Source organism: Corallococcus praedator (assembly GCF_003612125.1).
Taxonomy (GTDB): domain Bacteria; phylum Myxococcota; class Myxococcia; order Myxococcales; family Myxococcaceae; genus Corallococcus; species Corallococcus praedator.
In genome coordinates this window covers 1-57,346 of record NZ_RAWI01000014.1, presented here as the reverse complement: position 1 = coordinate 57,346, position 57,346 = coordinate 1, and the positions used below count along the sequence as shown (strand labels likewise).

At 69.5% G+C, this 57,346-nt stretch carries 44 protein-coding genes and 1 other RNA gene; 25 read left to right on the top strand and 20 right to left on the bottom strand.

Translation table 11 applies throughout. The features are described 5' to 3' along the window. From folE to D7Y13_RS03570, 5 genes are all read left to right on the top strand, one after another. Positions 1-579 (top strand): GTP cyclohydrolase I (gene folE / locus D7Y13_RS03590; protein ID WP_244222310.1); only part of this gene is annotated, 579 nt, incomplete at its 5' end. Further along, complete coding sequence (locus tag D7Y13_RS03585) at positions 576-2,006, top strand: FAD-binding oxidoreductase (protein ID WP_120582805.1); 1,431 nt, start codon at positions 576-578, stop codon at positions 2,004-2,006. The genes folE and D7Y13_RS03585, both read left to right, overlap by 4 nt. Positions 2,007-2,232: 226 nt before the next feature. Continuing rightward, positions 2,233-2,973 carry a sigma-70 family RNA polymerase sigma factor gene (locus D7Y13_RS03580; RefSeq protein WP_120531841.1) on the top strand — a complete coding sequence of 247 codons (741 nt, stop codon included), beginning with the start codon at positions 2,233-2,235 and terminating at the stop codon, positions 2,971-2,973. Between the two features lie 197 nt (positions 2,974-3,170). Then, positions 3,171-3,881, top strand: coding sequence for a tetratricopeptide repeat protein (locus D7Y13_RS03575; RefSeq protein WP_341870394.1), 711 nt, complete (start codon positions 3,171-3,173; stop codon positions 3,879-3,881). After that, on the top strand, positions 3,878-5,746 hold the full coding sequence (locus D7Y13_RS03570) for an AMP-dependent synthetase/ligase (RefSeq protein WP_120582804.1): 1,869 nt from the start codon (positions 3,878-3,880) through the stop codon (positions 5,744-5,746). Before D7Y13_RS03575 ends, D7Y13_RS03570 begins: the two co-directional genes overlap by 4 nt. A gap of 174 nt (positions 5,747-5,920) precedes the next feature. Here D7Y13_RS03570 and D7Y13_RS03565 read toward each other — a convergent pair whose 3' ends face one another. Both D7Y13_RS03565 and D7Y13_RS03560 read right to left on the bottom strand, forming a co-directional pair. Then, a complete protein-coding gene (locus tag D7Y13_RS03565; protein ID WP_120531844.1) occupies positions 5,921-6,157 on the bottom strand; it encodes a twin-arginine translocase TatA/TatE family subunit in 237 nt (78 codons plus the stop codon). A 78-nt stretch (positions 6,158-6,235) separates the two neighbouring features. Further along, the gene (locus tag D7Y13_RS03560; protein ID WP_120582809.1) at positions 6,236-7,243 is read right to left on the bottom strand and encodes a sensor histidine kinase; all 1,008 of its coding nucleotides are present in this window, start codon (positions 7,241-7,243) and stop codon (positions 6,236-6,238) included. A gap of 220 nt (positions 7,244-7,463) precedes the next feature. Here D7Y13_RS03560 and D7Y13_RS03555 point away from each other — a divergent pair, with 220 nt between their 5' ends. The 9 genes from D7Y13_RS03555 (at position 7,464) to D7Y13_RS03515 (ending at position 14,481) form a co-directional block, all read left to right on the top strand. Beyond that, a complete protein-coding gene (locus D7Y13_RS03555; RefSeq protein ID WP_199732701.1) occupies positions 7,464-7,826 on the top strand; it encodes a response regulator in 363 nt (120 codons plus the stop codon). 94 nt (positions 7,827-7,920) lie between these two features. Next, entirely contained in the window at positions 7,921-8,250 is a 330-nt protein-coding gene (locus D7Y13_RS03550) for an SCP2 sterol-binding domain-containing protein (protein WP_120531845.1), read from the top strand. Between the two features lie 109 nt (positions 8,251-8,359). Further along, the gene (locus tag D7Y13_RS03545) at positions 8,360-9,538 is read left to right on the top strand and encodes a CaiB/BaiF CoA transferase family protein (protein ID WP_120531846.1); all 1,179 of its coding nucleotides are present in this window, start codon (positions 8,360-8,362) and stop codon (positions 9,536-9,538) included. 130 nt (positions 9,539-9,668) lie between these two features. After that, a complete protein-coding gene (locus D7Y13_RS03540; protein WP_120531847.1) occupies positions 9,669-9,965 on the top strand; it encodes a hypothetical protein in 297 nt (98 codons plus the stop codon). Then, complete coding sequence (locus tag D7Y13_RS03535; RefSeq protein WP_199732698.1) at positions 9,962-10,897, top strand: ferritin-like domain-containing protein; 936 nt, start codon at positions 9,962-9,964, stop codon at positions 10,895-10,897. Before D7Y13_RS03540 ends, D7Y13_RS03535 begins: the two co-directional genes overlap by 4 nt. Beyond that, positions 10,897-11,262 (top strand): holo-ACP synthase, encoded by a 366-nt coding sequence (locus D7Y13_RS03530; protein ID WP_120531848.1) that lies wholly within the window; start codon positions 10,897-10,899, stop codon positions 11,260-11,262. The genes D7Y13_RS03535 and D7Y13_RS03530 overlap by 1 nt, the downstream gene beginning before the upstream one ends. A 29-nt stretch (positions 11,263-11,291) precedes the next feature. Then, positions 11,292-11,750 carry an acyl-CoA thioesterase gene (locus D7Y13_RS03525; RefSeq protein ID WP_233595365.1) on the top strand — a complete coding sequence of 153 codons (459 nt, stop codon included), beginning with the start codon at positions 11,292-11,294 and terminating at the stop codon, positions 11,748-11,750. After that, on the top strand, positions 11,747-12,670 hold the full coding sequence (locus D7Y13_RS03520; protein ID WP_120582803.1) for a serine aminopeptidase domain-containing protein: 924 nt from the start codon (positions 11,747-11,749) through the stop codon (positions 12,668-12,670). The genes D7Y13_RS03525 and D7Y13_RS03520 overlap by 4 nt, the downstream gene beginning before the upstream one ends. 59 nt (positions 12,671-12,729) lie before the next feature. Further along, positions 12,730-14,481, top strand: coding sequence for an AMP-binding protein (locus tag D7Y13_RS03515; protein WP_120582802.1), 1,752 nt, complete (start codon positions 12,730-12,732; stop codon positions 14,479-14,481). Positions 14,482-14,491: 10 nt separating this feature from the next. Here the strand turns inward: D7Y13_RS03515 and D7Y13_RS03510 are convergent, their stop codons facing one another. Genes D7Y13_RS03510 through D7Y13_RS03495 form a run of 4 tightly spaced genes read right to left on the bottom strand, consistent with a single transcriptional unit; the run spans position 14,492 to position 20,540 of the window. After that, positions 14,492-15,607 (bottom strand): hypothetical protein, encoded by a 1,116-nt coding sequence (locus D7Y13_RS03510; protein ID WP_120582801.1) that lies wholly within the window; start codon positions 15,605-15,607, stop codon positions 14,492-14,494. Positions 15,608-15,658: 51 nt separating this feature from the next. Beyond that, the gene (locus D7Y13_RS03505; protein ID WP_120531852.1) at positions 15,659-16,234 is read right to left on the bottom strand and encodes a MarR family winged helix-turn-helix transcriptional regulator; all 576 of its coding nucleotides are present in this window, start codon (positions 16,232-16,234) and stop codon (positions 15,659-15,661) included. Next, positions 16,234-19,389: an efflux RND transporter permease subunit gene (locus D7Y13_RS03500; protein ID WP_120582800.1), complete on the bottom strand. Its 3,156-nt coding sequence runs from the start codon at positions 19,387-19,389 to the stop codon at positions 16,234-16,236. Before D7Y13_RS03500 ends, D7Y13_RS03505 begins: the two co-directional genes overlap by 1 nt. A 50-nt stretch (positions 19,390-19,439) precedes the next feature. Continuing rightward, the gene (locus tag D7Y13_RS03495) at positions 19,440-20,540 is read right to left on the bottom strand and encodes an efflux RND transporter periplasmic adaptor subunit (RefSeq protein WP_120531854.1); all 1,101 of its coding nucleotides are present in this window, start codon (positions 20,538-20,540) and stop codon (positions 19,440-19,442) included. Positions 20,541-20,875: 335 nt separating this feature from the next. Between D7Y13_RS03495 and D7Y13_RS03490 the strand changes: the two genes are divergently transcribed. Continuing rightward, entirely contained in the window at positions 20,876-22,015 is a 1,140-nt protein-coding gene (locus D7Y13_RS03490; protein ID WP_120539866.1) for an acyl-CoA dehydrogenase family protein, read from the top strand. Positions 22,016-22,018: 3 nt separating this feature from the next. On the opposite strand, the gene D7Y13_RS03485 is transcribed toward D7Y13_RS03490, so the two are convergent. Continuing rightward, positions 22,019-22,306, bottom strand: coding sequence for a hypothetical protein (locus D7Y13_RS03485; protein WP_120531879.1), 288 nt, complete (start codon positions 22,304-22,306; stop codon positions 22,019-22,021). Between the two features lie 65 nt (positions 22,307-22,371). After that, positions 22,372-22,779, bottom strand: coding sequence for a hypothetical protein (locus D7Y13_RS03480; RefSeq protein ID WP_120531856.1), 408 nt, complete (start codon positions 22,777-22,779; stop codon positions 22,372-22,374). 80 nt (positions 22,780-22,859) lie between these two features. Between D7Y13_RS03480 and D7Y13_RS03475 the strand changes: the two genes are divergently transcribed. Together D7Y13_RS03475 and D7Y13_RS48585 are read left to right on the top strand one after the other, a co-directional pair. Beyond that, the gene (locus D7Y13_RS03475) at positions 22,860-23,513 is read left to right on the top strand and encodes an SAM-dependent methyltransferase (RefSeq protein WP_120531857.1); all 654 of its coding nucleotides are present in this window, start codon (positions 22,860-22,862) and stop codon (positions 23,511-23,513) included. 49 nt (positions 23,514-23,562) lie between these two features. After that, complete coding sequence (locus D7Y13_RS48585) at positions 23,563-29,604, top strand: alpha-2-macroglobulin family protein (RefSeq protein ID WP_120582799.1); 6,042 nt, start codon at positions 23,563-23,565, stop codon at positions 29,602-29,604. 48 nt (positions 29,605-29,652) lie between these two features. On the opposite strand, the gene D7Y13_RS03465 is transcribed toward D7Y13_RS48585, so the two are convergent. Further along, a complete protein-coding gene (locus D7Y13_RS03465) occupies positions 29,653-30,819 on the bottom strand; it encodes an EndoU domain-containing protein (protein ID WP_120582798.1) in 1,167 nt (388 codons plus the stop codon). Between the two features lie 86 nt (positions 30,820-30,905). On the opposite strand from D7Y13_RS03465, the gene D7Y13_RS03460 reads away from it, so the two are divergent. Continuing rightward, entirely contained in the window at positions 30,906-31,730 is an 825-nt protein-coding gene (locus D7Y13_RS03460) for an SDR family NAD(P)-dependent oxidoreductase (RefSeq protein WP_120531860.1), read from the top strand. A gap of 50 nt (positions 31,731-31,780) precedes the next feature. Here the strand turns inward: D7Y13_RS03460 and tyrS are convergent, their stop codons facing one another. The 3 genes from tyrS to ssrS all read right to left on the bottom strand — a co-directional run bounded on the left by tyrS (position 31,781) and on the right by ssrS (position 33,973). Then, positions 31,781-33,043 carry a tyrosine--tRNA ligase gene (gene tyrS / locus D7Y13_RS03455; RefSeq protein ID WP_120582797.1) on the bottom strand — a complete coding sequence of 421 codons (1,263 nt, stop codon included), beginning with the start codon at positions 33,041-33,043 and terminating at the stop codon, positions 31,781-31,783. 86 nt (positions 33,044-33,129) lie between these two features. After that, positions 33,130-33,762: a 5-formyltetrahydrofolate cyclo-ligase gene (locus D7Y13_RS03450; protein WP_120531862.1), complete on the bottom strand. Its 633-nt coding sequence runs from the start codon at positions 33,760-33,762 to the stop codon at positions 33,130-33,132. Between the two features lie 20 nt (positions 33,763-33,782). Further along, positions 33,783-33,973: non-coding RNA, 6S RNA (ssrS, locus tag D7Y13_RS03445), on the bottom strand. 159 nt (positions 33,974-34,132) lie between these two features. On the opposite strand from ssrS, the gene D7Y13_RS03440 reads away from it, so the two are divergent. The 3 genes from D7Y13_RS03440 to D7Y13_RS46850 all read left to right on the top strand — a co-directional run bounded on the left by D7Y13_RS03440 (position 34,133) and on the right by D7Y13_RS46850 (position 36,392). Then, positions 34,133-35,119: a tetratricopeptide repeat protein gene (locus tag D7Y13_RS03440; RefSeq protein ID WP_147444230.1), complete on the top strand. Its 987-nt coding sequence runs from the start codon at positions 34,133-34,135 to the stop codon at positions 35,117-35,119. After that, positions 35,116-36,108 (top strand): serine/threonine-protein kinase, encoded by a 993-nt coding sequence (locus tag D7Y13_RS03435; RefSeq protein WP_120531864.1) that lies wholly within the window; start codon positions 35,116-35,118, stop codon positions 36,106-36,108. The genes D7Y13_RS03440 and D7Y13_RS03435 overlap by 4 nt, the downstream gene beginning before the upstream one ends. Positions 36,109-36,215: 107 nt before the next feature. Continuing rightward, complete coding sequence (locus D7Y13_RS46850) at positions 36,216-36,392, top strand: hypothetical protein (RefSeq protein ID WP_167508725.1); 177 nt, start codon at positions 36,216-36,218, stop codon at positions 36,390-36,392. Between the two features lie 20 nt (positions 36,393-36,412). On the opposite strand, the gene D7Y13_RS03430 is transcribed toward D7Y13_RS46850, so the two are convergent. The 6 genes from D7Y13_RS03430 to D7Y13_RS03400 form a co-directional block, all read right to left on the bottom strand. Then, on the bottom strand, positions 36,413-37,573 hold the full coding sequence (locus D7Y13_RS03430) for a cysteine desulfurase family protein (protein ID WP_120582795.1): 1,161 nt from the start codon (positions 37,571-37,573) through the stop codon (positions 36,413-36,415). After that, the gene (locus D7Y13_RS03425) at positions 37,570-38,691 is read right to left on the bottom strand and encodes a DHH family phosphoesterase (RefSeq protein WP_120531866.1); all 1,122 of its coding nucleotides are present in this window, start codon (positions 38,689-38,691) and stop codon (positions 37,570-37,572) included. Before D7Y13_RS03425 ends, D7Y13_RS03430 begins: the two co-directional genes overlap by 4 nt. 191 nt (positions 38,692-38,882) lie before the next feature. Continuing rightward, positions 38,883-39,722 (bottom strand): Fic family protein, encoded by an 840-nt coding sequence (locus D7Y13_RS03415; RefSeq protein ID WP_120531867.1) that lies wholly within the window; start codon positions 39,720-39,722, stop codon positions 38,883-38,885. Between the two features lie 121 nt (positions 39,723-39,843). After that, positions 39,844-41,181 carry a DUF8689 domain-containing protein gene (locus D7Y13_RS03410; RefSeq protein ID WP_120531868.1) on the bottom strand — a complete coding sequence of 446 codons (1,338 nt, stop codon included), beginning with the start codon at positions 41,179-41,181 and terminating at the stop codon, positions 39,844-39,846. Positions 41,182-41,240: 59 nt separating this feature from the next. After that, positions 41,241-42,188 carry a branched-chain amino acid transaminase gene (locus tag D7Y13_RS03405; protein WP_120531869.1) on the bottom strand — a complete coding sequence of 316 codons (948 nt, stop codon included), beginning with the start codon at positions 42,186-42,188 and terminating at the stop codon, positions 41,241-41,243. A 154-nt stretch (positions 42,189-42,342) separates the two neighbouring features. Next, complete coding sequence (locus tag D7Y13_RS03400) at positions 42,343-43,284, bottom strand: AAA family ATPase (protein WP_120531870.1); 942 nt, start codon at positions 43,282-43,284, stop codon at positions 42,343-42,345. 192 nt (positions 43,285-43,476) lie between these two features. Here D7Y13_RS03400 and D7Y13_RS03395 point away from each other — a divergent pair, with 192 nt between their 5' ends. Beyond that, complete coding sequence (locus tag D7Y13_RS03395; RefSeq protein ID WP_120531871.1) at positions 43,477-43,701, top strand: hypothetical protein; 225 nt, start codon at positions 43,477-43,479, stop codon at positions 43,699-43,701. A 105-nt stretch (positions 43,702-43,806) separates the two neighbouring features. Here the strand turns inward: D7Y13_RS03395 and D7Y13_RS03390 are convergent, their stop codons facing one another. Together D7Y13_RS03390 and D7Y13_RS03385 are read right to left on the bottom strand one after the other, a co-directional pair. Continuing rightward, positions 43,807-48,396 (bottom strand): response regulator, encoded by a 4,590-nt coding sequence (locus D7Y13_RS03390; RefSeq protein WP_120582807.1) that lies wholly within the window; start codon positions 48,394-48,396, stop codon positions 43,807-43,809. Between the two features lie 99 nt (positions 48,397-48,495). Further along, complete coding sequence (locus D7Y13_RS03385; protein WP_120582794.1) at positions 48,496-51,399, bottom strand: glycosyltransferase family 4 protein; 2,904 nt, start codon at positions 51,397-51,399, stop codon at positions 48,496-48,498. Between the two features lie 135 nt (positions 51,400-51,534). Between D7Y13_RS03385 and D7Y13_RS03380 the strand changes: the two genes are divergently transcribed. The 3 genes from D7Y13_RS03380 (at position 51,535) to D7Y13_RS03370 (ending at position 57,269) form a co-directional block, all read left to right on the top strand. Continuing rightward, positions 51,535-54,051, top strand: coding sequence for a DUF4912 domain-containing protein (locus D7Y13_RS03380; RefSeq protein ID WP_120582793.1), 2,517 nt, complete (start codon positions 51,535-51,537; stop codon positions 54,049-54,051). A gap of 26 nt (positions 54,052-54,077) precedes the next feature. Next, positions 54,078-55,667, top strand: a complete 1,590-nt coding sequence (locus D7Y13_RS03375; protein WP_120582792.1) for a glycoside hydrolase family 57 protein — start codon at positions 54,078-54,080, stop codon at positions 55,665-55,667. 102 nt (positions 55,668-55,769) lie between these two features. Further along, on the top strand, positions 55,770-57,269 hold the full coding sequence (locus D7Y13_RS03370; protein WP_120531875.1) for a trypsin-like peptidase domain-containing protein: 1,500 nt from the start codon (positions 55,770-55,772) through the stop codon (positions 57,267-57,269). Positions 57,270-57,346: the final 77 nt, after the last annotated feature.

Here is a 57,346-nt window from a genome sequence, read left to right as displayed (position 1 = left end):
GTGAAGCCCGACCCCGCCGCCATGGCCCGGGCGGTGCGCGACTTCCTCGCCGCCGCGGGCCTCCCCCTCCAGGACGAGAACCTGGTGGACACCCCGACGCGCGTGGCCGACGTGTGGGCGAACGGCTTCCTGGACGGCTACGGCCGCACGCCGGAGGAGGCGCTCGGAAAGACCTATCCCGCCCCGGCGAACTCGTCCGGGGAGCTGGTCGTCGTCACGGACCTGCGCTTCCACTCCATGTGCCCGCACCACCTGCTGCCCTTCACCGGCCGCGCCCACGTGGCCTACGTGCCCGGCGCGCGCGTGGTGGGCTTCGGCCGGCTGGCGGCGCTGGTGGACTGCTTCGCGCACCGGCTCATCCTCCAGGAGGACCTGGCGCGGCAGGTGGCCTGGTCCCTCGCCCGCGTGCTCGACAGTCCCGCCACCGCCTGCATCCTGGAGGCGGAGCAGGCCTGTCTCCGGTTGAGGGCGGATCACCAGCGCGACGCCGTCACGCACGCCGAAGCCTATGAAGGCCGGTTGCGCCGCGATGGCCCCCTGCGCCGCGAGCTGTGGGCCCGCTTGGGGGCCCGGCGATGAACCCGGCGGGCCAGACCTTCGAACGGGTGGCGCCCGAGCGGGTGGCGAAGGTGCTGGAGGCCCTGGCGGACGTGCTGGCGCAAGGTCAGATGCGGCGCGACGAGGCCTCGCTCGACGCCTACGCGCGCGACGAATCCGACAGCGGCGTCTACCCGCCCGACGTCGTCCTCCTGCCGGAGACCACCGCGCAGGTGTCCGCCATCTTCAAGGCCTGCCAGGCGAACGGCGTGCCCTTCACCCCGTGCGGCGCGCGCAGCGGCAAGAGCGGCGGGTCGCTGCCCTTGCGGGGCGGCGTGGTGGTCAGCCTGGAGCGCATGAACCGCATCCGCGCCATCTCCTCCGAGGACCTCACCGCGGTGGTGGAGCCCGGCGTCATCACGGGCGACCTGATGAAGGCCGTGGAGGCGCAAGGGCTCTTCTATCCCCCGGACCCCAACTCCTGGGAGTTCTGCACCCTGGGCGGCAACGTGGCGGAGAACGCCGGCGGGCCCCGCGCGCTCAAGTACGGCGTCACGCGCGACTACGTCATCGGCCTGGAGTGGGTGATGCCGGACGGCGAGGTGCTGCGCGTGGGCCGGCGCACCATCAAGGGCGTGGCCGGCTACGACCTTGTGGGGCTCTTCGTGGGCTCCGAGGGCACGCTCGGCGTCGCCACCGAAATCACCGTCCAGCTCATCCCCCTGCCGCGCCAGGTGATGACCGCGCTGGTGGTGTTCCCCTCCGTGCTGCACGCGGCCCGGGGCGTCTCCGCCGTGCTCGCGGCCGGCATCCTGCCCCGGTGCCTGGAACTCATCGACGAGGTCGCCGTCCAGGCCATCGTCCACCGGGGCAGCTTCCAGTTCCCCCCGGACGCGGGCGCCGCCCTCATCGCGGAGGTGGACGGCAACTCCTCCGAAGGGGTGTTCGCGGAGCTCACCCAACTGGGGGGCATTTGTGAATCACACGGGGCCACCCAGACCCTGGTGGCCCAGGACGAGTCCCAGCGCGAGAAGCTGTGGGCCGCGCGGCGGGTGATTTCCCCGGCGCTGCGCGCGCTGAAGGCCGCGAAGATTTCGGAAGACATCGTGGTCCCCCGCTCGAAAATTCCCGAGATCATCGAGCGGCTCAAGAAGATGGGCGAGGAGCTGGGGCTCACCGTGGCCACGTACGGCCATGCGGGCGACGGCAACCTGCACGCCAACATCCTCTACGACGGCCCGGCCCAGCGCCCGCTCGTCGAGGAGGCCCTGCGCCGGATGCTGGAGCTCACCGTCGCCCTGGGAGGCACCATCACCGGCGAACACGGCGTGGGCCACGCCAAGCGGGAATACCTGGCCCTGGAGCAGGCCCCCGCGCTCCTGGACCTCCAGCGGCGGCTGAAGGCCTTTTTTGATCCATCAGGCCTGCTCAACCCGGAGAAAATGTTCCCCGTTCCCAGGTGTTCTTGAATCCGTGGCCGGAAACGTAGGTGCTGCCCACCCGTCAGACTTCTCACCTTTCGAGGCATGAGAGGCCACCCCTGTGACGGGCTTTTGACATGGGTAAGCGGGCGAAATGCCCTTCTCCATCGGAATGAGAAACCCTTTCCGACGTTGCGCGTCCTAGTAACAGATGGACGCGGTTCGTCGGGGGATTCATCGCGTCCGGCAGTTACGAACGGAAGGACGGGAAATCATGGCCAACTCGACGAAGTACGCAGCAGAGGGCCTCTCGCATTACCTGCGTCACCTGGGCGGGCACCACCAGCTGACGCGTGAGCAGGAGTACGAACTCGCGCGCCAGGCCCGCAAGGGAGATGAGAGCGCCCGACAGACGCTCGCCAGCTCCAACCTCGCTTTCGTGGTCGCGGTCGCCAAGAAGTTCGCCAATCGCGGGGCCCGTCTGGACGACCTCATCCAGGAAGGCAACGTGGGCCTGATGAAGGCCATCGAGCACTTCGATCCGAAGAAGAACGTGCGCTTCGCCACCTATGCCGTCTGGTGGATCCGCGCCTACATCACCCGCTACCTCAAGGACAACCGCAGCCAGGTGCGCGGCGGCGAGGCGGAGCGGGGCAGCATGGTGGACTTCTCGCTGGACGCCACCATCGACGAGGAGGGTGAAACCACGTTCCTCGACCGGTTGGAGGACGGCGGGCCCTCGCCCCAGGACTCGTTCCTGACGCGCGAGCAGGACTCCGAAGTGCAGGAGGCCCTGGCCAAGGTGCGCAAGCGCATTGGCGACCTGGGCTGGGACATCCTCCAGGAGCGGCTCACGCAGGACAAGCCGCTGACGCTGGAGGAGCTGGGCCAGCGCTGGGGCGTGTCGCGCGAGCGCGTGCGCCAGGTGGAGCTGAAGACGAAGAACTTCCTGGAGCGCTACCTCCTCGCCTTCAACGAGAACGAGGAGCACACCGCCACGGCCGACGCGGCCTGAAGCGGTTCCAATTCCCCTGCCTCCCCACCCGGGAGGGCAGGGGTTCTGTTCAGAAAAGACGGGGTCTGGCGGGTTGTTCAAACCTTGCCGGCCCCGTCTTCTTTTTGCCGCGCTGCGTCTGGCGCGTTCGGTTGCTGGTGGGCAAGCGTGCGTGTTAAGGCGTTAGGATGCGCTTGAAATTGCTAGCCCTTTGGGTCTTGGCGGCCCTTCCAGCCCAGGCGGCGGAACCCGCGCTGCTCACCCAACTCGACGCGTTGTTCGACAAACGCAACGACGCGGAGTCGGTGAAGGCGCTGGAGACGGGGCTGAGGGATGCGCTGAAGGCCGCGCCCGAGGACTTCGACCTCGTGTGGCGCAAGGCCCGCATCCTCCAATGGCAGGCGGACGGCGCCACCACGGAAAAGCTCAAGAAGGTCCTGGGCAAGCAGACGTGGGAAGAGGGCGACAAGGCCGCGAAGCTCCAGCCCGCGCGCGTGGAGGGGCATTACTACGCTGCATGTGGCATCGGGTCCTACTCCCAGGCGGTGGGCATCATGAAGGCGCTGGGGGACGGCCTGGAGGGCAAGTTCAACGAGCGCCTGGACACCGCGCTGAAGCTGGACCCGGGCTACGACTTCGGGGGTCCCTGGCTGGTGAAGGGTCGCTATTTCTATGAATTGCCGTGGCCGAAGCGCGACCTGAAGAAGTCGGTGTCGTACTACGAGAAGGCCATCGCCAAGTATCCGCAGTCGCTGCGTGCCTACTACTACCTGGCCGAGACGCTGTTGAAGGACGGCAAGGCGAAAGAGGCGAGCGCGGCCATCGAGAAGGTCAAGCAGGGAAGCACCGCGTACAGCCTCGCCGAGGCGCAACGGGTGCAGCAGTGGGCCAAGAAGGTGGATGCAGACATCCAGGAGGAGCTCAAGTGAGGGCAGAGAGTCAGGTCACGACGGCTCCCGCGGCGAGCGGGACGCAGGAGCAGAACCTCGTCCAGTTGCTCGTGCAGCGGGCCCAGAACGCCTCCAAGGTGGGCGTCACCCACAAGAAGGACGGGCGCTGGCAGGACGTCACGTTCGCCCAGGTGCTGGAGGACGTGAAGGGGCTGGCCTCCGGGCTCATCGCTCAGGGCGTCCAGCCCGGGGACCGGGTGGCCATCTTCGCCAACACCAGTCTCCAGTGGATCGTCGCCGACCTGGCCATCAGCGCGGCCCAGGGCATCACGGTGCCCATCTACAACTCCAACACGCCGGATGAATGTCGCTACATCCTCAACCACTCGGAGACGAAGGTGCTGCTCGTCGACTCCGACGAGAAGGATGCCAAGCAGGCCGGTCGCCTGTCGCGCGTGCGCTCCAAGCTCAAGGACATCCCGTCGCTCAAGAAGATCATCGTCTTCGAGGGCCCGGTCAGCGGCGACATGGAGATCTCGCTCGCGGACGTGATGGCGTCCGGCAAGAGCGGCCCCCAGGCCACGGAGGAGTCCTTCGCGCAGCGCGTGGCGGCGGTGAAGTCGGATGACACGAACCTGCTCATCTACACCTCCGGCACCACGGGCGACCCCAAGGGCGTCATCCTGACCCACGGCAACTGGGCCTATGAAGCGAAGGCCACCCAGGCCATGGGCATGATGAAGCCCGAGGACTCGGTGATGCTGTTCCTGCCCCTGGCGCACGTGTTCGCCCAGGTGGTGAAGGCCGCGTGGCTGTCCATGGGCTTCCGGCTCATCATCGCGGAGTCGGTGGACAAGCTGCTGGCGAACCTGGCGGAGACGCGCCCCACGGTGCTCCCGTCGGTGCCGCGCGTGTTCGAGAAGGTCTACAACAACGTCGTGGCCAACGGCTCCGCGGCGCCCGGCGTGAAGGGCAAGCTCTTCAACTGGGCCTTCGGCCTGTTCGACGAGTACGCCGAGGCCAAGGCGCAGGGCCGCGAGTACAACACGCTGATGTTCGGCCTGGCGAAGAAGCTGGTCTTCTCCAAGGTGCGCAAGACGCTGGACGAGAAGCTGGGCGGCAACATGCGCATCTTCATCTCCGGCGGCGCGCCGCTGTCGCGGAAGATCGCCTACTTCTTCGACCTGCTGGAGCTCAAGGTGCTGGAGGGCTACGGCCTCACGGAGACGAGCGCCCCCTGCAACGCCAACCGCGTGGAGAAGATCAAGATCGGCACCGTGGGCCCGCCGGTTCCGGGCACGGAGATCAAGATCGCCGCGGACGGTGAGATTCTGGTGCGTGGCCCCTGCGTGATGAAGGGCTACTACAAGAACCCGGAGGCCACCGCGGAGGTGCTGGAGGCGGACGGCTGGTTCCACACCGGTGACATCGGCGAGGTGGACTCCGACAACTACCTGCGCATCACCGACCGCAAGAAGGACATCATCGTCACCGCGGGCGGCAAGAACGTGGCGCCCCAGAACATCGAGAACACGCTCAAGACGTTCCCGCTCATCAGCCAGGTGATGGTGTACGGCGACACGCGCCCGTTCCTCGTCGCGCTCGTCACGGTGTCCGAAGACCCGGCGCGCAAGCTGCTGGAGGACAAGGGCATCGCGGTGGGCAGCTACGCGCAGAACTCCCAGCGGCCGGAGATCAAGACGGCCGTCGAGGAGATCATCAAGAAGGTGAACGCGGAGATCCCTCCGTACTCCGGCATCAAGAAGATCGCGGTGATGGAGGCGGACTTCACGCAGGAGTCCGGCGAGCTCACGCCCACCCTCAAGGTGAAGCGCAAGGTCGCGAGCCAGAAGTACAAGGCCATCATCGACGCCATGTACCAAGGCGCGAAGGCGACGGACTGAGGTTCCCCGCCGGGCTCCCTGGCGTCCCGAAAGGGGCGCCGGGTGCCTTGCGCGGAGAGGGTGCCCCACCAAGCCCGACGCCCGTCCGAAGCCGCTTCACGCGGTCCCCGGTACGGGCGTCAAGGGTGTGACGGCGCTCTGGGGGACGGGCCTTCAGGGCCCGCCCGGACGGCTTCAGGCGTGGTGGCTCGGGGACTTGGCCGCCACGTCCTTGTCCACGCCGGAAGCGGCGGACAGGGTGCCCGGCGTCTTCTTCTCCTCGACGTCGTCCTTCTCGTCGGTGGAGAAGCCGCGCTTGAAGTTGCGAAGCGCACTGCCCAGGGACGAGCCGAGCTGCGGCAGCCGCGAGCCGCCGAACAGCAGCAGCAGCGCCGCGAAAATCAACAGAATCTCAGGAAGCTTCAAACCCATGGCTTCGCTCCTCGCACAATGCGCGCCGGAGCATAGCGGTGGGAGGTGGGTCGCGCTAGCAACTCCCGCCTGGGCCGCTCACGCCTGCCAGCCCGCCGGATGCGCGAGCTCCCGGACCCGCGGCACCGGCAGCGTGAGGAAGAGGGTGCTGCCGCCTTCGTCCGCCTGGGCGCCCACCTGGCCGCCGTGCGCCTCCACCTCCTGCAGGGCCAGGAAGACGCGCAGCGGATCCTCCAGCTTGCGCTCGCGGAACGCGCGCTCCTCGCACTGGAAGACGGCGGCGATGTCCTCTTCCGGAACGGGCGCGCCGTCGCGGCGCACCTCCACCCGCACCTGCGGTCCCAGCCGGGCGGCCCGGACGTGAAGCTCCTCGCCCGGCTGCGCGCGCACCAGGTGGTGGTGCACGAAGGCCTCCACCGCGTGCTGGATGCGGCCCGCGTCCACCTCCACGTCGGGCAGGTCCGGCAGCGCGTCCAGCACCAGCGCCACGCTGGCGGCGGACGCCGCGGCCCGCGTGCGCTCCACCGCCGCGTCCAGGATGGGCAGGAGCGGCTGTCGCTCGCGCTCCACGGCCAGCGCGCCCAGCTCCGCGCGGCTCGAATCGAAGAAGTCCTGGGCGAAGGCCAGCGAGCGGTCCGCGTTGCGCAGGATGGTCTCCAGGCCGCGCTGCGCCTTGGGCTCCAGCGGCACGCGCCCGTTGAGCAGCAGCGCCGCGTACGAGCGGATGTTCGCCAGCGAGCCGCGCAGGTCGTGCGAGGCGAGTGACAGGTAGCGCACGCGCTCCGTCACGCGCTCGCTGCTCCAGGGCACCGGCAGCGTCCACACCAGCCGCCCGCCGTCCTCCAGCGCCTCCTCGCCGGCCATCAGCGCGCGGCCTTCACGCTCCCAGACGCCCCGGACGCCCTCGCGCGGATGGAAGCCCGCGGACGTCAGCAGGCCCTCCAGCCCGTCGGAGGCCAGGACGGGCGGCAGGGCCTCCAGGCCCAGGTGCTCGAGCAGCAGGGGGCCAAGCAGGCGCGGCGTCCCCTGTCGGGACAGGAGCACGAGGCCGGGTGCTGGCTCGTGACCTGCCGCTGTCTCCCCCATCCACGTCACGCGGACCTCCCCCTGCGCCATCTTTCGGTCTCCGGAAGGGTGGGCAGTGACTGTCGGTTTTGCAACGGGCTCCCGCTCGGAGCGGGGGCGCCTTAATTTCTTGCGCCAGACGGTCCTCGGATGGTGGAAGCTAGGCTCCGGAAGCGGCATCGAGGAGACACCACTGACCTCGCTCAACGCACAGCAGACTGGTTCGCCCGTCGTTCTCGTCGTGGATGATGATCCCGACATCCTGGAGGCCCTTTCGGAGATCCTCGAAGCCGAGGGCTTTGAAATCCGCCGCGCACGCAACGGAAAGGAAGCCCTGGAGCGCCTGGAGCCGGACCCGCCTCAGCTCATCCTGTTGGACCTGATGATGCCGGTGATGGACGGGTGGGAGTTCGCCCAGCGCATGCGCCAGAAGCCGTCCGTCGCGTCGATTCCGCTCATCGTCCTGAGCGCGGACCGGAACGTCGGCAGCAAGGCGAAGGACATTGGCGCGGTGGGACACCTGGCCAAGCCGTTCGAACTCAACGACCTGCTGGCCATGGTCCGCCACTCCCTCAATCCCGTGGTGGAAACGACGCGCATCTGAAACCGCTGCCTCCCGTGCTTGACCCGACGGGGGAGCCGCCGTTACGGTCCGCGCGGACTGATTCACCAATCAACGCTGAGAAAAGGAGCGAGTCATGGCGACCGCGAAGGACATCATCGAGACCGACATTCCCGCCGTCCTGAAGGAGAAGCCGGAGCTGGCGAAGGACATCAACGCCATCATCCACTTCGACATCTCGGGTGAGGGCGGAGGCAAGTGGACGCTGGACGCCACCAAGTCGGAGGGCTGGGTGTCCTCGGGCATCGAGGGCGCGTCGAAGATGACGGTCACCGTCAGCAACGACGACTTCGTGAAGATCCGCGAGAAGAAGCTGAACGCGCAGATGGCGGCCATGCAGGGCAAGCTCAAGTTCAAGCCGATGGACATGGGCCTCGCGATGAAGCTCGCGAAGCTGCTCGGCTGAGCCGAAGCCCGCACCAGTCGCTTCCCGTGTCGAGTCGGCGGCGCGTTTCCTTCCACGGGGAACGCGCCGTCTTCCGTTTCATCCTCCCCCTCCTGGAGTAACCCCCCTCATGTCTCCGTCGTCATCGCCCCTCGCGGGCCTGCGGGTGTTGGACCTGTCGCGCCTGCTGCCCGGCCCCTACGCGACGCTGGTGCTGGCGGACCTGGGGGCCACCGTCGACAAGGTGGAGGATCCGGACGTGGGGGACGCCACCCGGCACATGCCGCCCCAGCGCGACGGCGAGGGCGCGCTCTTCTACGGGCTGCACCGCAACAAGCGCTCGCTGGCGCTGAACCTCAAGACGCCGGAGGGCCGCGACGCGCTCCTGCGCCTCGTCTCCCACTACGACGTGCTGGTGGAGAGCTTCCGGCCCGGCGTCATGGACAAGCTGGGCGTGGGAGAAGCGGTGCTGCGCGCGAAGAACCCCCGGCTCATCTACTGCGCCATCTCCGGCTACGGGCAGACGGGCCCGGACCGGCTCAAGGCGGGGCATGACCTGAACTACGTGGCCCGGGCGGGCCTGCTGGGCTACGGCGGCGAAGCGGACGGCGCCCCCGCGTTCCCGGGCGTGCAGGTGGCGGACATTGGAGGGGGCAGCCTGTTCGCGCTGGTGGGCATCCTCGCCGCGCTGCACGAGCGCGAGCGCACGGGCGTGGGCCGCTTCGTGGACGTGTCCATGACGGACGGCGCGCTGGCGTTCCTGCACCTGCACCTGGCCGCGCGCCTGTTCGCCGGCGCGCAAGGAACGCCGCTCACGCGCGGCCGCGAGGCGCTCAACGGCGGCTACCCCAGCTACGGCCTGTACCGCACCGCGGACAACCGCTGGCTCGCGGTGGGCGCGCTGGAGCCCAAGTTCTTCGGAGCGCTCGCGGCGAAGCTGGGCCGCCCGGAATTGCTGGACGATGCGTACGTGCCAGGTGAACCCGGCGAGCGGGTGAAGGCGGAGCTCCAGCGCATCTTCGAAAGCGAACCCCTGGCCCACTGGCGCGAACTGCTGGCCGGCGCGGACCTCTGCGTGGAGCCCGTCGCGGAGGGGGATGAACTGTTGTCCGATGCACAGCTGCGCGCCCGCGGCCTCTTCGTGGAGACGGAGGATGCGCAGCGCGGCATTCGCGTAACGCACCTGCTCACGCCGCTGCGCATGGGGGATGTCGCGTTGCGTCCACCGCCCGCGCTGGGCCAGCACTCCCGCGTCATCCTTGAGGCGGCGGGTTTCACCGCTGAAGAAATCTCGCGTCTGGGTGTGTGAAACATAGTCGCCGCGCGGCATTTTCCAGGGGAATCCGGGCCTTCGCGCTTGGCAATTGACAGCCGTTCAGCGACAGCTAGATTTTTGACTGTGGAATCGACTTTCAGCCCCCCGGAAGGAAAGTCAACACATGCCCGACGCACAGGATTTGGAGTCCTACCTCCTCCGTAAGTTCTCGGAACACGTAGGTCTGCCAGAAGCCGAACTGCTCTCGGAGGACATGACGCTCGCGGCCCTCATCACGCGCTCGGACCGGATGACGAACAGTGTGGATTTGATGGAGGCCTTCGCGCGGACCTCGAACGGATTGCGAAAGGATTTTGGACTGAGAGTGCGTTTGCCGGCGCTGTCGCTCGACACCCCCGTGTCGAAGGTCCTCGCCATCTTCCTGGAAGAAGTCCGCAACCCGGAGCGCAAGAGCGCATGAGCATCCATTCCCAGCCGTCGCAGTCGGTGGAAGACGTCGTGGAGGCCCGTCCGGCCATCGTGGCGGAGCTGCACCACGCCCTCACGGTGCAGGGCCTGTCGCTGGTGGACCTGGCGTGGGAGCAGCAGCGGCTGCACGAGTCCCGGCGCTGGAGCGTGGTAGAGGCGCTGGGCGCGGTGGACTTCGCGCGCGTGAGTGAGTCCGACCGTCACCTGGTGTGGAACGCGGGCCGCGCGGAGCTGACCACGAAGCCGGGCGCGGACCGCCTGGAGCGGCTGGCGGACGCGGAGTGCCGGCGGTGGCTGGAGAAGGACCCGACGGTCGCGGCCATCATGCAGGCGTGTGGCACGTGGAGCCGCTACTGGAACGAGGAGGAGGCGCACCACGAGACGGCGTTCAACCGCATCTCCACGGTGATGAAGCTGGAGCGCGTCTCCAACGCCACCTTCATCGAGTTCCGCAAGGTGTTCCCCGACGACGACATGCTGCGCACGCTGACGCTGCTGGCCATCTCCGAGGTCGTGGCGGCGGTGAACTACGGCCAGTGCGCGGCCATCATCGAGGACCCGGGCCTGCGGGCGCTCTTCAAGCAGGTGGCCGCGGATGAAATCCAGCACATGAACAACTTCATCGCCTTCGCCAAGGCGCTGGTGGACAGCGGGGCGTACCGGGCGAAGGAGGCCTTCGCGGTGGCGCACCTGTTCCTGCGCGACGGCGGTGAGGTGCACGGCAGCAAGCGCGAGCGGGTGGAGGCGCGCGACACCCACGTCAACTGGTGGGACCACCTGGAGCACCGCGAGGGCATGTACACGCCGGATGCGCTGCGCAAGAAGGAGCAGCTCATCTTCCACGCGCTCAAGCGCATCACCGGCATCACGGTGGATTCGCGCGAGGCCGTCGAGGACACCTGGATGGACCTCGTCGGGTGTTGATGGGCCTGGGCCATGACCTCCAGTCCGTCGCGGAGCTGGAGGCCACGCGGGCGCTGCTCGAACCGGACGTGTTCTTCACGGCGGCGGAGCTGGAGCGCTTCGCCCACGCGCGCTCTCCCGTGGAGAGCATGGCCGCGGGCTTCAGCGCCAAGGAGGCCCTCTTCAAGGCGCTGCCCCGCATCGACACCTGGTTCTGGACCGACGCGGAGCTGCTCCACGACGCGCGGCACGCGCCCCGCTTCCACTTCCACGGGGCGCTCGCGGAGCACCTGACGCGCGAAGGGTGGCAGGTCTCCGTGTCGCTGTCGCACAGCGGCGGCTTCGTCTCGACGGTGGTCGTCGTGATGCACGTGCCCCGCTCCTGAAGCTCCCTGGCGTGCCGTGAGAAGTGAGGATGTCCCCCGTGCATTTCGATGAAGTCTCCCTGACGTTGAGCGTGCGCCCCAACGACCTGGACAGCCTGGGCCACGTGAACAACGCCACCGCGCTGGAGTACCTGGAGGCCGGACGCTGGGCGTGGCTCGCGCACCACGGCCTGTCGCGCGGCGGGACGGTGGTGGCGGTGGTGTCGCGCGTGGAGGTGGACTACCGGCGTGAGATTCCGCCCGGTGACGTGGTGGTGCGCACGGTGCTGGAGTCGCCCGCCGGGGATGACCTGGACGAGGACGGCCTGAACTACCGCGCGAGCTTCCGCCAGCGCGTGTACCTGGGGGAGGGCAGCGCGTCCCTCGCGGTGGAGGCCGTCGTGAACGTGGCGTTCCTGGACGCGGCGACCCGTTCGCTCGCGTCGCTGCAGCAGTTCCTCACGGTCGCGCGCGGTGACGCGGTGGCCTCCCGGGAGACGTCCCCATGAGCACGCACGCCGTCGAAGCCGCCCTCCTCGTGGAGGAGTTCTGGGTGCCCACGTCGGGCGACCACGCGCTGCACGTCACCCAGGTGCGTCCGGCCGCGTCCGCGAACGTGCCCCGGCTGGGCGTGCTCTTCGTGCCCGGCCTGTTCTCCGACGGCCGCTTCTTCCTGGGGAGCCAGGTGGACGGGCCCGCGCGCTTCTTCGTGGACTCCGGCTGCGTGGCCTACGTCGCCTCGCTGCGAGGACATGGCAAGAGCCGCTGGCCGGCCCGGCGCGCGTGGGACTGGAGCTTCGACACGTACGTGCGCCATGACGTGCCGGACCTGGTGCGGGCCGTGCGCGCGCGCCACGAGGGGCCGCTCATCCTCCTGGCCCACAGCATGGCCGGGTACGCGGCGCTGGCGGCGCTGGGGCTCGCGCCGGACGCACAGGCGATGCTGTCGGGCGTGTGCACGCTGTCGTCGGCGGTGAATGACTACAGCGACGGCGGGATGAAGAAGCGCGTGCAGCTGGGGTTCTCCTCGGCGGTGGCGGGCCTCCTGGGCCGCTTCCCGGCGAAGGCGCTCAAGCAGGGGCCCTGGGACGAACCCGCGGGGGTGATGCGGCAGTTCACCGACTGGGCCCCCACGGGGGCCTTTCGCAGCGCGGACGGCGCGACGGACTACTGGAAGGCGCTGGGACAGGTGACGCTGCCGGTGTTCGCGGGCGTGGGGGCGGCGGACGTGTTCCATGCCTCGCCCCGCCGCGCGGAGAAGCTGGTGGCGCACCTGGGCAGCGCGCAAAAGGAATTGGTCGTCCTGGGCCGCGCGCAGGGGTTGAGCTGGGACGCGGGGCACTTCGACGTGGTGCGTGGAGAGCGCGCGCGGCGGGAAGTGCTGCCCCGGGTGTGGTCGTGGATGCGGCAGGTGTCGCCCCCGGCTTGAGCGCTTCCGGGGCCGGTCCGGGAGCGGTGGTGGTGAGACAGCACGAGGAGGGGATTCACATGCTTGGAATCATCCAGCGGTTGGAGTCGGCGGATCCGCGCCGGGGGCTGTTCGTCTACGACGACTTCGTCGGACCGCCTGCGTTCGTGCCCTACCGGGAGTTTCCCGCGCGGGTGGCCGCGGCCGCGGATTTCTTCCGCGCCCAGGGCGTGACGCCCGGCGCGCGCGTCGTGCTCCCCTTCGAGACGTCCACCGCCGTCCTCTTCTCCTTCCTGGGGTTGATGGAGCTGGGGGCGCTGCCCCTGTCGGTGAAGCCGTACATCCTGAGCACGCCCAAGGGGCCCTACCGCGACTTCCTCGCGCGCATCACCGAGCGCTACGGCGCCTGGCGCATCCTGGACGCGCCGAGCCTCTCCGGACTGGAGCTGCCGCTGCCCCGCCTGTCCATGCCTCCGGAGGGCGTGAAGCGCGCGGGCGCGCGGCTGCGCGAGGTCGCGCCCGAGGAGCTGGCGTTCGTGCAGTTCTCGTCGGGTTCGACGTCGTTCCCGAAGGGCATTCCCATCACCCAGGGCAACCTGTCCGCCAACCTGCGGATGATCGTCCAGCACGACGGCCGTACGAACGACGACCGGGTGACGAGCTGGCTGCCGCTCTACCACGACATGGGCCTCATCGGCGGGCTGCTCACCTGCCTCGTGGAGGGCAATGACCTGCTCCTGTCGCAGCCCGCGGCCTTCCTGATGGATCCGCTGGGCTGGTTCGAACAGATGTCGACGGAGAAGGTCACCGGGTCGGTCATCCCCAACTTCGCCATCGACTACGCGCTCAAGACGCTCAAGGACCTGGACGCGGAGGACGTGAAGCGGATGGACCTGAAGCGCGTGCGCTCCATCTACCTGGGCAGCGAGCCCATCAACATCCCCAACCTCCAGCAGTTCCTGGCGCTGCTGGCGCCCGCGGGCCTGAAGCGCGACGTGTTCATGCCCTGCTATGGCATGGCGGAGACGGTGCTGATGGTCGCGAGCACGGCGCCCTACCAGGAGGTGCGCGTCGTCACCGCGCCCAACGGCCAGCCCGCCATCTCCGTGGGCCGGCCGCTGTCGGAGTTCCGGGTGCGGCTGCGCGCCGAGGACGGGCGGGTGTGCGGCGAAGGGGAGATGGGCGAGGTGGAGCTGGGCGGCGGAAGCCTGGCGCCGTCGTACTTCCTGGATGACCGGCCGCTGCTCGGGGAGGACGGCTATTACGCGACGGGCGACCTGGGCTTCCAGCAGGGCGGTGAGCTCTTCATCACCGGGCGCATCAACGACCGCATCAAGGTGAACGGGCAGAGCTTCTTCTCCGCCGACTTCGAGCAGGCGGTGGAGCGCGTGCCCTTCATCCGCCCGGGCCGCACCGCCGTCATCCAGGTGCAGGGGCGGCTGGTGGTGCTGGCGGAGGTGAACCACCCCTCCGTGCTGGAGCGGCTGGAGGAGAGTCAGCAGCAGGTCTGCCGGTCGGTGCTGGAGACGGTGGGCGTGACGCTGCCGGCGAAGGACGTGCTGTTCATCCGCTACGGCCAGTTGCAGAAGACGAGCAGCGGCAAGCTCCAGCGCCGCGCCATCACCGAGGCCTACGAGCAGGGCCGCGTGCGCACCGTGACGCCCTCGGAGCTGCGCGCGGACCTGCTCAAGATGCGCGCCCAGCGGCTGGTCCTGGGCTCGGTCATCGTCGCCCGTCAGCGCGGGCGCCGGTGGATGGCCACCGGACGCTCGGCCCTGACCGCGGGCTTCGAGCGCCTGCGCGGGAAGGGGAAGCGCACCGAGGGCGCCTGACGGCCCCGGTTCACTTCGCGCCGGGGGCTACCGGCCACAGGTCCCAGCCGCGCGCCGCGTGGCACGCATCCCCCACCAGGTCCAGCGCGAGCTGGGGCTCCTTCAGGGCCAGCGTCGCGGTGTCGCGAAAGGCGCCGGTGGCCTCCAGCCGCAGGGTGGCGCTCTCCAGCGCGGCGCGCGCCTCCGCCACGGCGCGGGCCTGCGCGGGCGTGGGCTTCCAGCCCGTCTCGTTCCGGTAGCGCCCCAGCGCCTCCAGCCAGTGCCCGTAGAACTTCACCATCTGCACCAGCACCGGGATGCGGTACGCGGGCGCGGCGGCGAGCGCGGCCTCGTACTGCCGGGCCTCCGAACCCAGCCGGTACACGAGCACGTCCACCTGCGCGTCCAGCCGCGCGCCCCACGCCTTGCGCACCGACGGGAAGCGGGCCCAGCCCGCGACGGCCTGGAAGAAGTGGAGCCCGCCGCACGGGTGCGCGTAGATGCCCTGTTTGTTCTTGGGCACCTCCGCGCGGCCGGCCTTCATTCCTTCCGCCAGTGCCGCATTGGCGGACTCCAGCGTGCCCAGCGCGGTGTCCATCACCGCGTCGATGCGCACCGTCTCCCCCGCGCCGTTCTGGAACGAGCCTCCGGGCTTGAGCACGTGCGACAGCGCATCCAGCGCCCACGCGCCGTCCGGCGAGGTGGCGAGCGCGGGCCGGAAGTCCTGCTGGAGCGACGCCACCAGCTCTCGCAGCGACACCGGTCCCCACGACGCGGGGAAGGCGTGGGACATCGGGTAGCCCGACAGCAGGAACGTCTTCACCTGGAGCGCCGGGTGGGGCTCCACGGGCGTGCCATCCGGGGCGAACGCGTCGAAGACGTAGCGCGCCGGAGTTCCCGCGTCGGTGGACTCGCGGCGCAGGAAGCCCGCGACGATGGCCTCCGAGGCAGGACGCCCGTCGCGGGTGCGGAAGGCCCTGCCGTCCAGGTCCATTCCGTGCGCCAGCGCCCAGGGGTTCTTCGGATCCGCGGCGTGCGTGCGGCACTGCGCATGGAGCACCGAGGCCGCGGAGACAGGCGTCGGAGCCGGGGAGGGTGGGGAAGCGCTCAGGATGAACCCGAGCAGGGCCACGGAAGAGGGGAGCATGGGCGCGGGCAGTGTCGCAGCCCGCGCCCTTCCGCGCATCTTCCAGCCGGTTCAGCGCGCCGGGGAGCTGCTCTTCAAACGTGCGAGCATCCGCTCGATGATGCCGAACAGCGACTCGCGGTCCGCGGGCTCCAGCAGGCCCATCAACCGCCGGACGCCCGAGTCGGTCATCAGGTTGATGATCTTGTAGAGCTCACAGCCCTTGTCGGTGAGCTTCGCGGTGACGGCGCGACGGTCTTCCGCGTCCCGCCCGCGCTCCACCATCCCCATGTCCTCCAGCCGGTCCACCACCCCGGTGATGGTCTTCTTGGTGATGCCGATGCGCTGCGCCAGCACGCCCACCTGGGTGGGGCCGTCCATCCCCAACCAGCCCAGCGCATGGACCTGGGTGGGGGTGAGCCGCATGTCGTCACAGAGGCTGGCCAGCGGATCCCTCAAGGAGCGGAAGTTGGCCAGCTCCTTGAGGAGCGCCAGGAAGCGACGGGAGTCCGGCGTGGACTGGTCGCCTTCCTGGAGCAGACGGTCCGCCGGCGACAGCTCGTCGGCGGGCTCGTCCAGGGCCTCCTCCTGCCCCCCGGAGCGCGCGTCGGCGTCCGGGGGCGGGGTGATGGAGGTGGGGCGGCGCATCAGGCCGTCTCCACCCGAGCGGCCGCCGCGGCGGCCGCCTCCCGCTCGCGATCCTGGTTGCCGGGAGCGCCGTGCGCCGGGCCCGCGCCACCCGCGAAGCCCGCGTCCTTGTCCTTCTTGCGGCTGAAGCGCGCCGCGAGCTGATCCATCAGCGAGTACACCACCGGCACCACGCCCAGCGTCAGGAACGTGGAGGTGATGAGGCCACCGATGATGGTGATGGCCATGGGCGCGCGCGTCTCCGCGCCGTCGCCCTTCGCGATGGCGACCGGGATCATGCCGGCGATCATCGCGATGGTCGTCATGAGGATGGGACGCAGACGGATGGGCGCGGCCTCCAGCAGGGCTTCGTGCGCCGTGCGGCCCTTCTCACGCACCTGGAGCGTGAAGTCGACCAGGAGGATGCCGTTCTTCACCACCAGACCCATGAGCATGATGACGCCGATGAGGGCGAACATGGACATGGACTGGCCCGTGATCAGCAGGCCGCCAATCGCTCCGATGAAGGCGAAGGGCAGCGACAGCATGATGGTGAAGGGGTGGATGAGGCTTTCGAACTGGGCCGCGAGGATCATGTAGATGAGGATGATGCCCAGCAGCAGCGCGGTGCCGAAGGCGGCCACCGACTTGCCCAGCTCCTTCGCGTTGCCTTCCAGCTCGCCCCTGACGCTCTTGGGCAGCTCCTTCGCGGAGTAGGCCTGCAGGTAGGTGATGGCGTCGGAGAGCGCGTACCCGGACGCCAGGTTCGCCAGCATGGTGATCTGCCGCTGCTGGGCCTGACGGTCGATCTGCACCGGGCCGTCCGCGGGGGTGATCTTCGCCAGGTTGCGCAGCTCCACCAGCTGCCCCGTGGGCGAGCGCACGGCGAGCTGGCCGAGCGCGTCCGCGGACGCCAGCGTCTCCGGCGTGAGGCGCAGCTTCACCTCGTACGTCTCACCGCCCTCGCGGTAGTCCAGCACCTTGTCGCGGCCCAGGTAGGCGCGCAGCGTGGCGCCCAGGGACGCGGCGGGGACGCCCAGCGTGGCCGCGCGGTCGCGGTCCACCTGCACGTCGTACTGCGGCTTGCCGGAGCGGTACGTCATGTCCACGTCGGTGAGGCCCGGGTTCTTGAGCATCTCCGTGCGCATCTTCTCCGCGGCCTCCGTCAGCTCCTTCCAGTTGTCACCGCGCAGGTTGTACTGCACCGCCTGCGAACGGTTGCCGCCGCCGGCCACGCCGGAGATGTCCTGCACGGACAGGATGACGCCCTTGGGCGCGTGCATGTTCTGGCGCAGGTACGTCTTCAGCTCGCTCTGCTTGAAGCTGCGGTCCTTCACGGCCGACAGGTTGATGAGCACCTCGCCCTTGTGGACCTCTTCCTGCACGCCACCGCCCGCGGTGGTGAACGTGGAGGTGACGCCGGGGATGGTGCGCACCTGCGCCTCCAGCGTGTCCAGCTGGGCCTGGGTCTCCTGGATGGTGGACCCGATGGGCAGCTCCACCGTGAGCTTGATGTTGCCGTTGTCCTGCTCCGGGATGAACGTGAACTTGAGGAACCGCATCATTCCGAAGGTGGCGAAGAGCACCAGCACCGCGACGATCATCGACACCGCGCGGTGGTTCAGGATGGTGGCCAGGATGCGGCGGTAGCCGTTCTCCATGCCCACGAGCACCTTCTCCACCATCGCGGAGACGCCCGTCGGGTGGCCGTGCTCGCGCAGCAGCTTGGAGGACAGCATGGGCGTGAGCGTCATCGACACCACGTAGGAGATGAGCGTCGCCACCGCCACCGTGACACCGAACTGGTAGAAGAACTTGCCGATCATGCCGTCCATGAAGGCCACCGGGATGAACACCGCCACGATGGCCAGCGTCACCGCGAGCACCGCGAGGGCAATCTGTCCGGCGCCCTCCAGCGCGGCCTGCATGGGCGACGCGCCCTCTTCCATGTGACGCACGATGTTCTCGATGACCACGATGGCGTCGTCGATGAGCAGACCGATGGACAGGGTCAGCGCGAGCATCGTGATCATGTTGAAGGTGAAGCCCAGCGCCGCCATCACCGCGAACGTACCGACGACGGACACCGGCAGCGCGATGGCCGCCACGACGGTGGAGCGCAGGTTGCGCAGGAACACGAGCACGATGAGCACGGCCAGCACGCCGCCCAGGATGAGGTCCTCCTGCACCGCGTGGATGGACGAACGGATGAACCGCGCGTTGTCCGTCACGGTCTCCACCTGCACGCCCGCGGGCAGCAGCTTGTTCATGTCGTCCAGCGACTCCTTCACCAGGTCCGCCACCTGCACGGTGTTGGAGCCGGACTGCTTGCGCACCACGAGCGCCACGGCGTTGCGATCCCCGCTCTTGGCGCTGGAGCGCTGCTCGGCGGGGCCGTCCACCACCTCCGCGATGTCGCGCACGCGCACGGGCGAGCCGCCCATGCTGGAGATGACGATCTCCCGGATGTCGTCCACGCTCTTCGCTTCGGAGGTCAGCCGCACGATGCGCTCGCGGCCGCTGTCCGTGCTGCGGCCACCCGGGACGTCCAGGCTCTGCGCCTTGAGCGCCTGGCTGACGTCGCTGATGGCAAGGCCGTAGCCGCGGAGCCGCTGCGGGTCCACCACCAGCTGGATCTCCCGCTCACGGCCACCGACGATGTCGATGCTGCCCACGCCCGGCTGACGCTGCAGGGCGGGCTTCACGATGTCGTCCGCGACGCGCGTCAGCTCCTCCACCGGCAGGGGACCGGCCAGCGCGAGGGTGATGATGGGGGCCGCGCCGATGTCGAACTTCTCGACGACCGGCGTCTCCACTTCGTCCGGCAGCTTGCTGAGCGTGGCCTGCACGCGGTCGCGCACGTCCTGGGCGGCGACCTCCACCTTGGTGGACAGCTTGAACTGCACGACGATCTGCGAAACGCTCTCCAGGTTGACGGAGCGCAGCGTGTCCACGCCGTTGAGCGTGTTGAGCGCCTCCTCCAGCGGGTCGGAGACGTTCTTCTCCATGGACTCCGGGTCCGCGCCCGGGAGGATCGTCGTCACCGTGACGACGGGGAAGTCCACGTCGGGGAATTGATCCACGCCGATGCGCGGATAGGCGAACAAGCCGAACACCACCACCGCCAGCATCAGCATGGCGGTGAAGATGGGCCGTGTAATGAAGGTCTTGAGCATTCTTCAGGTACCCGAAGGAAAGGGGAGGGGAGGGAGGACCGTCGCTCGCGCTACTGCGCGACGCGCACCGCGGTCCCCTCCTTGACGTCCAGCGAGGCGTCGGCGAGCACGCGCTCCTCCGCCGTGAGGCCCTGCAACACCTTCACGTAGCCCGGCAGCACGCGCTGCACGCGCACGTCGCGCTTGCGCACGGTGCCGTCCTGCACCACCCACACGAAGCCGTCCTGGCCCTTGGCGCTGACCGCCTGCGAGGGCAGGAACAGGCCGTTGCCGGAGTCGCCCGCGGCCTTGGAGAAGTCCATCTCCACGAGCGCGCCCGGGCGCAGCGGGCGCTCCGTCTTGCCCGTCACGTCCGCCAGCACCTCCACGGTGCGGCTCTGCGCGTCGATGACGGCGCCCACGTTGGCGACCTTCGCCTCGAAGCGCATGCCGCTGGGGTTCACGATGCCCGGCGTCACGGTGCCCGGCGCCACGTTGTCGATGACCGACTCCGGCACCAGCATCCGGATCTCCAGCCCGTCAGCGTCCACGATGGAGAACACCGGGGTGGAGGGCGTCATCGCCACGGAGTCGCCCACGTTCTTCGTGCGCGAGGTGATGATGCCGTCGAACGGCGCGGTGATGTTGTGGTCGCGCAGGTTCTCCTCCGCCAGCCGCAGCGCCGCGCCGGCCTGGGCCGCCTGGGCCGCCGCCTGCTTCTGGCCGATCTCCGCCTGCTCCAGCGCGTTGGCCGCGACGCCGCCGGACTCGGCGACCTTGCGCGTGCGCTCCAGGGTGCTGGTGGCCAGCTGCAGCGCCGCGTCCGCCATGTCCTTGGCCGCGCGCGTCTGCTCCACCGCGATGCGCACGTTGGACGTGTCCAGCACCGCCAGCACGTCGCCCTTCTTCACCTTGTCGCCCACCCGCACGTTCACCTTCGCGAGCGTGCCGGTGGCGGACGGACCCAGCGTCGCCTCCTGCTTGGAGCGCACCTGCCCGGTGACGCGCGTGACGTTCTGCGCCAGCTCCGTGGCCGGAGTAATCGCCTTCACACCCAGCGCGTTCGCGCCCTCCTGCGGCGTCGGAAGCTGCGCCTTCTCCGCCCCCGCCTTCGAGCAGCCCGCCGTCGACACCGCAACGGCCACCACGGCGGCCAAGATTCGCTGATTCACGCGTCCGAACTCCTGCCGGTTGTCCGGCGGATCACCCGCCCGGATACCTGCTCCGGCTGATATTCTTTGGGGACTAGAAATTACCGATGCTCGATTATCTGTCAAGAGGATACTCCGTAATGCGGACTATCCACCCTCAAGGGGACCCCGGGGGCCGCCTGCCTGCCCGGAGGCTTGCGCTCCGAGGGCGTCGCATCGCGTCAGCATGAATTGACGCGGTGCAAGGGGGAGGGGACGGCGTGCGTTGCTTGTGGCTGACACGAAGCGCCTGTTATTGATTCGCGAGTCAATCCACGCCGGAAACACCCCCCCGAGTCACTTTCCGAGGACCAGCGATGCTCAATCCGTTCACCGAGGATCACGAGGCGTTTCGCAAGACGGTGCGCGCCTTCGTGGAGAAGGAGATGGCGCCGTACGGGCTGGAGTGGGATCGCGCGGGCATCTTCCCCCGCGAGCTCTTCAAGAAGTGCGGTGACCTGGGTTTCCTGGGCATCAACCACGACCCCAAGTTCGGCGGCAGCGGCCTGGACTACTGGTACGTGACGGCGTTCGCGGAGGAGCTGAGCCGCAGCCGCAACGCGGGCGTGAACATGGCGCTGCTGGTGCAGAGCCAGATGGCCACGCCCATCATCAACGAGATTGGAACCGACGAGCAGAAGCGCGAGTTCCTGGAGCCCGCGCTCAAGGGTGAGCGCATCGCGGCGCTGGGCGTGAGCGAGCCGGGGTGCGGCTCGGACGTGGCGAGCATCAAGACGACGGCGCGCCGGGACGGCGACGACTACGTCATCAACGGCTCCAAGATGTGGATCACCAACGGCACGCGCGCGGACTTCATCACGCTGGCGGTGCGCACCGGTGAGCAGGGCTACGGCGGCATCTCGCTGGTGACGTTCCCCACGGACGTGAAGGGGTTCAGCGTCTCCAAGAAGCTGGACAAGATTGGCAACCTGTCCTCGGACACGGCCATCCTCTACTTCGAGGACTGCCGCATCCCGGCGCGCTACGTGCTGGGCGAGGAGAACCAGGGCTTCTACCACGTGATGACGAACTTCCAGGGCGAGCGCCTGGTGGGGGCCATCACCACGGTGGGCGGCATGGACCGGATGCTGGAGGACGCCATCCAGTACGGCGGCGAGCGCGAGGCGTTCGGCCGGCCGCTCATCAAGTTCCAGGTGTGGCGCCACAAGTTCGTGGAGCACCTGGCGGCGGTGGAGGCGGCGCGGCGGCTCACCTACCACGCGGTGGACCTGTTCGACCGGGGGGAGAACCCGGTGAAGGAGGTCTCCATGGCGAAGCTGTTCGCGGGCGACCTCGCGCAGCGCGTGGCCTACGACTGCCAGCAGTTCTTCGGCGGCATGGGCTACATCGAGGAGACGCCCATCGCGCGGATGTGGCGGGACGTGCGGCTCATCACCATCGGCGGTGGCACCTCCGAGGTGATGAAGGAGATCATCTCCAAGCTGTACGGCTTCTAGTCGCTACTTCTTGCGGAAGAGGGACTCCGCGGCGCTGAGCAGCGCGTCGCGCGAGTCCTTCTGATGCAGGCCGCCTTCGCCCAACTGGAACAGTTCGCAGAAGTTGGCCCCGTCCTTGTCGCGGGGCACCTCCGCGAAGGGCTCCTTGCAGGCCTTGGCCACGGACAGGTCGAAGTGCCGGCAGTTGCGGCACGAGCGCAGGTCCTCCTCACAGCCGGGGCACGCGTCGTTGCGCCCCACCTGGTTGGCGATGATGTCGAGCGTGCGTCCGCAGTGCGCGCAACCGGGCATGGCGAGGTCCTCCCCGTGAATGGGCCGGGGCGGCATCCTGCCAGAATGATGGGGCCTGGGGCCCTTCAGCGCTGGACGCTGGGCGTGAACGCCGGGGCGGGCAGCGACGAGGCTTCCTGGGGCCGGCGCAGCTCGCCGGTGGCGTCCAGCATCTGGTCGTCCAGCCGCTTGAGCAGGAAGAGGACGTAGGCGGACAGGGCGGACAGGACGGAGGCCATGATGCCCAGCAGCATGCCCCGCTGCCAGCGGTGGGCCTTCTCCATCACGCCCCGCCGCTCCTTGAAGGTCTTCAGCTGGGCGTCCACGGACGTCCCGTCCAGCTTCTGGGCGAAGTCGGAGGCCTGGGCGTTGCTCCGGGCCATCAGCCACCGCCCTTCCGCCTGGAGCGTTTCGGCGCGCGTGTAGCAGAACGCCGCTCCGCCCGCGAAGAGCAGGGAGATGGTCAAGGCCGCTGTCACGCTCCGGGTGCCCATGCCCTCAACCCTCCGGAATATCCGTTGGCGCGGACGCTGAACAGGCCGCGACTGCTCCGGCTTTCCGAAGACAGTAGCGGATGCTAGGGACGGGGTCTGACATGGGCAAGTCCTACCGTCCTAAAGACCACTATTTCCAGAAAGCCAAGCAAGAGGGCCTGCGCGCGCGGTCGGCCTTCAAGGTCGACGAAATCCTCAAGCGCTTCCCCACCTCCGTGAAGAAGGGCGCGGCGGTGCTGGACCTGGGGGCGGCGCCGGGCGGTTTCCTCCAGATTCTCGTGGACGCGGTGGGCGTCTCCGGGCGCGTCATCGGCGTGGACATCGTCGCCATCCGGCCATTTTCGCAGAAGCAGGTGACGACGGCGGTGCTGGACGTGCTGGCGGACGACTTCGACGCGAAGCTGGCCGCGCTGTACGACGGGCCGTACGACGCGGTGATCTCCGACATGGCCCCCAAGACGTCCGGCATCAAGGGCACGGACGAGGCGCGCAGCCTGCGGCTGGCTGGCAAGGCGCTGGAGGTGGCGGCGGCGCGCGGCCGGGCCGGGGGCACGTTCGTGGCCAAGGTCTTCATGGGCGGCGACTTCGAGTCCTTCCGCGACGAGGTGCGTCGTCTGTACGAAGAGGTGAAGGTGGTGCGGCCGGAGGCCACGCGCGGCGCCAGCATGGAGGTCTACGTGGTGGGGCTGCGGCGCCGGGCCCCGGAGGCCCCCACGGCTCCAGTCGCTTCCTGACGCGAAGAGGGAACGCCCGAGGGGGTGGGCGGCGTCTAGAGTGCCGCCCATGTTTGAACCTTCGCGCCCGCGTGCGCTCGCCGTCCTGTTGTGCCTGCTGTCGTTCGCGCTGTTGCACCCCGTGTCCGCGCGGGCCCAGGCGAAGCCGCCCCCGACGTGGAAGGCCATCGACGCGCTCGTCGCGGACGACAAGGTGGAGTCCGCCGCGCAGGGGGCGGAGGCCCGGCTCGTCGCCGCGAAGCAGAAGAAGGACGCGGACGAGTGGACGCGCGCGCTGGTGCGCACCGTGCAGCTTCGCACGCAGCTGCACGGCTACGAGACGGCGGTGCGCTTCCTGCGCGAGCAGCCCTGGCCGGACGACGCGCGGCAGCGGGCCACGCTGAACCTCTTCTACGCGGCGGTGCTCACGCACTACGTGGACGCGTACGGCTACGAAATCGGTCAGCGCGAACAGGTGGCCTCCTCGGGGCCGGTGGACCTGAAGGCGTGGACGAAGGACCAGTTGGTGACGGAGGCGCAGCGCGCGCAGGCCGCCGTCTGGGCGCTGCGCCAGGAGCTGGGCACCGAACCGGTGAAGGCGCTGGCGGAGTACATCCAGCCCAACACGTACCCGGCCGGCATCCGCTCCACGCTGCGCGACGCGGTGACGTACCTGTGGGTGGAGCTGCTGGAGCGCACGGACCTGTGGCGGCCGGAGCAGGCGCAGCAGGTGTACCGGTTGGAACTGGGCGCGCTCTTTTCGGGCACGCCGAAGGTGGACCTGGTGGATCCGGCCGTGCACCCGCTGATGAAGGTGGCGGCGCTCTTGGGGGACCTGGAGGCGTGGCACCTGGCGGCGGGCCGGCGCGAGGCGGCCCTGGAGGCGCGGCTGCGGCGCTACGACGTCCTGACCACGTCCTTCACCGACGCCGCGGATCAACTGCGCGTGCGCGAGCACCTGGCCGCGCACCTGAAGGACTTCCGGGACGTGCCGTGGTGGTCGGTGGGACAGCTCCAGCTCGCGGAGCTGGAGGAGGAGGCGGGGCGGAAGGTGTCCGCGCATGCCGCGGCGAAGGCAGGGGCAGAGGCGTGGCCGAAGTCGTTCGGGGGGCTGCGCTGCGCCGCGAAGGTGAAGGCCCTGGAGGCGCCGGACCTGTCCGCCACGGTGATGGAGGTGGACGGCGCGGGCAAGCGCTCCCTGGAACTGCGCCACCGCAACGTGCCGACGGTCCACTTCCGGGCGTTCGCGCTGGATGTGGAGGCGAAGATCGCGAAGCCCGGGCAGGACCTGTCGCTCATCGCGTCGGGCGACGAAGTGCGCAAGATGATCCGCACGCGAAAGCCGGAGGCGGTCTGGAGCACGGCGCTGCCGAAGACGCCTGACTTCCAGACGCACCAGACCTTCGTCACGCCGCCGCCGCTCCAGCCCGGCGTGTACGCGCTGGTGATGTCCCTGCGCGAGGACTTCCGGGAGAAGGACAACAAGCTCGTCTCGGTGACGATGAACGTGTCGCCGTGGGCCGTGGTGGTCCGTCGGGTCGGTTCGGGACGGGTGGAGGTGCGCGTGGTGGACGGCGCGACCGGGGCCGGCGCGCCGAACGTGGAGGCGCGGCTCGTGACGTCGGACTACCAGACGCGCCGCTTCAGCGTCGTCAACCGCCGTACGGATGAGCGCGGGGAGCTCACGCTCGAAGCGCAGGCCCGCGAGGACAACACGAACGGGATGCTGGTGCTGGGGCGCGGCAAGGGCGTGATGGTGTACCCGGGCTCGGTGTACCTGTACGCGGAGCGCCCCCCGTACACGCTGACGCAGACGCTGATCTACACCGACCGGGCCGTGTACCGGCCGCAGCAGAAGCTGTTGTGGAAGGTGGTGGCCTATCGCGCGGACGAGGGCACGAAGCGCCATCAGGTGCTGCCGGACGCGCCGGTGACGGTGTCGCTCAGCGACCCCAACGGGCAGGTGGTGGAGACCCGCGAGGCGCGCACCAACGCGTTCGGTTCGGTGGCGGGGGAGTTCACGGTGCCCTCGGGTCGTCCGCTGGGCCGGTGGCTCGTGCGGACGAGTCCCTCGGGCTACGCCGCCGTGCGCGTGGAGGAGTACAAGCGGCCCACCTTCGAGGTGACGCTGAAGGACGCGCCCGATTCGCTCCGTCTCAACCGCCCCGCGACGTTCAAGGGCGAGGCGCGCTACTTCTTCGGTCTGCCGGTGACGAGCGGCGCGGTGAAGTGGCGCGTGTCGCGGGAGCCGGTGCTGCCGCCCTGGTGGTTCTGGGAGCGCATCCCCACGTCGTCGCAGCTGGTGGCGTCCGGCTCCGCGTCGGTGGGGGAGGACGGCGGCTTCTCCGTGGCCTTCACCCCGGAGGCGGACGAGCGGCTGGCGAAGACGCCGGGCGTGTCGTGGCGCTACCGCGTGGAGGCGGATCTGACGGACGAGGGCGGTGAGACGCGCTCCGCGAGCCGGGCCTTTCGGCTGGGCTTCGTGTCGGTGGAGGGCCGCGTGGAGGCGGACCAGGGCTTCGTCCGCGAGGACCTGCCGTCGGCCGTGCGCCTGGTGCGCTCGAACCTGGATGGGGCGCCGCAGGCCGGCGCGGGACGCTGGCGGCTGCTGGCCCTGAAGCAGCCCTCCCGTCCGCTGATGCCTTCGGAGGCGCCGGTCGTGACGCCGCGTCCGCTGGAGGCCTCGGTGCAGGAGCGCCGCGAGTCCTCGCCCACGCCGGGGGATGCGCTCAAGCCGCGCTGGGAACAGGGCTTCGACGTGGCGTCGACGGTGCGGAGCTGGGAGGACGGCGCGGAGGTGGCGCAGGCGGCGGTGACGCACGGCGCGGATGGCGTGGCGGCCGTGAAGCTGCCGGCGCTGCGCGCGGGGGTGTACCGCCTGCGCTACGAGACGACGGATGCCTTCGGCCAGAAGGCCCTCGCGCAGCACGACTTCGTGGTCGCGGGCGCACGGGCCCCCACGGGGTTGCCGGCCCTGCTGATGGCGGAGCAGTCGTCTGTGCGGGTGGGTGACGTGGCGCGGCTGGTGGTGGCCTCCGGGTTCGAGGGCCAGCCGCTGGCGATGGACGTGTACCAGGGCTCCCGGCGCATCGAGCACCGCGTACTGACCGCGGGGCAGGGCCGGGCCGTGGTGGAGATTCCGGTGACGGAGTCGCTGCGCGGGGGCTTCACGGTGACGCTGTCGATGGTGCGCGACTGGCAGCACCTGGGCTTCCAGCAGACGGTGGCCGTCCCCTTCGACGACAAGGAGCTGAGCGTGGAGTTCGCCACCTTCCGCGACACGCTGCGGCCCGGCGCGAAGGAGACCTTTCGCGTGACGGTGAAGGGGCCGAAGGGCGCGAAGCTGGAGGCGGGGGCGGCGGAGGTGCTCGCGTACATGTACGATCAGTCGTTGGAGCTCTTCGGGCCGCACACGCCGCCCCAGGTGGCGCAGCTGTATCCCCAGACGTCGATGTCGGTCGACACCCGGTCGTCCGTGAACAGCAATGGGGCGGACTGGCTCTTCGACGATCTGGACAGGACCCGGTCCCTGGCGGATCCGGAGCAGGACCAGTTGAAGTTCGGCAGCGGCTACGGGCTGGGCGGCCCCGGCTACGGGCGGCGCGTCCGGTCCTCCCTGCCCATGTCGGTGGCACGCTCGCGGGAGGCGGACATCTCCGAGGAGGAGCGGTCTCCTGGGGCGCCTCCGCCTCCGCCGCCCCCTCCGGCCCCTTCCTCGGCGCCGAAGCCGGAGGCGAAGCTCCAGGCGAAGCGGTACTCCGTCATCGAGATCAACAACGCGCCGGAAGCGCCGCCGCCGCCGCTGCGCTCGAACTTCGCGGAGACGGCGTTCTGGATTCCGCAGCTCCTCACCGGGCCGGACGGCGCGGCGGTGCTGGAGTTCTCCGTGCCGGACTCGGTGACGGCGTGGAGCGTCTGGGTGCACGCGCTCACCCGCGACCTGAAGGGCGGCTCGCTGCAGCGCACGACCCGCAGCGTGAAGGAGCTGATGGTGCGCCCCTACCTGCCGCGCTTCCTGCGCGAGGGGGACCGCGCGGAGCTGGAGGTCGTGGTGAACAACGCGGGGGCGGGTCCCCAGCAGGGCCAGCTCACGTTCGACATCGTGGATCCGGACACGCAGAAGAGCCTGCTCGCGGACTTCGGCGTGAAGGTGGCCGCCCAGTCCTTCACGGTGGCGGCGGGGAAGGGGACGCACCTGAGGTTCCCCATCACCACGCCCGCGCGCGTGGGCCCGGTGGCCTTCCGCGTCGTCGCGAAGTCGGGCGCCTTCAGCGACGGCGAGCTGCGTCCGCTGCCGGTGTTGCCGGGGCGCATGCACCTGGCCCAGTCGCGCTTCGTGACGTTGCGCAACAACGACCGCAAGACGCTGACGTTCGAGGACCTGAAGCGCTCGGATGACCCCACGCGGGTGAACGAGCAGCTGGTCGTCACGGTGGACGCGCAGCTCTTCTATTCGGTGCTCCAGGCGCTGCCGTACCTGGTGGACTATCCCTACGAGTGCACGGAGCAGACGCTCAACCGCTTCGTGTCCTCCGGCATCGTCTCCAGCCTCTACGAGAAGCACCCGGCGGTGGCGAAGATGGCGAAGCAGATGAGCCAGCGGCCCACGCGCTTCGAGACCTGGGACTCGGTGGATCCGAACCGGAAGATGACGCTGGAGGAGTCGCCCTGGCTCACCGAGGCGCGGGGTGGAGGCGAGTCCGAGGACAAGCTGCTGCGGGTGTTGGATCCCAAGGTGGCGCAGGCGGAGCGCCAGGCGTCGATGGAGAAGCTGAGGAAGGCGCAGACGGCCTCCGGCGGCTTCCCCTGGTGGCCGGGCGGCCCGCCCTCGCCGTACATGACGGTCTACATCCTCCACGGCCTGTCGCGCGCGATGGAGCACGGGGTGGAGGTGCCTCCGCAGATGACCGCGCGGGCCTGGGCATACCTGGCCACGCAGTTCCGGGCGGACTACGCCAACACGCTGATGAAGAAGGACGAGGGCTGGGAGTTCCTCACGTTCCTCAACTTCGTGGCGTCCTCGTACCCGGACGCGCGCTACACGGGCGAGGCGCTCACGCCGGCCGAGCGGCAGCGCATGCTCGAGTTCTCCTTCAAACACTGGAAGAAGCACGCGCCGTTCCTCAAGGGCTACCTGGCGCTCACGCTGCACCGCTCCACGCGGACGCAGGACGCGCTGAAGGTCTGGGACAGCGTGATGGACTCCGCGAAGACGACGGAGGAGCTGGGGACGTACTGGGCGCCCGAGGACCGCAGCTGGCTCTGGTACAACGACACCACGGAGACGCAGGCGTTCGCGCTGCGCACGCTGTCGGAATTGCGCCCCAAGGACCCGCGCCGCGAGGGCCTGGTGCAGTGGCTGCTCCTGGACAAGAAGCTGGGCCACTGGAAGTCCACGCGCGCCACGGCGGAGGCGCTCTACGCGCTGGTGAACTACCTGGAGGCGGAAGGGGCGCTGGGCATCCGCGAGGAGCTGAAGGTGACGGTGGGGCCGAAGGTCGTGCCCATGGTCTTCTCGCCGGAGGTGTACACGGGGAAGAAGAACCAGGTGGTGCTCACCGGGCCGGAGGTGAAGCCCTCCACGGCGACCACGGTGGTGGAGAAGACGACGCCGGGCTTCGCCTTCGCCTCCGCGACGTGGCACTTCTCCACGGAGGAGTTGCCGAAGGAGGAGCGCGGGGACTTCTTCCACGTGTCGCGCCGCTACTTCGTGCGGGTGCGCGAAGGCAACCAGACGCTGCTGCGTCCGCTGGCCGAGGGCGCGAAGCTCCAGCCCGGTGACGAGGTGGAGGTGCAACTGTCGCTGCGCACGAAGCACGCGGCGGAGTACGTGCACCTGAGGGATCCGCGCGCCGCGGGCCTGGAGCCGGAGAACGCCGTCTCCCGCCACAAGTGGGACCTGGGCATCGTCTGGTACGAAGAGGTGCGCGACTCGGGGACGAACTTCTTCTTCGAAGCGCTGCCGGTGGGCGAGTACACGTTCAAGTACCGGCTGCGCGCCAACCTCGCGGGCACCTTCCGCGTGGGGCCGGCGACGGTGCAGTCCATGTACGCGCCGGAGTTCACCGCGTACTCCACGGGCGCGGTGCTCACCGTGGGCAAGGCCCCGTAGTCCGTGGGCGGGGCAGGGGGCCGGCGCTCCTTCGGGGCGTCGGCCCGGCTACTCCGCGCAGGTGGCGGCGTCGTCCGTCGGGTGCAGCGTGGCGATGCCGTACGTGCCGTTGCGCGTGCCGCACCAGATGCGCCAGTTGCCGCCCCCGATGTCCGGCGCCGAGTACACGCCGCCCTCCTTCTTGGCACCATCCCGGGCACAGCACCGGGCAAAGGCGCGCGTCCCGATGGTGGCGATGGAGACCGCGTCCTGCGTCGTGGAGAAGCCCCCGAGCCGCTTCACCCCGCAGGACCAGGGCGCGTTGCCCCGGAAACGGATCAGGTACTGCTCGCCGCGCAGGGCTTCCTCACCCTTGCCGGGGCCCTGGTAGCAAATCTTCCCCTCCGCCTCGAGCTGCGCGTAGCGCGGCAGGAAGTGGAGCCCGCCAATGGGCCCGCGCTGCCAGTCATCGCCGCAGAAGACGTGGGTGAACGCATTGCGAGGGCCGGTGCTCACCCACAGGCTCGTGAGCCATTCGAGGTTCGCCTGCCGGGAGCCCGTCCCCGGACGGCCCGCCGCGGAGAGCGCCCGCTGCACGCGGGCATCGTCGTAGTGCTTCGCGAAGAAGCGCTGCACATCCCCCGCGCTCACGCTCGCATCGGGACGCGCCGGGCACAGGTCCAGCACCTCGCGATCCAACGCGGACAGGGCGGGGGCCTTGGCGAAGAGGGGCGCGTTCTCACAGGTGGTCTCGCACGCCGGTGCCTCGCCCTTCGCGGAGGCCGGAGGGGCCGCGCGGCTCGCGGGGGCCTGGACGGTGACGCTTCCTGTTTCGTCAAGCGTGGGGCTGCCCGCGCCCGCGCCCTCGCCCACCCCGTCGGACAGCGATGCGCCACCGCTCCGGGCCGCCAACTGCTGCCGCGTGTTCGCGTGGTCCGCCTTCACGAGGGCTTCCGTGTCGGGAGCCTTCTGCACGGCCTCCGTGGGCGTGCCATCGCAGAGCACCCAGCCCTCGGCCCTGGGGCCCTGGAGCTTGCACCACGCCCGGGCGGGGCCTCCCTTCTTCACGAGCGGATACGTCACGCCCGGTTCCACGGCGAAGACGACCTTGGAGGACTCCGGTTGCTCCACGGCGTCCACGCGTTCGTCGGAGACGAAGACTCCGCCCCCGGCCCAGACGGCGGGAGCCACGGAGAGGGCCAGGAAGAAGCAGGCGAGCGACCCGGAAAGGCGCATGGTGCGCGGGACTCTAACAGGAGCGCCCCGGGCCCGCTGTTCCCCGGTTGCGCCCGCCGCCCCGTCGGAGAATAAGGACCCCCGATATGAAACCGATGAATTTCCGAGGCCGGTGGGTGCTCATTACCGGTGCGTCGTCCGGCCTGGGGCTGGAGATGGCCCGTCTGCTCGCGAAGGAGCACGGCGCCCACATCATCGCCGTCGCGCGCCGCGAGGATCGGCTCCTCGCGCTCAAGGCGGAGCTGGAGGGCGCGCACGGCGTGCAGGTGCTGCCCCTCACCGCGGACCTCACGAAGCCCGGTGAGGCCGTGCGCGTGCATGCCGCCGCCGTGGAGGGGCGCGCCGTGGACGGCGTCATCCTCAACGCGGGCGTCACCTTCTTCGGCCACGTGCTGGAGCAGCCGCCCGAGTCCTTCGACACGATGCTCGCCACCAACGTCACCAGCGTGGTGCGGATGTCCCAGCTCTTCGCGGCGGACTTCGTGAAGCGGGGAGGGCAGGGGTCTCTGATGCTCGTCGCCAGCACGGCGGGCTTCGCGCCGCTGCCGTACCAGACGACCTACGCGGCGACGAAGGCGTTCGTCATCAGCTTCGGGCGGGGGATGGCCCAGGAGCTGCGCAAGTCAGGCGTGTCCATCACCGTCTTCGCGCCGGGCGGCATCGCCACGGAGATGCTGTCGCTGTCGGGCCTGGACCGGAAGTTCAAGGCCGGCGACCTGGGCATCATGTCCGCGGAGGCCTGCGCGCGCATCGCCGTGGACTCGATGGTGCACCGTCGCGAGCTGGCCGTGCCCGGGGTCCTCAACCGCTTCCTCGCCATGACGATGAAGCTGCTGCCCCACGGCTTCATGGCCCAGCGGGCCGCCGCGCTCTACGAGGGCGGGCTCCCGAAGGAGCCTCCCGCCCCCTGAGGCCGTCACGTCCCGGGGCTTCATGAGCCCCGGGGCGGAGGCTTCGCGGCTCAAGACAGCTTCACCCGCGCCACCTTCAGCTTGCCCACCTGCACGGTGTACTCGCCGGCCCCGAGCTCCGCCTTGGGGTCGGTGACCTTCTCACCGTTCACCCGGACGCCGCCCTGGGCCATCAGCTTGCGCGCTTCGGTGGCGGAGGCGACGAGCTTCGTCTCCGGCAGCAGCTTCGTCACCGGCAGCTTCTCCGCGCCCGCGAGCGACACCTCCACGAGCGGCAACTCCTCCGTGGACAGTTCCTTCTTGGCGAAGCGCTTCTCGAAGTCCTCGGCCGCCTTGCGTCCGGCCTCCTCGCCCTGGAAGCGCGCGGCGATCTCCTGCGCGAACGCGACCTTGGCGGCCTTCGGGTGGAGGGCGCCGGACTTCGTCTGCTCCTCCATCTCCAGGACCTTCTTGAGCGGCACCGACGACAGCAGCTTGTAGTACCGCCACATCAGGTCGTCGGTGATGCTCATCAACTTGCCGAAGATGTTGTCCGCCGACTCGTCGATGCCCACGTAGTTGTCCAGGCTCTTGGACATCTTGTCGCCGGTGATGACGCCGTCGACGAGCTTCGCGTCCAGGCCCTCCAGGATGGGGCCCGTCATGATGACCTGCGGCTCCAGGCCCTCGTCCTTCATGAGCTGACGGCCCACGCCCAGGTTGAAGAGCTGATCCGTCGCGCCCAGCTCCACGTCCGCCTTCAGCGCCACGGAGTCATGGCCCTGCAGCAGCGGGTAGAGGAACTCGTGCAGCGAGATGGAGCGGTTCTCCCGGTAGCGCGTCTTGAAGTCGTCGCGCTCCAGCATGCGCTGCACGGAGTAGCGCGAGGCCAGGCGGATCATCCCCTCGGTGCCCAGCGCGTCGAGCCACTCCGAGTTGAACTTCACCACCGTCTTGTCGGGATCCAACACCTTGAAGACCTGTTGCTTGTAGGTCTCCGAGTTGGACTTCACCTCGTCGCGGGTGAGGGCCGGGCGCGTCGTGTTCTTCCCGGTGGGGTCGCCGATGAGGGCGGTGAAGTCACCGATGAGGAACACCACCGTGTGCCCGAACTCCTGGAAGCGCCGCATGCGCGTCAACAGGAGCGAGTGGCCCAGGTGCAGGTCGGGACGACTGGGGTCGAAGCCCGCCTTGATGACGAGCGGCTTGCCCTTGTCGTACGAGCGCTGGAGCTTCTTCTTGAGGTCCTCCGGCACCTGCAAATCCACGGTGCCGCGAGTGACTTCTTCGTACTGCTCTTCGGGTGTCGCCTTGCGCAGTGCGTCCGGGTTCATGGCGCCGCGGACACTACCCGAAAGGCTCCAGGCAGGGCGGGACTTCGCGTCCGCCCCGCCCGGTCATGTCCGTCTGGCTGGCTGCCTCAGGTGTCCAGGAAGTCCCAGTCACGGCTCAGGCCGCGCAGGGTCTGGCTCTCCGTGACGACCTGGTCCATGTCCACGTCGTCCTGGTTGGTGGGCAGCGCCTGGACGATCTGGTCGCTGAAGGCCAGGCCCACCCGCCGGCTGCGGGGACTGGCCGCCTTGAGGGTCGCGTCGTAGTAGCCGCCCCCGCGTCCCAGCCGCTTGCCGTCCGGGCTGAAGCCCAGGCCTGGCACCACGAACAGATCGATCTGGTCCACCGCGATCAGTTCAGAGGCGTTGGTGGGCTCCCGGACGCCCAGGCGTCCCGGCTCCAATTCGCTCTCCGACTTGATGGCCCGGAAGGCCAGGATGCGCCCGTGCACGTGGGACAGCGGATAGCAGACGATCTTCTCGTCCTGCAGGGCCGCGATGAGGATGTCCCGGGTGGGCACCTCGCCCCGGATGGGGGCGTAGAGCGCCACTGTTCGTGCCTTCTGATAGTAGGGTGAAGCCAGGAATCGAGACTGAACCTTCAGGCCTCGCTCATCGATGAGGTCGTTGGTCATCGCCTTTCGGCGCGCCGTCAGTTCCTCACGAAGCGATACCTTCTTCTCCGCCGCCCCCGCCGCCGTATCCACCGCAGTCTCGCTCACCGCCGCCGCTCCCCAAGAAAGAGTCCCCCGCCGAGCCGTGTGTCCAGCGTCCATTGAACCCTCGTAAGTCAGGTGGGGACCGAAATCATGTCACCGCAGGCTTCCCTCATCCCCGTGAAGGGGAGGGCTTGCACATGGCGACCGAAACGGACCCCGGAATGGACGTATCGGTTCGAATTTCTGCTGGGCATCACGAACCCCGCAGGGAACAGACCTTTACTAACGCAAATCTCGCTACAAGTCCTCAGAATTACTGGGAAATCCCAGGGCGTTCTTGGGAAAATGATAAGGATGGAGGAGCGTGCGGTCAAGCCGTCCTCGCGCGTTTACAACCGACCCCGTGGACTTCTATGATGTCCGGGCCCCTGACATGTCGCCCCCGACCACAACATTGGCTCTCGCGGCGGTTGTCTGCCTCGCCTCCGGATTCGCGTGGGCGGGCCCGGCCGTCAATGGCTCCTACCAGGGAGATGCCTTCGGACCCGTGGAGTTGCGCACGAGCGGGGACCAGCTGGTGGGGACGGCACCGGCCGGCGGACCCTGCCAGCGCCCGGTCGCCCAGCAGGTCCTGAACGGCTCCTTCCTGGGCAACGTCTTCATTGGTGACGTGACGCTCTGTCAGAAGGGCGACGCCTGCAGCGAGTCCGCCACCTACGCGGTCATGCTCTTCTACAACTTCGAGGAGCGGGCGCTGGGCGGGCTGGTGAAGATGGAGGGAGGCTGCGAGTCGGACCTCCTCAAGAACGGGATGCTGGTGCTGCGGGCCCTGGAGCAGGGCGCCTCCGCGCAGCCCGCGGCGGCCCCGGCCCCCGAGCGTCAGGTCCAGGCACCGACGCCCGCCTCACCGTCGGGTTCGGCCGCGCAGGTGGCGGCGCAGCGCCGGCTGGAGGCAGTGGACGTGCCGGCCGCCCTGCGGCAGGGACAGCAGGCCCTGGCGGCGATGAATCCGCTCACGGCGTCGCAGCAGTTCCAACTGGTGCTGGCCCAGGAGAAGAACAACGCCACCGCGCTCACCGGCATGGCCGTGGCCCACTTCCTTCGCGACCAGAAGCTGGAGGCCCTCAAGTTCCTGGAGCAGGCGCGGGGCGTGGGCAACCAGCAGGCCCGGGCGGAGGCCTGGTTCTGGATGGCCTGTGTGAAGCGGGCGACCCAGGAGTCGAAGGTGGCCCAGGAGGCGCTGCGCCGGGCGGTGGTGGTCGAGGGTTGGTCGGCGCCGGAAGGCAACGCGCTGGTGGACCGGGAGCTGCTGCGGCTGTCGAACGAAGGTCCGAATTTCGACGCGCTGGTGAAGCAGGCCCGCGGTCGCAAGCGGGCCCAGGGTCGGGACTCGCAAGGAGCCGGAAGCGTCAGCCCGTGACCGTGCCGACCCCCGTCCCGAAGCCCATCAAGGTCTTCGGCAACTACGAAATCCTGTCGTTGCTGGGCAAGGGCGGCATGGCCCAGGTGTACCGCGCGCGCGTGCGCTCCGGGCCCCATGAGGGGTGGACGGTGGCGCTCAAGCGGCTGTTGCCCGCGCTCACCCGCGACCCCGCGTCGCTGGACCTGTTCGCGCGCGAGGCGCACCTGTCGCGCCAGCTGGACCATCCCAACATCGTGAAGGTGTTGGACGCGGGCATGCTGGAGGACATCTCCTTCCTGGTGATGGAGCTGGTGGACGGGCGCGACCTGGGCCACATCCTGCGTCGGTGCAAGGCGCGGGGGATTCCGCTGCCCATCGACTTCGCGGTGTACCTGGCCAAGGTGCTGCTGGAGGCGCTCGCGTACGCGCACACCGCCACCGGGCCCGAGGGCGAGCCGCTGGGCATCGTCCACTGCGATGTGTCCCCGTCCAACCTGTTCATCTCGCGGGTGGGGGAGATCAAGCTGGGCGACTTCGGCGTGTCCCGCGTGCTGGTGGACGGCAAGCTCCAGGGCGGTGAAGTGCTGGGCAAGCCGTACTACCTGTCCCCGGAGTCACTGCAGGGCGCGGTGACGCCGGAGGCGGACCTGTGGGCCGCGAGCGTCGTGCTCTACGAACTGCTCACGCTGGGGCGTCCCTTCAACGGCGCCTCGCCCGAGGAAGTGTTCGCGGGCATCCTGTCGCGCGACTACAAGCCGCTGAGCGTGGTGCGGCCGGACGTCCCCAAGGCGCTGGACGCGGTGCTGGCGCGCGCCTTCGCGGAGAACCCCGAGGACCGCTTCCCGTCCGCGGAGGAGTACGCGCTCGCCCTGTCGCCGCATTACGACGAGCGCGTGGGCACGCCCCTGGCCATCGCGGCGGTGGTGCGCGGCCTGTTCGGCACCACCGACCAGGTGCCGACGATTCCCGACTCCGCGCTCGGGCGCTCCGGCGAAAACGCCGAGTAGTCGGGCGGGCAGGTCCCTGTCGCGCGGGTCCCCGGACGGGAAGGGTCGCTGCGACCTTCGCACCGGATGATGACCTTTCCTCCCACCGCACTTTTGGGAGGACATGCATGGCGACCGAGCGCAAGCAGCAGCAGCCCGAACAGGACAAGCCGGCCCGCGAGACGCGGCGCGAGGACGAGCGTCTGCCGCCCAAGCGCGACGAGGCCAGGGAGGACGGCATGCCCGGCTACGGCCAGCCTGACCCGGACGTGCGCGAGAAGAGTCTGCCCGACCAGAAGTGGTGACCCCGCCCGCGGTGACGCCTTCAGGCGATGGCGGACGAAGCTTCCAGGGCGCGCACGCGGGGGACGTGCGTGCACAGCGCCTCCACGACGCGTGACACCTCTGCTTCGGTGGTGTTCGGACCCAGGCTGAAGCGCAGGCTGCCGCGTGCCTGCGCGGGGGACAGGCCCATGGCGCGCAGCACGTGCGACGGGGACAGCGTCCCGGACGCGCAGGCCGCGCCCGACGACACGTGGATGCCTTCCAGGTCCAACGCCATCAGGAGCGCTTCGCCCTCGACGCCGTCGAAGCGCAGGTTGCTGGTGTTGGGCACGCGCGGTGCCCCGGCGCCGTTCACCGTCACGCCGGGCAGCCGCGTGAGCACCTGCTGCTCGAACCCGTCGCGCAGGGCGCCCACCTGTCCGGCGAGGGTCGACTGCTCCTTCGCGGCCAGTTCCAGGGCCAGGGCCAGGGCCTCCGCGTAGGGGACGTTCTGCGTGCCTCCCCGGCGTCCGCCCTCCTGGTGCCCGGGGGTCAGCGCCCGCACGTCCACGCCCTTGCGCACCACCAGCACGCCCGAGCCTTGCGGCCCTCCAAACTTGTGCGCCGACAGGGAGAGCAGATCCGCGTCCACTTCACGCAGCGTCAGCGGCACCTTGCCCGCGGCCTGCACGGCGTCGGTGTGGAAGAGGATGCCGCGCTGCCGGCACGCTCGGGCCACGTCCGCCACTGGTTGCAGCACGCCCGTCTCGTTGTTGGCCCACATCAGCGAGCACAGCGCGGTGTCCGGCGTGAGCGCCTCCAGCAGGGCCTCCAACGGCACGCGGCCGTCGGCGCCGGGAGACACCCGCACCACCTGCGCGCCCTCTCGCTCCAACTGCGTGAGCGCGCCCAGCAGGGCAGGGTGCTCCACCGTCGAGCCCACCACCCGGCGGCGCTCCTTCACGGGCCGGGCGGCATACGCGCCCAGCAGCGCGAGCGCATCCGCCTCACTGCCCGACGCGGTGAAGCAGATCTCCTTCGGCTCGCAGCCCAGGAGCCGCGCCACCCGGGCCCGCGCCGCGTCCAGCCGACCGCGCGCCTCGCGCCCTCCACCGTGCACGCTGGAGGCGTTGCCGAAGCCGCCCTCCGTGAAGGCTCGCGCGAGCAGGGCACCCACCTCCGCGCGCACCGGCGCGGCGGCGTTGTGGTCCCAGTAGATCACGTGTCCTGCGCGGACAGCAGCGACACCGGCCGCTCCTGGGCGACACCGAAGGCTTCCAGGAAGCGCCCCACCAGCTCGCGCTTGAGCGCCTTGCGCTTGTTGGCGCTGCCAGAGAGGGGAAGCCGTGCGCCCGCCATGCTGCCGTGGCCGCCGGACGAGCCGCCCAGGTCCTCGCACAGCTCGCGGATGAGCCGGCCCGCGTTCATGCGCCGGTCCTTCACGCGCAGGCTCAGGAAGAGCTGGTTGCGGAACGTCCCGTACGCCAGGGACCACTTCATCCCTTCGAGGAACATCATCCGCTCGGCGACCTCCGCCACCATGTCCGGGGAGTAGACCTCCTCCAGGTCGGTGATGATGGCGGTGCCGTAGACCTTCGCCTTTTCGATGGACGTGTGGAAGAGCTGGAAGAAGCGGGCGGGCACCTCCGGGTGCTCGATCTGCCCCAGCATCGTCTTGTCACAGCGGGGGAACAGCCACAGGTAGCTGTCCACGTCCGTCTGGGTCGTCTCCCGGCCCAGGTCCCGCGTGTCCGCCTTGATGCCGTAGAAGAGCGCGGTGGCGATCTCCAGGGACGGCTCCACCCGCGCGGCCCGCAGGTACTCCACCAGCATGGTGGACGTGGCGCCGAAGTCGCCGCCCACGTCCGCGAAGGGCGACTGGAGGCTCTCCTCGCGCAGCGGATGGTGGTCCACCACGATGTCCGCGCGGATCTTCGCGGGCAGCGAGTGGTTGCGCACCGGCGGCTGCGTGTCCACGAGGCCGAACAGGTCGTACTCGGAGAAGTCGAGCTGCGACACGTGCGACACGGGCAGGCGCAGCACCTTCACGAAGGCGATGTTCTCCGCCCGGCCGATGATGCCGCCGTAGCCCACCTGGGCTTCCACGCCGGCCTTGCACTCCAACAGGTGCGCGAGCGCCACGGCGGCGGCCATGGAGTCGGGATCCGGGTTGTCGTGCGTCAGGATGAGCGCCCGGCGGTGGCCCTTGGCCACGCGCAGCAGGCGGCCCAGCTTTTCGACGGCGGGGAGGTGGGCCAGGCGTGCTGGCGGAGGCTCCGTCAGCTCGCTGCCAGCGGGAAGCTGGGCGCGGCGGCTCTGGAGGGAAGGGGTCACGGGCATGGAGGTTCTTCTTTTACTTCCTCCGCCACGGGGATTCGAGAAGTCGGATGTTCTCCCCCTGACGTTCCGGAAAAGGTGGGTCCAGCACCCCAATGGTGTCGATGACCCGCCCGTCCTTCACGGCGAAGCAGACGGCCCTCAGGCCGTCCGCCTCCCTGGTGGGTTGCCCGGGGGCTGAGCCCCGGGGATGACTACTCGACGGTCTTGTACTTGCGACCCAGGTCGCGGAAGTACTTCACGCCGTTGTCGAGCGAGTTCTCCATCGCGTCCATCAGCACCGTGCGGAAGACGGCCACCGGGCCCCGGAAGGACTCGTAGTAGCGCTGCCGATCGATGGAGTGGATGACCGCGGGCATGTAGCCGTTGCGCAGCAGGATGAGGTTGCTGCACATGCGCCCCACCTTCCCGCTGTGCTCGGTGAAGGGGAAGATCTGCAGGAACTCGTGCTGCACCACCGCCGCCTGTTTGATGGGGTGGAACTCGCGGAACTCCGCGCTGGCGGTGTGGTCCACGAGCTTCTCCAGCCGGGCCTGGATCTTCGCCGGCTGGGTGATGTCGTGGAAGTAGGTGCGGTGCAGGGGCATGTCCTTGCGCAGCCCCGCGCGATCCCTCTCCTTGGCCAGCTCCTTCTCCGTGCGCTCGCGCCGCTCCATGCGCGCGCGCTCGGCCAGGGCTTCCGGCGTGTTGCCCAGGAAGAGGTCGTGCATCCGCTTGATGGTGGTGAGCGTCAGCGCGGACTGCTTCTTCGCGCCCTGCGCTTCCTCGCGGATGTAATCCGCCACCGCCTTGTGGTTGCGGATCTCCAGGACGACCGGAATCATGGACGCTTCCGCGGCGGTGCGTGCCGGGAAGAGCGCGGCCATCAACTCCTGGTGCGTGTAGACGACGCCTTCGAGCGCGGCGTCGTGGTAGATCCACGACATCTCGAACCGGTCGAGGAACTCGCGCGCTGGCTGCTTGTCCTTGTAGATGTCGAGGTACTCGCGCAGCTGCTCGTTCTTCTCGTCGATGTCTTGATAGCGTTCCTTCACGGACTGCGGCTCCTTCTCGCCCCGGCCCGCCCCGGGCGCTGTTTTCTCAGAGGCTGCGCCGGGCGGTACAACGGCACGCGGATTCTAGAAATTCCGCGCGGTTGGAACAATTAAAACCCGACTAGAGATTCACCAGGAACACTTCGCACGCCTGGTCCAACAAGTCTTTGGAGAGGGCCGGCGGTATCTGCCGGTACCTCGCCGCATCCCGGATGAGCGACACCAGGTCCCGGGGGTGGCACGAGCGCATCTCCATGCTGCGCGGCTTGTAGTAGTGCTCCACGAGGTAGGTGATGGCCTGGTCCACGTAGGGAATGCCCGCCGCCTCGCACACCCGGCGGAAGATCTCCCGGTAGGACTCTTCATCCGGATTGCCTACTTCAATCTTGTACTTGATGCGGCGCAGGAACGCCTCATCCACCAGCTCCTTCGGGTCCAGGTTGGTGGAAAACACAAGAAGCTGATCAAACGGGATTTCGAACTTCTTGCCCGTGTGGAGGGTGAGGAAGTCCACCCGCTTCTCCAGGGGGACGATCCACCGGTTGAGCAGGTCCGTGGGGTGGACCTTCTGCCGGCCGAAGTCGTCGATGAGGAGCATGCCGCCGTTGGCCTTCACCTGGAACGGGGCTTCGTAGAAGCGGGTGCTCTCCGAGTAGATGAGGTCCAACGTCTCCAGCGTCAGCTCACCGCCCACGACGACGGCGGGGCGCCGGCAGAGCAGCCACCGCTTGTCCATTTCGAAGGTCTGCCGGCGGCCGCCCGCGGCCGAGCCGATTTCGAGCGACACGGGGGTGTGGATGATCCGGTCGTAGACCTTGATGATCTGGTTGTCGATTTCGAGGCAGTGCGGGACGTACACCTCGCCGCCGAACATGTGCGAGATGGCCTCCGCGAGGCTCGTCTTGCCGTTGCCGGGCGGGCCGTAGAGGAAGAGCGAGCGGCCGGAGTTCACCGCCGGGCCCAGCTTGTCCATCAGCTCCGCGGAGACGGTGAGGTGGCCCAGGGCCATCACCAGGTCCTCCTGGCTGACGACGGGCGTCTCCTCCGTCTGGCTGGTGATGAGGGCGTTGTACTGCTCGATGGGGACGGGGGCGGCGCCCACGTAGGTGGAGCGGGTGAGGGCGTCGCGGGCGTACTCGCGGCCCTTCTCCGTGAGGGCGAACTCCACGGACGCGCGGCCAAAGCCCTTGCCGCCCCTCAGGTCCACCAGCTTCTCCTGGGCGAGGAAGTCCACCACGTGCTCGACGACGCCCGACCAGGGCAGGCACATGCTCTCCGCGATGCCCATGCCCGTGCCGGTGCCGGCGTAGTAGAGGAACTTCAGACCCAGGTCGGCGAGCAGGCCGATCTTCAGTCCGGTGTCCTCCAGCGACTTCGGCTCCGAGGGAGCGATGTCGAGGACGGACGGGTTCTCGAGCTTGAACGGATTGTCTTCGTACGCGTACCCGGCGGGAGGCATCGGGTAGGGGTTCTACCCGATTCCCCCGCCCGCCGGGATGTCACGTCAGGCGACTGTTCTCAAACGTAGGTCAGCCAGTCCGCATAGCGGTCGTCCTGGCCCCGGACGACCTTGAAGTAGGCGTCCTGCACGAACCGGCCGATGGGACCGGGCTTGCCCTCGCCCACCTGGCGGTTGTCCACCTCGCGCACGGGGGTGATCTCCGCGGCGGTGCCGGTGAAGAAGATCTCGTTGCAGATGTAGAGGGCGTCGCGGGTGAACGTCACCTCTTCCACCTGGCGGCCGCTGTCGCGCAGCAGCTTCAGCACGGTGTCGCGGGTGATGCCGTCCAGGATGGGCGAGGAGAGGGGCGGCGTCTTGATGATGCCCTTCTTGTTCACCATGAAGATGTTCTCGCCGGAGGCCTCCGCGACGAAGCCGCTGATGTCCAGGAGGATGGCCTCGTCGTAGCCGGCGAGCACCGCCTCGCGCTTGGCCAGGATGGAGTTGACGTACTGGCCGGTGATCTTCCCGCGCACCATGTTCACGTTCACGTGCATGCGCGTGAAGGAGCTGACCTTGGCGCGGATGCCCTCGCGGATGCCCTTGTCGCCCAGGTACGCGCCCCAGTCCCAGGCGGTGACGGCCACGCGGGTGGGGTTCACCGCGCCCAGGCCCATGGCGCCATCGCCCATGAAGGCCACCGGGCGCAGGTAGGCGCCGTTGGCGAACAGGTGCTTCTGCTGGCGCAGCAGCTCCAGCGTCGCCTCCACCAGTTGGTCCTCGGTGTAGGGGATGTGCAGCATGATGATGTGCGCGGAGTCCAGCAGGCGCTGGATGTGCTCGCGCAGCCGGAAGACGGCGAGCCGGCCGTCATGGGTCTTGTAGGCGCGGATGCCCTCGAAGACGCCCAGGCCATAGTGGAGGGCGTGCGTCATCACGTGCACGCTGCCCTCGTCCCATTTCACCAGCTTCCCATCGAGCCAGATGTGTTCGGCGCGCAGTACGGAGGATGAGGTCGAGCTCATCGGGAAGTTCCTCGTCGGGCTAGGGGTGGGACGGCTTGAGACCGTGAGTCTTCAAGCCTTCTATCCAGGCCCACCGGGGAGGCAAAGCGCGAAACGCCAGGGGGCTGCCTGAACGCAGCGCCCCCACTGTGTCCACCGTCCAAGTCGCCGTGCGTCAGGCCTGGGCGATTTGTGGAAGGTTGGCGCGGGCCTTCTCGATGTCACCCTCGTATTTGAGGACGAGGTTGAGCGTGGCGGCGACGACGTCCGCGGTGAGTGACTCGGCGTTGAGCAGCGCCAGGCTCTGCGCCCAGTCGAGCGTCTCGCTGATGGATGGGGCCTTCTTCAGGTCCAACGCCCGGATGGCGGCCACGGCTTCCACCACCTGCTCGGCCAGCACCTGGGGCACCTCCGGCAGGCGCGAGCGGACGATGCGCAGCTCGCGCTCCCGGTCCGGGAAGTCGATGTGCAGGTGCAGGCAGCGGCGCTTGAGCGCGTCGGACAGTTCGCGGGCGTTGTTGCTGGTGAGGATGACGCGCGGGATGTGCTTCGCCTTGATGGTGCCCAGCTCCGGCACCGTGACGGCGTTGTCAGAGAGCACTTCCAGGAGGAAGGCCTCGAACTCCGGATCCGCCTTGTCGATTTCGTCCACCAGCAGCAGCGACGGCTTCTCCGACAGCTGGGCCTGGAGGATGGGGCGGGGCAAGAGGAAGCGCTCGGAGAAGAACACCGCGTCGCCGGACGCGAGCCGGTCCGCGGCCTCCGCGAGCGTCTTCGTGCCCTGCGTCATCTCTCCAATCTTGTCCTTGAGCAGCTGGGTGTAGAGCAGCTGCTTGGCGTACTCCCACTCGTAGAGGGCCTTGGCTTCGTCCAGGCCCTCGTAGCACTGGAGGCGGATGAAGCCCCGGTCCAGGGCCAGGGCCAGGGCGCGCGCCAGCTCCGTCTTGCCCACCCCCGCCGGACCCTCCACCAGGATGGGCTTGTTCATCCGGTCCGCCAGGAACACCGCCGTGGCGATTTCGGGGGACGACAGGTAGCCCACCGCCTCCAGGCGACGCGCCGCGTCCTCCACGCTGGTGAAGGACGGAATCGCGGAGGTCAGTTCAGGGGGGCTCACACCCGTCAACTTAACCGACGGTCCCCTGACGACTGCGGCAAAAATGCCAGGGTTGTGGGGGCGCCGTCCGCACCCTTGAGGGCCTTTGGGGCTACAACCCCCCGGAATCAGGATGCGTAAATATTTTCGCACCCTGGGCACGCACCGTGCATCTCAGTGCCGTATCTCAGGACACGAACGAGGTCGCGGGTCATGTGGGCGTGGTTGAAACTGGCGATGGCGGTGGTGGTGGTGGTGATGCCGGGCGGCATCCCCCTGGTGATGGCGTACATCGCGACGCGGACGCTGGTGGAGCGCTGGCGCATGGCGCAGGCGCAGGCCCGGGACGAAGGCCGGCCGGTGTCGGTGCGGGACGTGGTGGGGTCGCTGCACTTCCGTGACCTGCTGCGCGAGGCGAAGGCCGTCACAGCCCTTTAGCGCGGCGCTCGTCGCACCGAGTCACCGACCTGAGATGACGCACGAAGGGCCCGGCACTCCGAAAGAGTGCGCGGGCCCTCGTCATTTCCAGGGGACGGCGGAGGGCTACTTGTCGAGTTCGTCGACGAGCGCCGTCCAGTCGTCCTCGCCCTCGGGGGCGGTGGGCAGCTGCATCACCATGGTGCGCTCCGGGGCGTCTTCGTCATCGGCCAGGGGCTGCGCCGGCGCCGGGGCGGCCTTCTTCGCGGCCGGCTTGGCGGCGGCCTTCGCGGGGGGCTTGGCCGCGGCCGGGATGACGGGGTTCGCCTGGGCCGTCACGGCCAGGTGTTCGTCCACCGGGGGCTTGGTGGCGGGAGCGGCGGCGGCCGGGGCAGGGGCCTTGCTCTTGTAGCGGGCCAGCTCCAGCTCGGCGACCTTGAGCGCCTTGCTCTTCTCCTGGACGGACGTCTGGAGGCGGGCGACTTCCTGGGCCTTGATGGCCTCGCGACGCTCCAGCTCCGCCTTCTGCTTGGCGTTGAGGTCGTCCAGCTCCTTGAGCTGACGCGCTTCCAGGTCCTTGCGCTCCTTCTGCGCGGTGGCGAGACGGGCGGCGGACTCGTTGGCCTTGGTTTCGGCGGCGGTGACGCGGGCGGTGAGCTCCTTCTCCGCGCGGCTCCGGGCGCTCGTGGCGTTCTCCAGCGCGAGCTCCAGGTCCTGGGCCTTCTTGGTGCGGGCCTGGAGCTGGGCCTGGGCGTCCTTGAGCTTCGCGTCCGTGTCGGCCGCGGCCTTCTGGGCGTCCTGGCCGAGCTGCGCGATGGTCTGCTCCGCCTTGGCCAGCTTCGCGGCCAGTTCGTCGGCCTGCTTCTTCTGGGCGGCGGCGGCGGCCTGGGCCTGCTGCGCCTGGGCCTGGGCCTGCGCCTGGGCCTGCTGGAGCTGTCCGGCGAGTCCGTCGCGCTCGCTGGCGAGCTTCTGCTGGGACTGGCCGGCCTGCTGGAGCTGCGAGTCGCGCTCGGCGATGGCCTTGCGCGCCCCGTCCAGGTCGCTGGACACGGCGTTGAGCTGCTGGCCCAGCGCGTCCGCCTGCTTCTTGGCTTCGGCGGCCTGGGTCTGCAGCTGGCCTTCGAGCGCCTTCACCTGGTCGGTGCGGGTGGCGACCTCGCGGTTGAGCACCTCCGCCTGACGCATCTTCTCCTGCGTCACGTGGGTGAGCTTGCGCAGCGTGTCCGACAGCTCCTTGCCCTTGGTGTCGACCTCGTTCTGGAGCAGCTCCTCGCGACGCTGGGACTCGTGCGTGAGCGTCTGGAGGCGGTCGTCCAGGTCGTGCCGCGCGTCCTCGGTCTGCGCGAGCTTGGAGGACAGCTGCGTGACTTCCGCCACGCGCGCGCCCAGCTCGTGCTTGGTGACGATGAGCTGTTCGGCCAGCTCTTCTCCGTTCGCCTGCGAGTCCGCGAGCTGGCGCTCCAGCTCCGCCTGGGTGGCGGCGGCCAACTGGCGCGTCTTCGCGTGGGCCTGCTCCTCGCGGGCGAGCACGTCCCGGGTGTCGGTGAGCTGGGCCTGGGTGTCGGCCAGCTGCTGCGACGTGGCGTTCAGCTCCTGCGTCAGCCCGTCGCGCTCGCCGGTGAGGGCGGCGATCTGGGCGGTGGTCTCCTGCGCGAGCGTCGCGTGCGCGCCGCGCTCGGCCTCATACAGGCCCTGCGTCTCGGACAGGTCCGCGCGCAGCTGGCCAATCTGGCCGGTGAGGTCCTGCTCCAGCGAATCCTTCGCCTCGCCGAGCGCCTGCAGCTCCGCGATCCGCGTGTCGCGCTCCTGCGTGGTGCGGGCGAGGAGACCGTTGGTCTCCTGGAGGATGTCGCGCGTTTCGTTCAGCTCCGCGTCCAGCTCGTCGCGGTGCGTGGTCGTCTTGGCCAGCTCCGCGCGCGTCGACTCCAGGGACTCCTGGGTCTGCGTGAGCGTCTGGCTCGTCGCCTCCAGCTCGCCGCGCGTCTCCGCCAGCGTGCCCTCGGTGCTGGAGAGCGTGGCCTGCGTGTCCGCGAGCGTGGCCTCGGTGCGCGCCAGCGTGCCCTGCGTGTCCGCGAGGGTCGCCTCGGTGCGCGTCAGGGTCTGGCTGGTCGCCTCCAGTTCGCCCTGGGTGGAGGCGAGCGTCTCCTCCGTCTGCGCAAGCCGCGTCTGCGTGTCGGACAGGGTCTGGCTGGTGGCTTCCAGCTCGCCGCGCGTCTCCGACAGCGTGCCTTCGGTGCTGGAGAGCGTGCCCTGCGTGTCGGACAGGGTCTGGCTGGTGGCCTCCAGCTCGCCGCGCGTGGTGGAGAGCGTCTCCTCCGTCTGCGCGAGTCGGGACTGGGTGTCGGACAGCGTCTGGCTCGTCGCCTCCAGCTCGCCGCGCGTTTCCGCCAGCGTGCCTTCGGTGCTGGAGAGCGTGCCCTGCGTGTCCGCGAGGGTGGCCTCCGTGCGCGCCAGCGTGTCCTGGGTCCGCGCGAGGGTGTCCTCGGTGGTCGCCAGCGTCTGGCTGGTGGCCTCCAGCTCGCCGCGCGTGGAGGCGAGGGTCTCCTCGGTCTGCGTCAGGCGCGTCTGGGTCTCGGAGAGCTGCTGGCTGGTCGCCTCCAGCTCGCCGCGCGTCTCCGCGAGCGTGCCCTCCGTGGTGGAGAGCGTCGTCTGCGTCTCGGAGAGCTGCTGGCTGGTGGCTTCCAGCTCGCCGCGCGTCTCCGCGAGGGTGGCTTCGGTGCTGGAGAGGGTGCCCTGCGTCTCCGTGAGCTGCTGGCTCGTCGCCTCCAGGTTCCCGGTCAGCTCGGAGATGCGCGAGTCACGCTCGGCCACGTCCGACTGCAGGCCCTCGATGCTGCTGTCGCGCTGGGCGACGGTGTCTTCCAGCGACGCCACGCGCGCGGAGAGCTGTTCGCCCTGCTGCTGGGCGGAGTCCAGCTGCTCGCTGAGCGCCTGGATCTGGCCCTTGAGGTCCGCCTCCAGGGCGTCCTTCTCAGAGCGCAGGTTCTCCAACTGGCTGGTGAGGTCCTGCTCCAGCGCGTCCTTGGCCTGCTGGAGCGCCTGGATTTCGGCGTTCAGCTCCGACTCGCGGTCCTCCAGGTGCGTCTTGACGGCCTCGACTTCGCCCTCCAGCTCACCGATGCGCTCGCGGTGCTGCTGGATGGTGGCGTTGAGCTCCGCCTCGCTGTTCTCGTTGCGGGCGATGGCCTCCTGCAGCTCGCGGTCGAGCGAGGCGAGCTTCGCGTCGCGCTCCTCCACGCGCTGGGTGAGGTCCGCTTCCTGTTCGTCCTTGTCCAGCTTGAGCTGGTCGCGCTCGCCGGTGACGCGCGCGATGTCCGACTCCAGGTCCGCCACCTGCTGCGTGAGGCGCTGCTCCAGCGCGGCACGCTCGGCGTTGAGGCGTTCAATCTCCGCGTCGGAGCGGCTGGCGTGCTCTTCCGCGGTGGTGGACCGGGCCTCCAGGCCGCGCACGGTGGCGTCGCGCTCCTGCTCGGTCTGGGTCAGCCGCTCCTGGAGGGCCTGGATCTCGCCGTCCAGCTCGGCGTAGCGCTGGTCGCGCTCGCTGACGGTGCGGCCCAGCTCCGACTCGAACTGGTCGCCGCGCTCGCGCAGCTGGAGGATGTCCGCCTCGTTGGCGCGGACCGTGTCCTGGAGCTTCTGCTCCTTGACCTCGAACTCCAGCGTGACGACGCCGAGGTGCTTCTCCAGCTTGTCGAACTCGTTGCGCCAGCCTTCCAGGTCGGCGCCACGGCGGGACAGCTCCTCGTCGCGGAGGTTGACCTCCTTGCGCAGGACGTTGATGTCCTTTTCCTTGGAGGCGACGACCTCGATGAGGTCCTTCTCCGAGGAGAACTTCTGCAGGAGCAGGTCGTCCACGGTGGCGCCGTGCTCGCGCTCCTTCTGGACGATGGACTGCTGGGCGTCGTTGAAGCGCCGCAGCAGGTCATCCACCTGCATCTTCAGGCCCTGCAGCTCCACGTCCTTCTCGTGGAGCCGGTCCTCGACGGACAGCAGCTCCCGCTCGCGGACGCTCCAGATTTCGGACAGGCGCGCGAGCTGCGCTTCGCGTGTCTTCAGCTCGTCCCGGAGGATTTGAATCTTCCCCTCGGGCGTGCCCATCAATTCACGGCGCGGGGGCGGGCGCTTGAGCTGACGCGACTCCGCCAGCAGCTCCGCCTTGCGGTCCGCGATGGAGGAGAAGGCGCGGTCCATGAAGGACTTGTCCTCGTCCGTCATGGCGCTGCGGCGCTCGCGCTTGGGCAGCTTGGGCGGGGCGCCGGTGCGCACGCCGGGCATGGGCGGCGGGGCCTCACGCGGGGCGCCGGAGAGGGCCGCGTCCAGGTCCGCGTCCGTTTCGTCGGTGCCGGGCGGGACGATGCCCGCGCTCATCGAGGCGAGCTCCCCCATCTCGAAGGGGATGACGAGGTAGCCGTCCGCGGCGGCGGGCGTCTCACGGTGTTTGTTCAGCCCCTCCACGCCCGAGTCGGAGGACAGCAGGAGGACCTTGAGGTTCTGGCCCCACTTGCCCTTCTTGATCTGACCACAGAGGGCGAAGCCGGACTGGTCCGGCAGCTCCGCGCGCACGACGACCAGGTCGGGTCGGCGTTTCTCCAGCTCCCGCTGCGCATCTGACGCAGTGGTGGCCATGGCCGTGTTGTAGCCCGCGCTCTTGAGCACGGAGGCCATGCTGAGTGCGAAGTCGTTCTGGCTTTCGACGATGAGGACGCGACGCTCCATGAAGCCCTTCACCCAGCAAAAAGTGCAGTGAAAACCGCCACATCCTATTCGGCGGGCGCAAGGCTTGGGAAGTTTCCGAGCGGCGCTCGGTCGCTTGCCTCACGTGTTCTTGTTGCGAACCGCTCCCTGGCCGACAGGTGGGGGCGTTCCAGCCTCCGGATCCCTCCCCGGGAAGTTGGTGGGAGGGGTGTGCCGGGCGAACTGGGCTCCTTCAGGCGGACAGTACCCGTGCGCCAGCTGGGCGAACCACGGGTTGAGGGTGGATCCGGGCGGCGCCGGCGGAGGCTCTTCGCTCACCGCGGCTTCGGCGTCCTCCGCGTCCGCGGCCTCCAGGGCGAGCGAGTCCGCGTCGTGGACCTCGTCGCTGCTGATCTCCTCCGGCTCGTCCAGCGCCGCGCGGGCGTTGGACGGGGTGGTGCTGCCGTCGTCGTCGAGAGACTCGGCCTCGTCGGCGGCGATCTCCTCCGGTTCGTCGTCCGCGGAGGCAGGCGAGGAGGGCTTCAGGACGGGCGGCCCCGATCGGGCCTGTCCCTCCGGAGAGGACGGCATCAGCCGGGGCGGTGGCCCCTGGCGCGGAACGGGCGGCGGTGAGACGGCCCGGGGCGGCAGCTGCGGGGGCCGGTCCGCGTCGGACCCGAGGCCTCCCCCCCGGATGGGGGGCTTGTCCGCGTCACCCGCGAGGCCTCCCCCCCGGATGGGCGGCTTGTCGGATTCCGACAGCACCGGCGGCGGCGTGCGGGGGGAGGCGGGACGGCCTGGATCAGCGGCGAGGCCGCCACGGATGGGCGGTTTGTCCGCGTCGGCCATGGAAGGAAGGGGAGGAGAGCGGGGAGGTTCGGTGGCGGCGGAGGGCGGCTCGCCGGTGAAGGCCAGGCGCGGGGGTTTCGAATCGGAGCGCCCGGCATTCGTGCTCCGCCCCGCGTTCATCACGGAGCGCATGGGCACGATGGGCGTGGGAGCCGGTGGCTCCGGGAAGTCCTCCACCAGCACCGAGGAGCGACGGACGATGGGCGTCGGGGCGGGAGACTCCTCCTCCCGGGTGACGCCGGAGCGACGGACGATGGGCGTGGGCGCCTTCTCTTCGTCCTCGGAGGCGAGCGAGGAGGGCCGGCGCACAATGGGCGTGGGCGCCTTCTCTTCGTCCTCCGTCGGGGCCGGCCGACGCACGATGGGCGTGGGGGCCGGCGCTTCGCCCTCATCCTCGAGCGCCGAGCGCCGCACGACGGGCGTCGGTCCGGAGTGGGCCGCGTCGTCGCCCTGCCCGCGAGGGGCGGTGTCGGCATTGCCAGCGTCCCTGGAGGACGTGTCCAGGGTCGAGTCCCGGGAGGAGAGCGCCTTGGCGGAGAAGCTCGTCACCAGCTCCGTCGGCGGACCCGGCTCACCCCGGCGACCGCCCAGGGGCTCCGGTTCCTCCTTCGTCGGGGCGGCCGGGAGGGTGGTCCTGGCGGTGTCGCTCCCACTGTCGACCGACGCCGGGGCTTCGGTCCGCGCAGGCGCTGAAGCGGGCGCGCGCTCACGCAGCGGCAGGCCCAGGACCATGGGGACTTCATCCGGGCGCATGTCGGGCTCGGTCTTCACGAGCCGCGTGTCGAGCCCTTCCTCCAGGGCCATGCCCATCACCAGGGGCAGGTCCTCGGCGCCTTCCTTGTTCGCCGCCGGTTCCGGGGCCGAGGCTTCGAGCGCGCTGTCCGGCGCGGCGGGCTTCGCGGGCGGCTTGGGCACGGGCGCGGGCCTGGAGGACTCCGGCATGCCCAGGTTCGCGAGCCGGTTGGTGGGCGTGCCCGTCATGGTGACGTCGGGCGGCTCGTTGGCGGCGCCCACGGGCAGGTTTCCGCGGTTCTTCAGGAGCGAATCATAGAGGTCCAGCAGCTGGCCCCGGATGAGGCCCGCGTCCAGCACCTTCTCCGCGTGCGCGCGACCGGCCCGGCCCAGCGCCACGCGGCGGGGCACGTCGCGCGACAGCTCCACGATGCGTTCGGAGAGCGCGCGGCTGTCCCCGGGCGGGAAGAAGACGGCCGCGTCCTGGGGGATGAGCTCGCGGGTGACGGGCAGGTCCGCGGCGATGACGGGCCGGCCGGCGGCCATGTACTCGGAGACCTTGGCCAGCGGTCCGCCCTGGACCCGGTTGCGCTCCGAGTCGTCCATGGGCAACACGCCCACGTCCGCCAGGGCCAGCACCTTGAAGAGGTCGTCGTGGACGACGGGCGGCTGGAAGTCGACCTTCTCCTTGAGTCCCAGGTCCTTGACCAGGTCGTCCAGGTGGGGCTTCCAGTCCGGATGGTGCGCGCCCACGAGCGTCAGGCGCACGTCCACCTGCTGGGCGGCGAGCGCCGTGGCCCTCAGGAGGGTGGGCAGGCCCTGCCAGCCGACGTGGCTGCCCAGGTACATCATCCTCAGGGGCGTGCCGTCCGGGGCGCCGAGCACCTCCGGGTCATAGGGCTTCAGGTCCACGGGCGCGCGCAGCATGCGCAGCTGGTCCTCCGCGGCGCCCAGCCCCTGGATGTACCCGCGCGTCGTCTGCGAACCGGTGACGACGAGGTCCGCGTTCATCAGGCAGAAGAGCTCCTGCCGGCGGATCTTCGACAGGAAGCGGCGGTCCCCATCCGTCTGGGGATGGGTATAGCGCAGCTCCTGCGAGGGGAAGGTCTGCGCCTCATAGATGAGGCGGTAGCCGTAGTCCGCCTTGAGCTCGCAGAGCGCGTAGCCGCCGAAGGGGTCCGTGAAGTGGGCGAGGGCGTAGTCCTCGCTCTCCAGCTGCCGACGCACGGCCCGCTCGAAGGATTGGATGCGCGAGGCCAGGTCGCCGGAGCCTACCGGGACGCGAAGCAGCCGGGCGCCCTGGTACTTCTCGATATGGGAGTGGTCGGGCGTCTTCGCCGACAGCACCACCACGGAGAAGCGGTCAGGCAACGCCTTCAGATACTCGGTCAGTCGGCGTGAGGAGCCAGACGGGCCGGGGATGACGTCGAAGCTGCACAGGAGAAGTCTGGGCAGGTCACTCAAGCGGTCGCAGGATACTTGGACAAGGGGAAGGTGTCATCGGTCGTGAAGGAAGAAGTACGGGGTCGGCAGACAAACACATCCCGTGACGGATGCGTTGACCCCCTGTATGCCGCGACATAACGAGGCGGGGTGTCCATGGATGAGCGGAAGGGCGTCACCTTGAGCTACCTGCGCGAACTGGCCCGGAAATACCTCCGGGAGCGGTCCGGCGCGTCCCGAGGGCGTGAGTTCGTCAGCGCGCTCGCCGAGCGTGTTCCCGCCCTGGGGCGGCTCGCGCGCCTGGCGGGACTGAACGTGTCCCAGCGGGGCTCCGGTGACGTGGGCGGGGAAGAGCGCACGCTGGATTCCGGACAGCCGGATTCCGGTCCGGCGCGGGGCGCGAAGCCCGGGTCCGTTCCCCTGCCGCCTCCGGAGGCGTCGGATGCCCAGGAAGCACAGGCACGAGAACTTTCCTCGGAACCCATCACCGAGCCTTCGGGCGGACCCCGGACACGGCCGGCGCGGGTGGTGACTTTCCCCGCGCGCGGCAAGTCGCGCAGGGACCCGGACGACGAGGACACGCTGCCGTCGTTCCCCGACGCGCCCACGCCGCGTCCGTCGAGCGCGCCGAATGCAGAGGGGGCGCACACTGCCGCCGCCGGAGCGGTCGCCGTGCCCGCGAGCGAGCCTCCGCATGCCGCCGAGCCCCTGGTGGAGGGGTTCTTCGTGACGAAGATCGCGGGGCAGGCCGAGGCGCGCCGCCATCATCTGTTGGAGGAGCAGGCGCCGCGCCTGCCCCCCGCGGACGCGACGCCCGAGCGGCAGGAGCACCTGACCGAGCTGCCCCTGGACTACCAGGACGACGCGATGGTGCTGCTCGCGCGCGATCCGCACACGCTCTTCGTGTTCTGGGACTTCAGTGACGCCAGCCGGCAGCGGGCGCTCGATGGCCTGCCGTCGCCGCGCGCGGTGCTGAAGGTGTTCGACGGGGAGGGTGTGGCGCGCGAGGTGGACTTCGCGCTGGAGTCGCGCAGCTTCTACCTGCGGGACATGTCCCCCGGGCGCACGTTCCGGGTGGAGGCGCACTTCGTCGGCACGGATGGCCGTTCGCGCCGCATCGGACATTCGTCGAACCGGGCGACGCTGCCGCCGGCGGGACCGTCCTCGGACACGTCCATCCGGTTCCTGCACATGCCACCCCCGCCCGTCGTGGACCGCCAGCGTGAGGAGCCCGTGCCGGTGGTTGCCTCGCGCGCTCCGGAGCCGCAGGAGCGCGAGTATGTGACGTGGCGCCGGGTGACGTTGCCGGGCAGCGCGGGCGTGCGCGATGTTCCGGAAGTGCACCGTGTGCGGGCCCCCGGCGCTTCGGATCAGCGCTATGGGGAGGCGGCCTATCTGGAGGGTGCTCCCCGGGCACCGGGTGCTTCGGACCAGCGGTATGAAGCGGGAGCTGTGGAGCTTGCTCCCCTGGCACCGCCGCGGGCACCGGGTGCTTCGGATCAGCGCTATCTGTCGGTGGAACGCGCGCCGGGAGCTTCGGATCAGCGCTACGAGCAGACCGGGGGCGCGGTGGGCCATCGGTATCTGGAAGTGCCGCGCGCGCCGGGTGCTTCGGATCAGCGGTATGGGCAGGCACTGCTTCCGGGCGGTGTGTCGGAGTACCGCTATCTGGAGGTTGCTTCCCGTGCCGCTGGCGCTTCGGATCAGCGCTACGTGGAAGGCGCGGGAGGGCAGGGCGCGTCCGACCAGAAGTACATCGACGTGCCGCGTGCGCCGGGTGCTTCGGATCAGCGCTACCTCACGGTGTCGCCGGTACCCGGGGCTTCGGATCAGCAGTACCTGACGGTGCCGCGTGCGGCTGGCGCGTCGGATCAGCGGTATCTGTCCCCGGAGCGTGCGCAGGGGGCTTCGGATCAGCAGTACCTGACGGTGCCGCGTGCGGCTGGGGCGTCGGATCAGCGGTATCTGGGGACGGAGGGCGCTTCGGGGCAGCAGCACCCGACGGTGCCGCGCGCGGCCGGGGCATCGGATGCGCGCTCCCTGGATGATTCGCGTGCACCCGCTGGCGCGCCTCCCGCGAAGGGTCCGTCGGCGCCACTTCCCGTGAATGGCCGTGGCGTGGGGAATGGCTCGCGCGCGCCTTCGTTGCCCGTCTCCGTGGGGAAACCCGCGTCGGATTCACGTTCGCAAGGGGCGGTTTCTCCGGAGCCGTCGCGCGCTTCCGCGCCTGAGGCCCCCAGGGATCCGTGGGCCCTGAGCGTGACGCGCGGACTGTCCGCGTCCGAACAGCGAGCCCTGGACAAGGCGAGAGAATCTGGCGAGGCGTCGCAGGTGGCTGCTCCGGCTCCTGCGCCTTTGAGTGGCTCTCCGTCCACGGAGGCGGCTTCCGTGGCATCGAAGGCAGCGCTCTCGACGGTCGCACCCAGCACTCCGCCCGCGAAGGCCGAAGCGTCTTCGCCTCCGCCCGCACCGCCGTCGAAGACCGCCGCTCCCGCGGTGCCTGGCACTCCGTCCGCGAAGGCCGCCGCGCCTCGGACCGAAACGGCCCGGACGGAGGCCGCACCCGCTCAACCTTCCGCGCCCGCGAAGCCCGCGCCTCCTGAGCCTTCATCCCCGGGCTCCAAGTCCTCCAACTCCAAGTCCCGGCGCTCTTCGCGCCGTGGACGTTCGTGAACCCGCACGGCCTCCTCGACTGACCTATGAGCCTGGGCTCCCTCGCGCTGGTCCTCCACGCACATCTCCCCTTCGTCCGCCACCCCGAGTACGAGGACTTCCTCGAGGAGGACTGGCTCTACGAAGCCATCTCGGAGACGTACCTGCCGCTGCTGCGCGTGTTCGACACGCTGGTCGAGGAGCGCGTCCCCTTCCGGGTGACGATGACGCTCTCGCCCACGCTCGTCACGATGCTCAACGACGACCTGCTGCGCGAGCGCTACGCCCGGCGCCTGGACCTGCTCTGCGAGCTGGGCGCCCGTGAGGTGCACCGCACCCGTCACGACGCCACCTTCCATCCGCTGGCCGTCTTCCACCGCGACCACTTCGAATCGCTGCGCCTCGCGTACAACAACCACTACCGCCGTGACCTCGTCGCCGCGTTCCGCAGGCTCCAGGACGCAGGCCACCTGGAGATCCTCACCTGCAACGCCACCCACGGCTTCCTGCCGCTGATGCAGCAGACGCCCGAGGCCGTGCGCGCCCAGGTGACGGTGGCGGCGAACCACTACCGCCAGAACTTCGGCCGCGACCCCGCGGGGATCTGGCTGGCCGAGTGCGGCTACTACCCGGGCCTGGAGCGCGTCCTCTCCGCCGAGCGCATCCGCTACTTCTTCGTCGACACGCACGCGCTCACCGACGCCACGCCCCGCCCGCTGCACGGCCCCTACGCCCCCATCTTCACCGAGCCGGGCGTCGCCGCCTTCGCACGCGACCCGGAGAGCAGCCAGCAGGTGTGGAGCACCGAGCACGGCTACCCGGGCGACCCCGTCTACCGCGAGTTCTACCGGGACATCGGCTGGGACCTGGACCAGGACTACATCCGGCCCTTCGTCCAGCCCACCGGCGACCGCAAGAACACCGGCTTCAAGTACTTCCGCATCACCGGCAAGACGAGCGACAAGCAGCCCTATGATCCGGCCGCCGCCCGCGAGCGCGCTGGGGTACACGCCGGCAACTTCCTCTTCAACCGCGAGCGCCAGTTCGAATACCTCGCCTCGCGCATGGGCGGCCGCAAGCCCGTGGTCGTCGCGCCCTACGACGCGGAGCTGTTCGGTCACTGGTGGTTCGAAGGCCCCCACTTCATCGAAGCGCTCATCCGTCAGGCCGCGCGCGAGCCCCGGAAGTTCGACCTCATCAGCCCGCTGGACGACCTGCGAGCGCACCCGGAGAACCAGGTGGCCACGCCGCCCCTGTCCTCGTGGGGCGCGGGCGGTTACGCCAACATGTGGTTGGACGGAAGCAACGACTGGATCTACCGGCACCTGGACCACTGCGCGAAGCAGATGGTGGAGCTGGCGCGGGACTTCCCTGACGCTTCATCCCTGCCGCGCCGGGCGCTGAACCAGGCCGCGCGCGAGCTGCTGCTGGCGCAGTCCTCCGACTGGGCCTTCATCATGAAGACCGGCACCATGGTGGACTACGCCGTCCGCCGGACGAAGGAGCACCTGCAGCGCTTCCTGCGCCTGCACGATCAGGTGCGCGCGGGCACCGTCGACGAAGCGTGGCTGTCCCACGTAGAGGGCCGCGACAACCTGTTCCCTGAGCTGGACTACCGGGTGTACCGGCCTGGTTGAGCGCTTCGGGAACAGGCGGGCTGGCCGGGAGTTCACCTCCCGCAGGCGGACGATGTCGTTCCGGTTGCGGGGACTCGTTTCCGCTTTAGCTTGAAGGAATCCATGACCCACACGCTCCTTCCGTTCCGTCGCAAGCTCGTGGCCGCCGTGCTGGTGCTGGCGTCGCCCACGCTCGCCCTCGCGCAGGCTCCGGCGCCCAAGCCCGCCGCACCACAGACGCAGCAGGCGGCTTCCGGACAGGCCGGCAACCTCCAGCCCGCCACGCGCGAGGCCCAGTCGCTGGCCTCGCTGGCCCCGCTGGTGGACTCGGTGAAGTCCGCCGTCGTGAACGTGGACGTGCAGGCCCGTCCCGAAGTGCCGGAGGGCATGGAGGACAATCCGCTCTTCGACCGCTTCTTCGGTGGAAACGGTGGGCGGGGCGGCGGTCGCAGTGAGCGGGAGCAGGTCCGCCAGGGCGCCGGGTCCGGCTTCATCATCGACCCCAAGGGCCTGGTGCTCACCAACAACCACGTCATCGCGGACGCGGTCACCATCACCATCCGCCTGGACGACGGCCGTTCGTTCACCGGCGAGGTGGTGGGGCGCGACCCGCTCACCGACGTGGCCGTGGTGAAGATCAAGGAGAAGGTGGATCAGCTGCCCACCGTGAAGCTGGGGGACTCGGACGCGGTGCGCGTGGGCGACTGGGTGCTGGCCATCGGCAACCCGTTCGGGCTCGCCTCCAGCGTCAGCGTGGGCATCCTGTCCGCGCGGGCCCGGGAAATTGGCGCCAGCGTGTACGACGACTTCCTCCAGACGGACGCGGCCATCAACCCCGGCAACTCCGGCGGCCCGCTGTTCAACATGAAGGGCGAGGTGGTGGGCATCAACACCGCCATCGTCGGCGGGGGCACGGGCATCGGCTTCTCCGTGCCCAGCAACCTCATCAAGGCGCTCCTGCCGCAGTTGGAGAAGAGCGGCTCCGTCACGCGCGGCTGGCTGGGCGTGGGCATCCAGCCCCTCACGCGCGACCTGGCGCAGGCGCTGAAGCTGCCGGTGAACGAGGGCGCCATCCTCACGCAGATCAACCCCGGCTCCCCCGCGGCGAAGGCGGGGCTCAAGGCGGACGACGTGGTGGTCGCCGTGGACGGGCAGAAGGTGCGCTCCGACAGCGAGCTGACCCGCACGGTGGCGCTCAAGAAGCCCAACAGCGTCACCACGCTCAGCCTCTACCGCGACGGCAAGGCCCAGGACGTGAAGGTCACGATGGGCACCCGGCCGGACCTGGAGGGCATGTCCAAGAAGAAGCCCGAGGCCGCCGAGGAGCAGGACACCTCGCGCCGCGTGGGCGTGTCCCTGCAGGACCTGGATGCGCGCACCGCGTCCCAGGCGGGCTTCACGGAGCGCTCCGGAGCGCTCATCACCGACATCATCCCCGGCTCGCCCGCGGACCGCGCGCAGCTGTCCCCGGGCATGCTGGTGGTGGAGGCGAACCGCAAGCCCATCGCGAGCGCGAAGGAGCTGGCCGCGGTCATCCGCGCCGCGCCCGCAGGCAGCACCCTGCTGCTGCGCGTGGCCGGTCCCGGCGGCGGGCGGCTCTTGCGTGCGCTGAAGATTCCCTGAGGTGAGCGAGCAGCAATGAGCGTCAACTACGTCTCGTTGGGTGACAGCACGGCGGTGGGGGTGGGGGCGTCGCAGGG

Coding starts and splice junctions, on each gene's coding strand:
- D7Y13_RS03520 (WP_120582803.1), top strand. CDS start 11,747: ATGAGCACGCACGCCGTCGAAGCCGCCCTCCTCGTGGAGGAGTTCTGG.
- D7Y13_RS03410 (WP_120531868.1), bottom strand. CDS start 41,181: ATGCCTCCCGCCGGGTACGCGTACGAAGACAATCCGTTCAAGCTCGAG.
- D7Y13_RS03490 (WP_120539866.1), top strand. CDS start 20,876: ATGCTCAATCCGTTCACCGAGGATCACGAGGCGTTTCGCAAGACGGTG.
- D7Y13_RS03510 (WP_120582801.1), bottom strand. CDS start 15,607: ATGCTCCCCTCTTCCGTGGCCCTGCTCGGGTTCATCCTGAGCGCTTCC.
- D7Y13_RS03535 (WP_199732698.1), top strand. CDS start 9,962: ATGAGCATCCATTCCCAGCCGTCGCAGTCGGTGGAAGACGTCGTGGAG.
- D7Y13_RS48585 (WP_120582799.1), top strand. CDS start 23,563: ATGTTTGAACCTTCGCGCCCGCGTGCGCTCGCCGTCCTGTTGTGCCTG.
- D7Y13_RS03550 (WP_120531845.1), top strand. CDS start 7,921: ATGGCGACCGCGAAGGACATCATCGAGACCGACATTCCCGCCGTCCTG.
- tyrS (WP_120582797.1), bottom strand. CDS start 33,043: ATGAACCCGGACGCACTGCGCAAGGCGACACCCGAAGAGCAGTACGAA.
- D7Y13_RS03485 (WP_120531879.1), bottom strand. CDS start 22,306: ATGCCCGGTTGCGCGCACTGCGGACGCACGCTCGACATCATCGCCAAC.
- D7Y13_RS03370 (WP_120531875.1), top strand. CDS start 55,770: ATGACCCACACGCTCCTTCCGTTCCGTCGCAAGCTCGTGGCCGCCGTG.
- D7Y13_RS03440 (WP_147444230.1), top strand. CDS start 34,133: ATGTCGCCCCCGACCACAACATTGGCTCTCGCGGCGGTTGTCTGCCTC.
- D7Y13_RS03565 (WP_120531844.1), bottom strand. CDS start 6,157: ATGGGTTTGAAGCTTCCTGAGATTCTGTTGATTTTCGCGGCGCTGCTG.
- D7Y13_RS03375 (WP_120582792.1), top strand. CDS start 54,078: ATGAGCCTGGGCTCCCTCGCGCTGGTCCTCCACGCACATCTCCCCTTC.
- D7Y13_RS03500 (WP_120582800.1), bottom strand. CDS start 19,389: ATGCTCAAGACCTTCATTACACGGCCCATCTTCACCGCCATGCTGATG.
- D7Y13_RS03505 (WP_120531852.1), bottom strand. CDS start 16,234: ATGCGCCGCCCCACCTCCATCACCCCGCCCCCGGACGCCGACGCGCGC.
- D7Y13_RS03580 (WP_120531841.1), top strand. CDS start 2,233: ATGGCCAACTCGACGAAGTACGCAGCAGAGGGCCTCTCGCATTACCTG.
- D7Y13_RS03585 (WP_120582805.1), top strand. CDS start 576: ATGAACCCGGCGGGCCAGACCTTCGAACGGGTGGCGCCCGAGCGGGTG.
- D7Y13_RS03380 (WP_120582793.1), top strand. CDS start 51,535: ATGGATGAGCGGAAGGGCGTCACCTTGAGCTACCTGCGCGAACTGGCC.
- D7Y13_RS03525 (WP_233595365.1), top strand. CDS start 11,292: ATGTCCCCCGTGCATTTCGATGAAGTCTCCCTGACGTTGAGCGTGCGC.
- D7Y13_RS03460 (WP_120531860.1), top strand. CDS start 30,906: ATGAAACCGATGAATTTCCGAGGCCGGTGGGTGCTCATTACCGGTGCG.
- D7Y13_RS03425 (WP_120531866.1), bottom strand. CDS start 38,691: ATGCCCGTGACCCCTTCCCTCCAGAGCCGCCGCGCCCAGCTTCCCGCT.
- D7Y13_RS03395 (WP_120531871.1), top strand. CDS start 43,477: ATGTGGGCGTGGTTGAAACTGGCGATGGCGGTGGTGGTGGTGGTGATG.
- D7Y13_RS46850 (WP_167508725.1), top strand. CDS start 36,216: ATGGCGACCGAGCGCAAGCAGCAGCAGCCCGAACAGGACAAGCCGGCC.
- D7Y13_RS03540 (WP_120531847.1), top strand. CDS start 9,669: ATGCCCGACGCACAGGATTTGGAGTCCTACCTCCTCCGTAAGTTCTCG.
- D7Y13_RS03560 (WP_120582809.1), bottom strand. CDS start 7,243: ATGGGGGAGACAGCGGCAGGTCACGAGCCAGCACCCGGCCTCGTGCTC.
- D7Y13_RS03465 (WP_120582798.1), bottom strand. CDS start 30,819: ATGCGCCTTTCCGGGTCGCTCGCCTGCTTCTTCCTGGCCCTCTCCGTG.
- D7Y13_RS03390 (WP_120582807.1), bottom strand. CDS start 48,396: ATGGAGCGTCGCGTCCTCATCGTCGAAAGCCAGAACGACTTCGCACTC.
- D7Y13_RS03530 (WP_120531848.1), top strand. CDS start 10,897: ATGGGCCTGGGCCATGACCTCCAGTCCGTCGCGGAGCTGGAGGCCACG.
- D7Y13_RS03515 (WP_120582802.1), top strand. CDS start 12,730: ATGCTTGGAATCATCCAGCGGTTGGAGTCGGCGGATCCGCGCCGGGGG.
- D7Y13_RS03545 (WP_120531846.1), top strand. CDS start 8,360: ATGTCTCCGTCGTCATCGCCCCTCGCGGGCCTGCGGGTGTTGGACCTG.
- D7Y13_RS03405 (WP_120531869.1), bottom strand. CDS start 42,188: ATGAGCTCGACCTCATCCTCCGTACTGCGCGCCGAACACATCTGGCTC.
- D7Y13_RS03475 (WP_120531857.1), top strand. CDS start 22,860: ATGCTAGGGACGGGGTCTGACATGGGCAAGTCCTACCGTCCTAAAGAC.
- D7Y13_RS03480 (WP_120531856.1), bottom strand. CDS start 22,779: ATGGGCACCCGGAGCGTGACAGCGGCCTTGACCATCTCCCTGCTCTTC.